Source organism: Paraburkholderia sp. (genome assembly GCF_049581445.1).
Taxonomy (GTDB): domain Bacteria; phylum Pseudomonadota; class Gammaproteobacteria; order Burkholderiales; family Burkholderiaceae; genus Paraburkholderia.
Genome location: NZ_JBAURZ010000174.1, coordinates 1 through 49,531, shown reverse-complemented (window position 1 = coordinate 49,531; position 49,531 = coordinate 1). Strand labels below are relative to the sequence as shown.

At 62.4% G+C, this 49,531-nt stretch carries 43 protein-coding genes; 25 read left to right on the top strand and 18 right to left on the bottom strand.

Going from position 1 to position 49,531, the window contains the following annotated elements:
• From WCA85_RS15995 to WCA85_RS15980, 4 genes are all read left to right on the top strand, one after another.
• Positions 1–679: MFS transporter (locus WCA85_RS15995; protein WP_424065465.1), on the top strand; the 679-nt coding region annotated here is incomplete at its 5' end.
• Positions 680–702: 23 nt separating this feature from the next.
• Entirely contained in the window at positions 703–2,463 is a 1,761-nt protein-coding gene (locus tag WCA85_RS15990; protein ID WP_424065463.1) for a GMC family oxidoreductase, read from the top strand.
• 96 nt (positions 2,464–2,559) lie between these two features.
• Entirely contained in the window at positions 2,560–3,474 is a 915-nt protein-coding gene (locus WCA85_RS15985; protein WP_424065461.1) for a TauD/TfdA dioxygenase family protein, read from the top strand.
• A gap of 36 nt (positions 3,475–3,510) precedes the next feature.
• Positions 3,511–4,932 carry an aldehyde dehydrogenase family protein gene (locus tag WCA85_RS15980; RefSeq protein ID WP_424065459.1) on the top strand — a complete coding sequence of 474 codons (1,422 nt, stop codon included), beginning with the start codon at positions 3,511–3,513 and terminating at the stop codon, positions 4,930–4,932.
• A gap of 79 nt (positions 4,933–5,011) precedes the next feature.
• On the opposite strand, the gene WCA85_RS15975 is transcribed toward WCA85_RS15980, so the two are convergent.
• The 3 genes from WCA85_RS15975 to WCA85_RS15965 are packed head-to-tail and all read right to left on the bottom strand — an operon-like array spanning position 5,012 to position 7,863.
• Positions 5,012–5,791 (bottom strand): GntR family transcriptional regulator, encoded by a 780-nt coding sequence (locus WCA85_RS15975; protein ID WP_424065457.1) that lies wholly within the window; start codon positions 5,789–5,791, stop codon positions 5,012–5,014.
• A gap of 9 nt (positions 5,792–5,800) precedes the next feature.
• Entirely contained in the window at positions 5,801–6,805 is a 1,005-nt protein-coding gene (locus WCA85_RS15970) for an HpcH/HpaI aldolase/citrate lyase family protein (RefSeq protein WP_424065455.1), read from the bottom strand.
• 20 nt (positions 6,806–6,825) lie between these two features.
• Positions 6,826–7,863, bottom strand: a complete 1,038-nt coding sequence (locus WCA85_RS15965; RefSeq protein WP_424065468.1) for a MaoC family dehydratase — start codon at positions 7,861–7,863, stop codon at positions 6,826–6,828.
• 279 nt (positions 7,864–8,142) lie between these two features.
• On the opposite strand from WCA85_RS15965, the gene WCA85_RS15960 reads away from it, so the two are divergent.
• The 7 genes from WCA85_RS15960 (at position 8,143) to WCA85_RS15930 (ending at position 16,841) form a co-directional block, all read left to right on the top strand.
• Positions 8,143–9,309 (top strand): acyl-CoA dehydrogenase family protein, encoded by a 1,167-nt coding sequence (locus WCA85_RS15960; RefSeq protein ID WP_424065453.1) that lies wholly within the window; start codon positions 8,143–8,145, stop codon positions 9,307–9,309.
• A gap of 16 nt (positions 9,310–9,325) precedes the next feature.
• Complete coding sequence (locus WCA85_RS15955; RefSeq protein ID WP_424065451.1) at positions 9,326–10,684, top strand: MmgE/PrpD family protein; 1,359 nt, start codon at positions 9,326–9,328, stop codon at positions 10,682–10,684.
• 61 nt (positions 10,685–10,745) lie between these two features.
• Entirely contained in the window at positions 10,746–11,993 is a 1,248-nt protein-coding gene (locus tag WCA85_RS15950) for a CaiB/BaiF CoA transferase family protein (RefSeq protein ID WP_424065449.1), read from the top strand.
• Positions 11,994–12,066: 73 nt separating this feature from the next.
• Positions 12,067–13,236, top strand: a complete 1,170-nt coding sequence (locus WCA85_RS15945; RefSeq protein ID WP_424065448.1) for a thiolase domain-containing protein — start codon at positions 12,067–12,069, stop codon at positions 13,234–13,236.
• A 1-nt stretch (position 13,237) separates the two neighbouring features.
• On the top strand, positions 13,238–13,636 hold the full coding sequence (locus WCA85_RS15940) for a Zn-ribbon domain-containing OB-fold protein (protein ID WP_424065447.1): 399 nt from the start codon (positions 13,238–13,240) through the stop codon (positions 13,634–13,636).
• Between the two features lie 124 nt (positions 13,637–13,760).
• Entirely contained in the window at positions 13,761–14,993 is a 1,233-nt protein-coding gene (locus tag WCA85_RS15935; protein WP_424065445.1) for an acyl-CoA dehydrogenase family protein, read from the top strand.
• Positions 14,994–15,104: 111 nt separating this feature from the next.
• Positions 15,105–16,841: a long-chain fatty acid--CoA ligase gene (locus WCA85_RS15930; RefSeq protein WP_424065443.1), complete on the top strand. Its 1,737-nt coding sequence runs from the start codon at positions 15,105–15,107 to the stop codon at positions 16,839–16,841.
• A gap of 222 nt (positions 16,842–17,063) precedes the next feature.
• Here the strand turns inward: WCA85_RS15930 and WCA85_RS15925 are convergent, their stop codons facing one another.
• Entirely contained in the window at positions 17,064–17,417 is a 354-nt protein-coding gene (locus WCA85_RS15925; RefSeq protein WP_424065442.1) for a BON domain-containing protein, read from the bottom strand.
• Between the two features lie 101 nt (positions 17,418–17,518).
• Positions 17,519–18,682, bottom strand: coding sequence for a porin (locus WCA85_RS15920; protein ID WP_424065440.1), 1,164 nt, complete (start codon positions 18,680–18,682; stop codon positions 17,519–17,521).
• A 411-nt stretch (positions 18,683–19,093) separates the two neighbouring features.
• On the opposite strand from WCA85_RS15920, the gene WCA85_RS15915 reads away from it, so the two are divergent.
• From WCA85_RS15915 to WCA85_RS15880, 8 genes are all read left to right on the top strand, one after another.
• The gene (locus WCA85_RS15915) at positions 19,094–19,741 is read left to right on the top strand and encodes a DUF2889 domain-containing protein (protein WP_424065438.1); all 648 of its coding nucleotides are present in this window, start codon (positions 19,094–19,096) and stop codon (positions 19,739–19,741) included.
• 212 nt (positions 19,742–19,953) lie between these two features.
• Positions 19,954–22,791, top strand: coding sequence for a LuxR C-terminal-related transcriptional regulator (locus WCA85_RS15910; RefSeq protein WP_424065437.1), 2,838 nt, complete (start codon positions 19,954–19,956; stop codon positions 22,789–22,791).
• Positions 22,792–23,068: 277 nt separating this feature from the next.
• A complete protein-coding gene (locus tag WCA85_RS15905; protein ID WP_424065435.1) occupies positions 23,069–24,949 on the top strand; it encodes a feruloyl-CoA synthase in 1,881 nt (626 codons plus the stop codon).
• Between the two features lie 46 nt (positions 24,950–24,995).
• A complete protein-coding gene (locus WCA85_RS15900; protein WP_424065433.1) occupies positions 24,996–26,135 on the top strand; it encodes an acyl-CoA dehydrogenase family protein in 1,140 nt (379 codons plus the stop codon).
• Positions 26,136–26,217: 82 nt separating this feature from the next.
• Positions 26,218–27,405 (top strand): lipid-transfer protein, encoded by a 1,188-nt coding sequence (locus WCA85_RS15895; RefSeq protein ID WP_424065431.1) that lies wholly within the window; start codon positions 26,218–26,220, stop codon positions 27,403–27,405.
• A gap of 28 nt (positions 27,406–27,433) precedes the next feature.
• A complete protein-coding gene (locus tag WCA85_RS15890; RefSeq protein ID WP_424065429.1) occupies positions 27,434–27,868 on the top strand; it encodes a MaoC family dehydratase N-terminal domain-containing protein in 435 nt (144 codons plus the stop codon).
• Between the two features lie 13 nt (positions 27,869–27,881).
• Complete coding sequence (locus tag WCA85_RS15885; protein ID WP_424065427.1) at positions 27,882–28,298, top strand: MaoC family dehydratase; 417 nt, start codon at positions 27,882–27,884, stop codon at positions 28,296–28,298.
• A 62-nt stretch (positions 28,299–28,360) separates the two neighbouring features.
• Positions 28,361–29,185 carry an SDR family NAD(P)-dependent oxidoreductase gene (locus WCA85_RS15880; protein ID WP_424065424.1) on the top strand — a complete coding sequence of 275 codons (825 nt, stop codon included), beginning with the start codon at positions 28,361–28,363 and terminating at the stop codon, positions 29,183–29,185.
• 301 nt (positions 29,186–29,486) lie between these two features.
• Here WCA85_RS15880 and WCA85_RS15875 read toward each other — a convergent pair whose 3' ends face one another.
• From WCA85_RS15875 to WCA85_RS15830, 10 genes are all read right to left on the bottom strand, one after another.
• Positions 29,487–30,446: an electron transfer flavoprotein subunit alpha/FixB family protein gene (locus WCA85_RS15875; protein ID WP_424065422.1), complete on the bottom strand. Its 960-nt coding sequence runs from the start codon at positions 30,444–30,446 to the stop codon at positions 29,487–29,489.
• 2 nt (positions 30,447–30,448) lie between these two features.
• On the bottom strand, positions 30,449–31,198 hold the full coding sequence (locus tag WCA85_RS15870) for an electron transfer flavoprotein subunit beta/FixA family protein (protein ID WP_424065420.1): 750 nt from the start codon (positions 31,196–31,198) through the stop codon (positions 30,449–30,451).
• 50 nt (positions 31,199–31,248) lie between these two features.
• A complete protein-coding gene (locus tag WCA85_RS15865) occupies positions 31,249–32,403 on the bottom strand; it encodes a CaiB/BaiF CoA transferase family protein (protein WP_424065419.1) in 1,155 nt (384 codons plus the stop codon).
• 159 nt (positions 32,404–32,562) lie between these two features.
• Complete coding sequence (locus tag WCA85_RS15860) at positions 32,563–33,390, bottom strand: GntR family transcriptional regulator (RefSeq protein WP_424065417.1); 828 nt, start codon at positions 33,388–33,390, stop codon at positions 32,563–32,565.
• A 207-nt stretch (positions 33,391–33,597) separates the two neighbouring features.
• Positions 33,598–34,635 carry an L-idonate 5-dehydrogenase gene (locus tag WCA85_RS15855; RefSeq protein WP_424065415.1) on the bottom strand — a complete coding sequence of 346 codons (1,038 nt, stop codon included), beginning with the start codon at positions 34,633–34,635 and terminating at the stop codon, positions 33,598–33,600.
• An 80-nt stretch (positions 34,636–34,715) separates the two neighbouring features.
• Positions 34,716–35,924, bottom strand: a complete 1,209-nt coding sequence (manD, locus tag WCA85_RS15850) for a D-mannonate dehydratase ManD (RefSeq protein ID WP_424065413.1) — start codon at positions 35,922–35,924, stop codon at positions 34,716–34,718.
• A gap of 76 nt (positions 35,925–36,000) precedes the next feature.
• Positions 36,001–36,951 carry an ABC transporter permease gene (locus tag WCA85_RS15845; protein ID WP_424065411.1) on the bottom strand — a complete coding sequence of 317 codons (951 nt, stop codon included), beginning with the start codon at positions 36,949–36,951 and terminating at the stop codon, positions 36,001–36,003.
• On the bottom strand, positions 36,948–37,898 hold the full coding sequence (locus tag WCA85_RS15840) for an ABC transporter permease (RefSeq protein ID WP_424065409.1): 951 nt from the start codon (positions 37,896–37,898) through the stop codon (positions 36,948–36,950). Before WCA85_RS15840 ends, WCA85_RS15845 begins: the two co-directional genes overlap by 4 nt.
• Positions 37,895–39,394 (bottom strand): ATP-binding cassette domain-containing protein, encoded by a 1,500-nt coding sequence (locus WCA85_RS15835; RefSeq protein WP_424065407.1) that lies wholly within the window; start codon positions 39,392–39,394, stop codon positions 37,895–37,897. The genes WCA85_RS15840 and WCA85_RS15835 overlap by 4 nt, the downstream gene beginning before the upstream one ends.
• An 81-nt stretch (positions 39,395–39,475) precedes the next feature.
• Positions 39,476–40,462, bottom strand: a complete 987-nt coding sequence (locus tag WCA85_RS15830; protein WP_424065467.1) for an ABC transporter substrate-binding protein — start codon at positions 40,460–40,462, stop codon at positions 39,476–39,478.
• A gap of 196 nt (positions 40,463–40,658) precedes the next feature.
• Between WCA85_RS15830 and WCA85_RS15825 the strand changes: the two genes are divergently transcribed.
• Positions 40,659–41,777, top strand: coding sequence for a lactonase family protein (locus WCA85_RS15825; protein WP_424065406.1), 1,119 nt, complete (start codon positions 40,659–40,661; stop codon positions 41,775–41,777).
• Between the two features lie 44 nt (positions 41,778–41,821).
• Here WCA85_RS15825 and WCA85_RS15820 read toward each other — a convergent pair whose 3' ends face one another.
• The 3 genes from WCA85_RS15820 to WCA85_RS15810 form a co-directional block, all read right to left on the bottom strand.
• The gene (locus WCA85_RS15820; RefSeq protein WP_424065404.1) at positions 41,822–42,922 is read right to left on the bottom strand and encodes an NAD(P)H-dependent flavin oxidoreductase; all 1,101 of its coding nucleotides are present in this window, start codon (positions 42,920–42,922) and stop codon (positions 41,822–41,824) included.
• Complete coding sequence (locus tag WCA85_RS15815; protein ID WP_424065402.1) at positions 42,919–43,875, bottom strand: LysR family transcriptional regulator; 957 nt, start codon at positions 43,873–43,875, stop codon at positions 42,919–42,921. Before WCA85_RS15815 ends, WCA85_RS15820 begins: the two co-directional genes overlap by 4 nt.
• A gap of 209 nt (positions 43,876–44,084) precedes the next feature.
• Positions 44,085–45,596 (bottom strand): CoA-acylating methylmalonate-semialdehyde dehydrogenase, encoded by a 1,512-nt coding sequence (locus WCA85_RS15810; protein WP_424065401.1) that lies wholly within the window; start codon positions 45,594–45,596, stop codon positions 44,085–44,087.
• Between the two features lie 108 nt (positions 45,597–45,704).
• On the opposite strand from WCA85_RS15810, the gene WCA85_RS15805 reads away from it, so the two are divergent.
• The 5 genes from WCA85_RS15805 to WCA85_RS15785 all read left to right on the top strand — a co-directional run.
• On the top strand, positions 45,705–46,646 hold the full coding sequence (locus tag WCA85_RS15805; RefSeq protein ID WP_424065400.1) for a LysR family transcriptional regulator: 942 nt from the start codon (positions 45,705–45,707) through the stop codon (positions 46,644–46,646).
• Between the two features lie 195 nt (positions 46,647–46,841).
• Positions 46,842–47,552 carry an SDR family NAD(P)-dependent oxidoreductase gene (locus tag WCA85_RS15800; RefSeq protein ID WP_424065398.1) on the top strand — a complete coding sequence of 237 codons (711 nt, stop codon included), beginning with the start codon at positions 46,842–46,844 and terminating at the stop codon, positions 47,550–47,552.
• Positions 47,553–47,646: 94 nt separating this feature from the next.
• Positions 47,647–47,877 (top strand): tautomerase family protein, encoded by a 231-nt coding sequence (locus WCA85_RS15795; RefSeq protein ID WP_424065396.1) that lies wholly within the window; start codon positions 47,647–47,649, stop codon positions 47,875–47,877.
• Between the two features lie 178 nt (positions 47,878–48,055).
• Positions 48,056–48,982, top strand: coding sequence for a LysR family transcriptional regulator (locus tag WCA85_RS15790; RefSeq protein ID WP_424065394.1), 927 nt, complete (start codon positions 48,056–48,058; stop codon positions 48,980–48,982).
• A 136-nt stretch (positions 48,983–49,118) separates the two neighbouring features.
• Positions 49,119–49,531, top strand: a 413-nt coding sequence (locus tag WCA85_RS15785; protein WP_424065392.1) for a YbfB/YjiJ family MFS transporter, incomplete at its 3' end; no start/stop codon positions are given.

Below are 49,531 nucleotides of genomic sequence, written 5' to 3'. Positions count from 1 at the left end.
GCCGGGCGCTGAGCGCCTGCCGTACCGGACGATCCTCACCGATCCGTCGGTGCTGTCCACCTTTTTCCTGGGCTTCGCCGTCTACTGGATGCTGGGCCAGAACCTGACCTGGCTGCCGACCTATCTCGAGAAGGGTCTGGGCTTCAGCAGTGTTGAAGCTGGACGCTGGTTCGCGGTGGTCACGGAAGTCGCGGCGCCCGTCAACATCGGCCTGAGCTGGTTGTCGCAACGCTTGCTGCAGCGCGGCGCATCGACACGGCAGGCGCGTGCGCAGTTCGTCTGCCTGATGATGCTCGTCGGCGCCGCACTGTTTCTCGTGCTGCCGATGCTGAATCTGCCGCCGGTTCAACGAGTGTTGCTGTTCACCCTCGCCGGTGCGCTGCCGACGCTGTGCTTCACCCTCGCCCCCGCACTGCTCGCTGAGGTCGTGCCGGCGAGCCAACGCGGCGCCATCGTCTCGATCCATACCGCAGTTGCCAGTTTCGGCGCCGCGATCGCACCGGTCGTAATGGGACGCATCGTGCAGACGCACGGCAGCGTCGGCTCGCAGGCTTATGAGATGGGCTTCGTCACGGGCGCGGTACTGTTGATCGTCGCAGCGCTCACCGGCCTGCGCTGGCTGCACCCCGAACGCTCAAACCGCGCGCTGAACGGCTCGCGCGCACCGGCCACCGCCTGATCCTCCTTACTCGACAAGATCGCATGAGCACAGCAGCCACGCCAGCATCAACCGCATCCACGAAAGGCCCGGATTCCGCGCTCGCAACGGCCTTTGACTACATCATCATCGGCGCGGGCTCGGCCGGTTGCGCCGTGGCATCGCGCCTCGCCGAAGATGCATCGGTCACCGTGGCGCTGCTGGAAGCAGGCCCCCACGATCACCACTTCAGCGTATGGACACCCATCGGACTCGCGGGCACCGTGCCCAAGGCCGGCCCGCGCAACTACGCGTACTACACGGAGCCGCAAGCCGGCTTCAACGGCCGCAGGTCGTATCAGCCGCGCGGCCGCGGACTTGGTGGAAGTTCCTCGATCAACGGCATGGTGTACATCCGCGGCCATCGCACCGACTACGACGAATGGGTGAGCCTCGGCTGCCCTGGCTGGAGTTTCGACGACGTACTGCCCTACTTCCGGCGCAGCGAACAGAACCAGCGCAACAGCGGCCGTGAGGACAACGTCTGGCACGGCGGCAGCGGCCCCTTGCATGTCAGTGATCTGCGCACGCCCAACCCGTTCTCGGAGCGCTTCGTGCAGGCTGCGATGCAAGCCGGTTTGCCGCTGAATCACGACTTCAACGGCGAGGAACAGGAAGGCGCCGGACTTTATCAGGTGACACAGCACAATGGCGAGCGCTGGAATGCCGCCCGTGCGTACCTGCATCGCGGCAATGCGAACGATCTCGCGCACAACGGCGGACGCAAGGGATTGACCGTGCTGACCGACACCCAGGCGTTACGTCTGACATTCGAGGGCAAGCGCGCGACTGGCGTCGACGTGATGCGCTCGGGTGTCGCGCAAACGTTGCGGGCGCGGCGCGAAGTCATCGTCAGCGGCGGCGCGTTCAATTCGCCGCAACTATTGATGGCCTCCGGCATCGGTCCCGCCGCGCACCTGCGCGAGCATGGCATCGCAGTGGTTCACGACCTTCCAGGCGTCGGCGAGAACCTCCAGGACCATCTCGACATCATCGTCAACAAGCAGGTTCCGTCGCTGGACCTGTATGGCTACTCGGCACGCGGTGCGCTGCGGCTCGTCGGCGAAATCTTGCGCTACCGGCGCGAGCGTACCGGCATGGTCGCCTCCAATTTCGCCGAAGCGGGTGCGTTTGTGAAGAGCCGTCCGAATCTGGCGACGCCCGACGTGCAACTCGCGTTCATCCTCGCGATGCTGGGCAATCGCAATATGGCGCAGCGCCGCAAGCTCGGTCACGGCTACTCGTGCCATGCGTACATCCTGCGGCCGCAAAGCCGGGGTCACGTGCGGCTGCGCTCGCCGGACATGCGCGACGCACCGTTGATCGATCCGCGTTTCCTCTCTGCTGAAGCCGACATGGACGCTCTGGTGGCCGGCGTGCGCATAGTGCGGCGGATCTTCGCCCAGCCCGCGCTCGCTGAAGCGGGCGGCAAGGAATTGCTGACCGACGAGTTTGGCCCGGATAGCTCGAACGAAGACGCGATTCGCGCGTACATCCGTGCGCATGCGGACAGCGTCTATCACCCCGTCGGCACCTGCAAGATGGGCACCGACGCGATGGCAGTCGTCGATCCCAATCTGCGCGTGCACGGCGTCGATGGCCTGCGCGTCGTCGATGCGTCGATCATGCCGACGCTCGTCGGCGGCAATACGAACGCGCCGGCCATCATGATCGGCGAGAAAGCCGCCGATCTGATTCGTGCGACGAGGTGCTCGCCGGGCGTCGCTGCATCAGAACCAAGATATACGGCATCAGCCGAGAACTGACTCGCTAGTTGCGCTTCGCCCCTCGGAAAGCGCACCGCCCTTACTCAATCACTCCGGCGTCGTAATGCAAATGGCGCCCCCATCTGGAGACACGAAATGCAAGCTACCGCAACCGCTCTGGCCCCTACCTACGCCACCGCTCATGACGTCGAAAGCTGGCCGTTCAGCGTTGAACGATCCACACCCACCATCGGCGCGCAGATCGGCGGCATTGACCTGCGCGAACCGCTCGACGACGACACCTATCTCGCGCTGCGTCGCGCGTTGCTCAAGTACAAGGTCCTGTTCTTCCGCGAACAGGACATCACACCGGCACAGCAAGTTGCGCTCGCGCGTCGCTTCGGTGAACTGGAAGTGCACCCAACCTTCCCTCATCATCCCGACCACGACGAACTCGTGATCATCGGCCGCAATGAAACGAAGCGCGGCCGCGAAAACCTGTATCACACGGACGTGTCGTGGCGCGAAATCCCATCAATGGGGTCCATGCTGCGTTGCGTGCAGTGCCCTGAAGTGGGTGGCGATACCATCTGGATCAACATGGTGGCCGCATACGAGAACCTGCCGGACGACGTGAAAGCGCGCATCGACGGGCTGACTGCTGTCCACGAATTCCTGCCGCTGTTCGGCATTGTCATACCCGAGGATCAGCACGCCGCAATGCGCCAGAAATATCCGCCCGCGGTTCATCCGGTCGTGCGCACGCACCCGGAAACAGGCGAAAAGATTCTCTACGTCAACGAGGCGTTCACGACGTATCTGGCGAACTACGGCCACAAGACCGCGCAGCAATACCGGATCGGCTTCGATTACAAGCTCGCTGAAATGGACTTGCTGCAGTACCTGTTTCGTCAGGCGCAGGCGCCCGAGTATCAGGTTCGCCTGCGCTGGCAGCCGAACACAATTGCGTTCTGGGACAACCGCGCGTGCCAGCACTATGCCGTGCAGGACTATTTTCCGGCACCCCGGCACATGATGCGCGCGACCATCATCGGCGACCGTCCGGTCTAACGCGGCAACTAAGGCGAACGTTTCGGGAACAACAAGATGAAGACACTCAACAGGTTTTATATCAACGGCGCGTGGGTCGAACCCGCCGCGGGCGGCACCTTCGCGGACATCGTCGATCCGGCCACCGAGGAACGGACCGGCAAACTGTCGATGGGCACCGCGGCGGATGTCGAGCGGGCCGTCGACGCCGCGCGAGCCGCCTTTCCGGCGTGGTCGCAATCGACGCGCGAAGAACGGATGGCGTTGCTCGAACGCATCATCGATCTGTACCGCTCGCGGCTTGGTGACATTGCCGAAGCGGTATGCGCGGAGATCGGTGCCCCGATCTCTTTGTGCAAAGGTCTGCAAGCGCCGATCGGTCTCGCACAGTTGCAAGCCGCGCTCGATACGCTGCGTGATTTCAGGTTCGAGACGCAACATGGCAAGAGCTATGTGCGGCGCGAAGCGGTCGGGGTCGCAGCGCTCATCACACCATGGAACTGGCCGTTGAACCAGATCACCGCGAAGGTCGCGCCAGCGCTGGCAGCCGGCTGCACTGTCGTGCTCAAACCATCCGAAATCGCCCCGCTCGACGCGGTGATCTTCGCTGAGATCATGCACGAAGCCGGCGTACCCGCCGGCGTGTTCAACATGATCTTCGGCGACGGAGCGGTCGTCGGCGCGGCGCTGTCGTCGCATCCGGGCGTGGACATGGTGTCGATCACCGGGTCGACCCGGGCCGGTGTCCAGGTCGCGATCAGCGCCGCACCCACGGTCAAGCGTGTCGCACAGGAGCTCGGCGGCAAGTCGCCGCTGCTGATCCTGGATGATGCCGATCTGCAGACGGCGGTCACGAGTGGCGTCGCCCAATGCATGGCCAACTCGGGCCAGACCTGTGTTGCGCCAACCCGCATGCTGGTGCCGCGCGAGCGTTATGAGGAAGCGGTGAAGATTGCCGCCGCTGTAGCCGATGCGGTGGCGGTAGGCGACCCCGCCAATCCAGCGACGAAGATGGGACCGATCTCCAACCGCGCGCAATACGACAAGGTGCAACGGATGATCGCCGTCGGCATCGCGGAAGGCGCGCGTGTTGCGGCCGGCGGCCTTGGCCGGCCGCCCGGTCTCGAACGCGGCTTCTATGCCCGTCCGACGATCTTCGCCGATGTGCGCAACGACATGAGCATTGCGCGTGAGGAGATTTTCGGGCCGGTGCTGACGATGATTCCCTACGACGGCGAAGAGGATGCCATCGCCATCGCCAACGACACCGAGTACGGACTCGCGGGATACATCGCGTCGAGCGATGCCGAGCGCGCTCGACGCGTCGCGGCGCGTCTGCGAGTCGGCTCGGTACGGATCAACGGCGCAATGCTGGATATCACCGTACCGTTCGGCGGCTATAAGACCTCGGGCAATGGCCGCGAATATGGCGCAGAGGGTCTTGCCGAGTTTCTGGAGTGCAAGTCGGTGACTGTGTAACCAGGCGTCACGCACACGCCATACGACATGGCGAAAACGGAAGCCGCATGCTGTCTTTGGACGGCATGCGGCACGGCGATCAGCCCGGCATCCTGCTGCGCCTCAATTGCGTTGCAACCGACACGCGATCCGCCGGATAAACCGTATCGCTGATCTCAAGTATCTTGCCCGCCGCGTCCTTGTAATGGCGCACGAGCCGCAAGCCAGCCGAGCCGGTGTCGACGTTCAAGCGGCGTGCGAGAGGCGCGTCGATCAAGGTCCCCGTCACGACCTGACGAATCTCCGAGATCACTTGCCCGCCTTCACGCTCGATCAGGAAGCTAACCAGCACTTCCGGATTCGCGCGCACCGTATCCGCAATCCGGGAGAGCGTCGCGTCGATGTAGATGTCCGCCCATGCAATTGGCGCGCCGCCTTTGCGGACATCGACACGCAAACCTGCGAACACGATCCATTCGCTGCCGACGGGCGCTTCGAGTCGGCGCGCCGTCGCACGGTCAAGCGTGACGTGATGCACGCTTTCGATCTCACGAATTTCGGTGGCCGCGACGCGCACCAGATCGTCGACCGTGCCGAACGACTGTGTGTACGTGGTATCCGGGTTCGCGCTCTGCACGACCGTGCCCACCGATTTCTTCCGCGAAATGTAGCCGAGATCCTGCAGCAGCTTTAGCGCAGCGCGCACCGTATGGCGGCTTACGCCGCGCTGTTCGGCGAGTTCATGCTCGGTAGGCAACAGGCTACCCACGACATGACGGCCCGCGACGATGTCCTTGATCAGCGCGCTCGCCAGCTCCCCGTAGCGGGTGGACGACGCAGATGATTCGAGCGTGCTTTGGTTCGACAAAGCGGTGTTCATGGGCGACTGTCAGGGTTGTGAGTCGGAAAAGAACCGCTGCGCGGCTGGCTGCGGCAACGTCATTCCCGTGACTCTAGCCTTTTCGAGCACCGTCCAGAAATAACGATAGGTCGCGCGGTCGTGCAATTCTCCCTGGTACTGGATCGGCCCCCAACCCGCGTCGTGTGCCGCGCATAGAATCGCGGCGGCGTCTGTCACTTCGGCAAAATCCGGGCGCATCGCCGCGACGATCGGTGCGATCTGCGCAGGGTGGATGCTCCACATGCGCAGGAAGCCGAATTCGTTGCGGGCTCGCGTCGCGTCGGCCGCGATCACGCCGGCATCCTTCAGGTTCAGGCAGACGTTATGCGCGGGCACGATGCCATTGGCGAGCGCAGCGGCAACCATATCCGCTTTGGCGCGCGCGAGCAGCGCGTGCTCGAACTGGCCGGGACTGCGCATCGCCGCTGCGGGAATGGCGCCGTGATGGCCGCTGACAAAATCCATCAGGCCAAAGTCCAGCACTTCGATATGCGGCAACGAGGCAATCGCAAAGACCTCGCGCAGCGCACCGTGCGTTTCGATCAGCACGTGCACCGGTATTGCCCGATGCACGCCGGCTCTGCCCGCTACTAAGCCGATATGGTCGATCACCTCGGCAATCTGCTCATGCCGGGTCGCCTTGGGAATCGTGATATACGCCACCCGCTCTGCCGCGTCGCCGACGATGATGTCGACCTCCTGCCGCCACGCGGCATGAGCCGGGTCATGGATGCGTACGCCCGCGCGGCCAAAACGGTTTGCGGCGGAGTTGAGCATGCGCGCCACCATCTGCGCATGCTCACGCTCCTCGCCGGCGGCGGCGCCGTCCTCACAATCGCAGGTAATGTCGAAGACGGGGCCGAGTTCTGCCTGCAGGTCGAACGCCTTGCCGATCAGTTTCTCGCTGCCAGCGAAATGCTCGCAAGCGGCCAACATGGGAAATGCTTTTTCGCCAGCAAACAGGGCGTCGCGCGGATGCGTAGTTGCAACCATAAAGTTCTCCGATATCCGGGTTAGGTAGTCGACTGTCTTTGAAGTCCGGGAAGTCTCGGAATGGCGACGGTGTAGTCCAGATCGAGCACGACATGCTCAGGATGCGTCGGCCGCTGGCCCGTTGCGTCAGCGAAGACGATCGACACTGGACTCGCGTTCTTTACACCGATCGTGCGCACGCGAAGTCCACCGACGGGGCTGCCATCGCCCAGATCGATCTTTTCGAGAACCTGGGTCGCGCAAGCAAGCGTGTCGCCAGCATGGGTCGGATTCACATGACTACCGCTGTTGATCGCAAGGAAGGACAGTGCGTTTTCCAGGCCATCGTAGGTCAGCGCCTTGCAGATCGACATGACGTGACCGCCATAGACCAGCCGCTGCTTGCCTTGAGCGGCCGCGGCATAGCCGTCGAAGTGCGCCTTCGCCGTGTTCTGGTACAGACGTGTCGCGATGCTGTGATCGCTGTCATTGACTGTCATTGCGCCAGGGTGATCGATGCGCTCGCCGACCTCGTAGTCATCCCAAAGCGCCTCAATACCAGTCATGGTCACGATGTCGCGCACCCCCGCCAAATAGTCGGCACGAGGCAGCCGCGCGCTTGCCACCACAGCTTCCAGCGACGGTACGACGGGCTCGCTGCAGCGCGCTTCGAAATTGCGCTTGTGCACCATCACCCAGCGAATCCACGTCAGCACTTCACGACCGTGTTGATTACTCGCGCTTGAACGCACGTAGACCACCCCGCTCTTACGGTTCGAGTTCTCCTTCGTCCCGATGATCGTCGTCTCTACGCTCAGCGTGTCGCCCGGGTACACATCGGCGACGAAACGCACGTCGGCGTAGCCGAGATTGGCCACGGCATTCAGCGAAATATCGGGCACGGTCTTACCGAACGCCGTGTTGAAAACCAGCAGGTCTTCAAGCGGACGCTGCTCAAAGCCGAGCGCATGCGCATTCGTCTGCGCCGTGCCAAGCGCCGCGCGGCTGCCAGTAAGACCGATATAAAGGCTCCTGTCGGCTTCCGTCAGGGTGCGCGGTGTGGCATGGCGAATCGTCATGCCCAGATGAAAATCCTCGAAGTAGTTGCCTGTCCTGTTCTTTGTCGTCGCCACCGCTCCTCCTGTCATTACACCCGTCTCTTTGTACGGACATAGTGTTGGTCAGACGGTGCACTGTCAACCGGGCCACACGTGCGTTGAGCGCTTTTATGTCAGACCCACCCGATTCGGGTAGGCAATCAGAAATCGCTTGTCAGGGGGTACTGCATGGCCGCTACTATGTCCGTACATACCCGCTGGCGGAAACGGCGAGATCGCAATACCCAAGGAGCAGACACCGTGCAAAAACTGTCCGAAGAACGACGTATGATTCAGGAGACGGCGCGCCAATTCACGATGGAACGCGTCCTGCCGCTCGCCAACAAACTCGATCCGGAGAAAGGCCGTATCCCGCGTGAGCTGATCGACGAAATGGGTGAACTCGGTTACTTCGGTATCCTGATTCCTGAGGAATACGGCGGGCTGGGTCTTGGTGCCTACGAGTACTGCCTCGTAGCTGAGCAACTCTCGCGCGGCTGGATGAGCGTGGGCAGCCTGATCGCGCGCGGCAATGGTCTGATCGGCGCATTGAAAGGCCTGCCTCCAGAGAAGAAGGCCGACTACCTTCCGCGCATGGCGCGTGGCGAATTCCTCGGTGCGTTCTCGCTATCGGAAGCGAACGCCGGCTCGGACGTGTCGAACATTTCGTGCCGCGCAGTGCGGGTCGGCGACGAATGGGAAATCACTGGCAGCAAATACTGGTGCACTTTCGCGGACGACGCTGATTTCATCCTCGTGATTGCGCGCACCGATCCCGTGATCGATCCCAAGGCGCGTCATCGCGGCCTGAGCGCCTTCATGGTCGAGAAGCCACGCGGCCAGTTGCCCGAAGGCGTCCAGGGCAGCGTCATCCCGAAGATCGGATATCACGGCTGGACTACCTGGGAGTTGGCCTTCGATCGCTGCCGGGTATCGGCCGCGAAGATGGTCGGGGAAGAAGGCAAGGCGTTTTATCTCGCCACCGCCGGTCTTGAAACGGCGCGCGCGCATACCGCGGCGCGTTCGATCGGACTTGCTCAGGGCAGTCTCGAAGACGCACTGCGCTATGCGAGCGAGCGCAACCAGTTCGGCTCGCCGATTGCGCATTTTCAGGCGATCCGTTTCAAGCTTGCCGACATGGCCACCCAGATCGAAGCGTCACGTGCGTTGCTCTATGCCGTCTGCGAGAAGATCGACGAAGGCGAGCGCTGCGATATCGAAGCGGCCATGGTGAAGCTGTTCGCGAGCGAGATGTCGGAGCGCGTCACCAGCGAAGGCTTGCAGATTCACGGCGGCGCGGGGTACACGACTCACTTTCCCGCCGAGCGTTACTGGCGCGACGCGCGACTCACCAAAATCTTCGAGGGCACGTCGGAAATCCAGATGCGGATCATCTCCGACGCCTTGCTCGGCAAGATAGCGGCCTGAAGGCGCGAGGCCATCCATGAACCCATCCCGTATGCAGGACGAAGCCGGCATCACGACACAAGCTGCGCGCTTTGCGACCGACAGGTCCGTTAGTTTTCCGAGCGCCGCACTCAACTTCGCACGCCTGTCCTTTTACGACATTTTCGCTGTTGCACTGGCCGGGCAGGACGAACCCGCTAGCCGCATCGTGCGTGAACTGGTGGTGCGCGAAGGCGGCACGCCGCAGGCCAGCGCATTTGGGATGGAGACACGCATTCCGCCACGGGCGGCGGCGTTGCTGAACGGCACGGTGGCGCATGCGCTCGACTACGACGACACGCACTTTGCGTTCGTTGGCCATCCGAGCGTTGCGGTGCTGCCCGCTGCGCTTGCGGTAGCCGAGCAGCAGCAGGCGGACGGCAACGCCGTCCTTGAAGCGTTTTTATGTGGTGTCGAAGCCACCTGTCGCATCGGCCAGTGGCTTGGGCGTGCTCACTACAATGCGGGCTTTCATCAGACAGCGACCTCCGGGGCTTTCGGCGCCACGGCCGCTTGCTCACGCCTGCTAGGCCTCGATGTCACGCAAGCCACCCACGCTTTCGGTCTCGCCGCCACGCGCGCGTCCGGGCTCAAATGCCAGTTCGGCTCGATGGGCAAACCCTTTCACGCGGGCATGGCCGCAGCCAACGGCGTAGAGGCGGCAACGCTCGCATCGCTCGGCTTTGAATCGCGGCGCGATGCGATCGAAGGTACGGGCGGGTTTGCATCCACACATGGCGCGCAGACGGCCCATGGCAGCGATCCGTTCGGCGGCCTGCCGCAGCACTTTCGTTTCGTCGACGTTCAGTACAAGTTTCATGCGTGCTGTCATGGCACGCACCCGGCCCTGGAGGCGCTGCTCGCGCTGCGCACCAAACACGGCCTTCTGACCGAGGATATAGACCGGGTCAGGCTGCACATCAATCCGCAGTGGCTGCCCGTCTGCTGCATTGCGCGACCGCAAACCGGACTCGAAGCCAAGTTCAGTCTGGCGTTCACTGCCGCGATGGTGCTCAACGGACTGGACACGGCAGCGCCAGGCGCGTTTTCGGTTTCGATGTGCGGCGACCCGGCGCTCGTCAGCCTCATGCAGCGCGTATCGATCCACGCTGATCCGGAGGTAACCGATACCGCCAGCCGAGCTGTCATTGAGACGCGCGATGGATCGTGCTTCGAACACACGGTCGAACTCGCGGATCCAATACCGTCCGCGGAGCAACTCAAGAAATTGCAAGGTAAAGCACGCGCGCTGATCGGCGCAGCCCTGAGCGAGGATCTGTGGTGCCTCGTTGAAGCGCTGCACACGTTGCCCGCTCGCGAAGTTTATCCACGCATTCACGCTTTGATGAACCCGTGAGCCGGGGCGCTATAAGCCGCCACTGCACATCGAGACCGCACGAAATCGAAGAAGGAACGGAATGAACCAGTCCACGCAGCCGCCCTCCCAAGCCACAGGCGCTCTCGCAGGCCTCCGCGTGATCGACCTGACGCAGATGCTGGCCGGTCCATTCTGCACGCAGATTCTTGCGGACCATGGGGCGGAAGTGATCAAGGTTGAGGCGATGAGCGGCGACGGCACCCGCAGCACAGGACCATTTCGCGACGACGACACGCTGCGCGATTTCGGTGGCTATTTCCAGAGCGTAAACCGCAACAAGCAGTCGATCGCAGTGGACCTGAAAAACCCGCAAGGCCGCGAAATCGTCCGCCGGCTGATCGATGGCGCCGATATCGTGGTGGAGAATTTCCGCGCCGGTGTGATGGAACGCCTCGGTCTCTCGTACGAACAGTTACGCGAAACCAACCCGCGTCTGGTCTATGGTGCGGTGCGAGGGTTCGGCGATCCGCGCAGCGGCGCCAGCCCTTATGCGGACTGGCCCGCCTACGACGTGGTATCGCAAGCAATGGGCGGCATGATGGGCATTACCGGCCCCGACCGCGAGACGCCCACCAAGATCGGCCCAGGAGTCGGCGACACCGTGCCCGCGTTGATGCTATGCCTGGGCATTCTTGCCGCCGTGTATCGCGCCCGCGAAACCGGTGAAGGCCAGTTCGTCGACGTCGCCATGACCGACTGTGTGCTGGCGATGTGTGAACGCATCGTCTATCAGCGTTCTTACACGGGCGTCGTATCGGCACCCGAAGGCAATCGCCATCCCCTGCTCTGCCCGTTCGGCCTGTTTCGCGCTCGCGATGGCTGGGTATCGATTGCCTGCGCGCACGACGGCTTCTGGGAAAAACTCGCCCATGCGATGGATCGCCCTGATCTCATCACCGACCCGGCATTCGCGACCAACGCGGCGCGCGTGACGAACGCGCAACGCGTGATCGATACGATCGAGGGTTTCACGTCCGTGCGCACGAAGGAAGAACTCGCGCAATGTCTGGGATCGCGGGTGCCGTTTGGGCCGGTTTATACGTCGGCGGAGATATTCGCGGACCCGCACTACCAGGTGCGTGAAATGTTGGTCGACGTTGAGCAACCCGGTTCAAGCGAGCCTGTCAAGATCGCCGGCGTGCCGATCAAGCTGAGCCGCACGCCAGGCGCGGTGCGTCACCGTGCGCCGCTGCTCGGCGAGCATACTGCAGACATCCTGCTGCGCGCGGGCTACGCGTTGGACGATATCCAGCAGATGCGTGATTCCGGCACGGTGCGTCAGGCATGAGCACGGCCGCCTCCTTTCGAACCGGACGGGTCGTTCGCCTTCGCACGTTGGCAACTCCCGCAGGAGAATTCTTATGAGCATCCATGGCAAAGCCTGGATCGTCGGAGCCTATGAACACCCGACCCGCAAGGCGCCCGACAAGACCGTCCCGCAGTTGCACGCGGAATGCGCGAAAGGCGCGCTTGACGACGCGGGGTTGACGCTGCGCGATATCGACGGCTATTTTTGCGCGGGCGACGCACCAGGCCTCGGCCCGCTCAACATGGTCGACTACCTCGGTCTGACCGTGCGCCATGTTGATTCCACCGACATGGGCGGCTGCGCGTATCTCGCGCACGTATCCCATGCCGCGCAGGCCATCGCGGCGGGCAAATGCAATGTCGCGCTGATCACACTGGCGGGACGCCCACGCTCCGAAGGTTCGAGCGGCACGCAGGCGCGCAACTGGGGCAAGGATCTGCCTGACCTCCCGTTCGAGGCGCCGTTCAGGCCGCTGACCGTAAATCTGTACGCGATGGTGGCGATGCGTCACATGTATGAATACGGTACCACCAGCGAGCAACTCGCCTGGATCAAGGTGGCCGCATCGCATCATGCACAGCACAACCCGAATGCGATGTTGCGCGATGTCGTCACCGTGGAAGATGTGCTCGCCTCGCAGATGATCTCCGATCCGCTGCACCGGCTGGACTGCTGTGTGGTTTCAGACGGCGGCGGCGCGTTGATCGTCGCCCGTCCGGAAATCGCGGCTACGCTCGGCGGCCGTGCAGTCAAGATCCGCGGCGCGGGCGAAGCGGTCAAGGGACAGCTTGGTGGCGCCGTCGATCTGAGCTGGTCGGCGGCCAGATTCTCCGGCGCCGCTGCATTCGCCGAAGCACGCGTCACACCCGCCGATATCCAGTACGCCTCGATCTACGACAGCTTTACGATCACCGTACTGATGCAGCTCGAAGACCTGGGGTTTTGCAAAAAGGGCGAAGGCGGCAAATTTGTCGCTGACGGCAACCTGATCTCCGGCGTTGGCAGACTGCCGTTCAATACAGACGGTGGCGGCCTGTGCAGCAGCCACCCGGCCAATCGCGGCGGCATCACAAAGGTGATCGAGGCGGTCCGGCAGTTACGTGGCGAGGCGCACCCAGCCGTGCAGGTGAAGAACTGCACGCTCGCGCTGGCACAGGGCACGGGTGGCTACCTCGGCTCACGTCACGGCAGCGCCACCTTGATCCTCGAACGGGAGCAATGACATGACATCCGCCACGACACCCGGTTCTTTTCCTGCCCCCGCTGAATGGCCGGACAACGCGGAATTCTGGCAAGCCGCACGCGAGCACCGCTTGCTACTGAAACATTGCGACGCATGCGGCAAGCCTCATTGGTACCCGCGCATGCTGTGCCCGTTCTGCATGGGCACGACGCACTGGAAAGCGTCTAGCGGGCACGGCACGGTCTATTCGTTCAGCGTCACGCGACGCGCCGGTCCCGAGCCGTTTTGCATCGCTTACGTCACGCTCGACGAAGGCGTGTCGATGATGACCCATATCGTCAACTGCGATCTCGACGCGGTGCATATCGGACAAAGAGTACGCGTGGTATTCGCACCGACGGAAAACGGCGCGCCGGTACCGACGTTTACTCCCGCATGACGCGCGTGCGAGGACGACGCCCGATCGCTTCAGGCCAGGTGCGCCGCCTGGACGTATGGCTGCACACCATCGACAGCGGCCAGACCACATATCAGCCGCTCAACAGAGACAAGGAGGCATTCCAATGAACTTCGACGTGCCCAGCGAATGGGTCGATTTCGGCGACGCGCTGATCCGGTTCATCGACCGTGAAGTGGTGGGACTCGAGCATGAGCATCGCACGCTGCTGGCGAGCGAACGGACCATCTACACAGAAAACGGCCGCTACGCGCCCGCCGTGCTGGCACTGCGCAGGCAGGTTCGGATGCGCTCGGCGGAACTGGGCTTCTATACCGCGCTTGCCGCCGAATCGCTCGGCGGCGGGGGGCTAGGCACCCAGGCCGCCGTGTACATTCAGGAGCGACTCAACGCGCATTGCGGACCGGAGCGGCATCTGGTGCAAACGGTTGTGTTGCCGTCGCCTTTTACGAATGGGTTGTCTCCCGTGCTGAAGCACATGGACCCCGCCATACTGGCGACCTGTCACGAAGCGCTGGCAAGCGGCGACAAGACCATGTGCTTCGGCCTGAGCGAGCCGGATGCCGGCTCCGACGTCTTCGGCATGCGCACGCGCGCCGTGCGCGACGGCGATCACTGGAAAATCAGCGGCACCAAGCAGTGGATCACTAATGCGCCCTACGCCGACTATGCGATGATCTTCGCTGTCACAGATGAGGACGAGGCGCGTGCGCGCCGCGGCGGCATCACCGGTTTCTTCCTGCCCACCGAGACTGCAGGATTCTCGGTGCCGAGTGTGATTCCGATCATGGGCCATCTTGGCGCGGACATCGGCATCATTACGCTCGATAGTGTACGGGTGCCGGACAGCCACCGCCTCGGACCCGTCAACCGAGGTTTGTCGGTTGCGCTGGATGGCGTCAATGCCGGGCGGCTGAGCATGGCGGCATCATGCGTCGGTCTCGCGCGCTGGGCGCTCGACCAGGCGCTAGCCTACGCCCAGGTGCGCAAGACGTTCGGGGAGGCGATTGCCGGGCATCAGGCCGTGCAGTTCATGTTGGCGGAATGCGCGATGGACATCTACGCCTGCAAGTCGATGGTCCGGCATTGCGCGTGGCTGGTCGACTCCGGTCAGCCTGCGACGAAAGAAGTGTCGATCGTCAAGGCATCGGCGACGGAGATGGTCGGTCGCGTGATGGATCGCGCGATCCAGATTCATGGCGGCATGGGTCTCACGAACGAACTGCGTCTCGAAGCGGGCTACCGCTGGGCGCGCACCATGCGCATTCCGGACGGCACGTCCGAGATCCAGCGCCGCACGATCGCACGCCGGTTGCTGGACGGCGACACGGCGTTCTGAGACCGGCAGACAGTAATCTGGCAAGTAACCTGCATGGGCCCTGAGCAAGCGCTCTGCATCGGACCGGAGTAAGCGCTAAAGCCCTAACTCCGGTCGACAGGAGACACAAATATGGCACAAATTTCCACCACTACGGATATCGTCGAACGTCCTGCGAGCCCGCTTTACGTCAGCGCGGACGCAGTCCTGCGCGGTGTACCGGATCACTTTCATGTGCCCGCAACCACGCTGTTTGAGAATCTCGAACTCTCGGCACGGCGTTTTCCCGACAAGGTGGCAATCCAGTTCTACGGCACGGCAATCACGTATGCCGCATTGTTTGCTGAAGTTGAGCGCATGGCTGGCTATCTGCAACACAAGTGCGGCGTGCAACGTGGCGACCGGGTTGCGTTGTTCAGCCAGAACAGCCCGCAATTCATCGTCGCCTACTTTGCGATTCTGCGCGCGGACGCCGTCGTGGTGCCCGTCAATGCGATGCTCGTCGAGAGCGAGTTGCACCACATCGTCGTGGATAGCGGCGCGATTGCCGCCTTTGCCGCGAGCGAATTGCTGGAGCGGCTGGCGCCTTTGGTGGGCGTCACGCCGCTGCGGCACATCGTCGTCCATCACTATGGCGATGCGCTGACAGGCGACGACACGGGTCTGTCCGTGCCCGACTGGGTGCGCTCGCGCTCATCTGGTGGGCCGTTGCCTGAGGGCGCCGTGCGCTGGCTCGACGCCCTGGCGCAAGCACAACCGCCCGCGCCGCACAGCAGCGGTCCCGACGACCTTTGCATGCTTCCGTACACGTCTGGCACCACTGGCGCGCCGAAGGCCTGCATGCATACGCATCGCACGGTGATGACGTCGGTAGCTGGCTCCCAGCTCTGGCGCCGCTCGCACGCCGAATCGGCCTACCTGGCCGTGGCGCCGCTGTTCCACCTGCTCGGCCTGCAGAACAGCGTCAACGGTCCCATCTACATGGGCGGCACCATCGTTTTGCTGCCACGCTGGGACGCCCGAACCGCTGCCCAATTGATCGCACGTCATCGCGTCACTTTCTGGGCCGCGCCGCCGCCGATGCTGGTGGAATTCTTCGCACAACCGGGGATCGACACTTTCGACGTGAGCAGCCTGAGCGTGGTCGTCGGCGGCGGCGCGGCGGTGCCGGAAGGGACGGCCCGGCTCATGAAGGAACGCTATGGATTGCAATTCGTCGAAGGTTACGGCCTGACGGAAACCGCTTCGTTTCTGATCGCCAATCCGATGCATGCGCCACGAGTCGGCCACCTGGGCATCGCCACGTATGGCGTGGACGCGCGTGTCATCGACCCGGTTACCTTCGAGATGTTGCCGCCGGGAGAAATCGGCGAAATCGCAGTGCATGGCGCGCAGGTCATGCTCGGCTACTGGAACAAACCGAGGGCCAACGAGGAGAGCTTCATCGCGATCGACGGCAAGCGTTTCTTTCGCACTGGAGATCTGGCAAGCGTCGATGCGGACGGCTACTTCACCATGCGTGACCGTCTGAAGCGGATGGTAAATGCGTCCGGTTACAAGGTTTGGCCGGCTGAGGTGGAAGCCGCGCTGCATACGCATCCGGCCATTCAGGAAGCGTGCGTGATTGCCGCGCGCGACGCGCACCGCGGTGAAACCGTGAAGGCGATCATTGTGCTGAAGGCCGACTGTCTCGACGTCACCCCGGACGCGCTGCTCGCGTGGTGTCGTGCGAACATGGCGACTTACAAGGCGCCACGGATCATTCAGATCGTCGAGCAGTTACCGCGTTCGGCCACCGGCAAGATTGCATGGCGCGAATTGCAGGAGCAGGAGATGCAAGGCAAGCCGCTGCCGAATCTCAAGGTTTGAAGGAAGGCAGCAGCGTGAAACCCCGATGCGTGACGCACAGCAGGTGTGTCACGCATCGGGCGCATCTGGCGTCGAGGTAGATGCGAAGTGTCGCAGCGCATTCCCTGAAACCGCGTATACCGGACTTGTCACGCCATCAATGCAACATGGCCGGCTCAGCAGATTCGCGAGCCGGCCATGTGAACGCTATACGTTGAACGCTAGGCGTGTCCTACCCACGGTTCAGAACGACGACAACGTCAACGCGTTTTTCACCGAAGTCACCCCGGCCACACCCTCGGCCGCGTGCGTCGCCATGTCCACCTGAGACTCCTCGGGAACCGTGCCTTCCAGCGTCACGGCTCCGTTGTTGGCGCGCACGGTGATCGTGCTATTGCGAAGTCCCTTAGTTTTGGTCAACGCGCGCAGCACGTCTTTTTGCAGCGCGCGATTGGCGGCCTTGATCGCTTTCGGATCAGTTGCCCCACTTGCAACGGGCGCCGAGGCCGCGTTGCTGCTTTGCGCGTGCACCTCGGCGTTACCCGTCAGGACGAGCGTGCCGACAGCCAGCACAATGGCCATAGTCGTTGTTTTCATGAATCGTTTCCTCTGGTCTCTTATCAAGGCTTTGCGGGCGGCCCGAGGCCACCTTCGCCTTCGACGACGCCACTTAGGGTCGCCGATCTTCGTGATTGCGGTTAGAAGCGGTGGGTCATGCCCAGCACGGCGAGAACCTGCTTCGAGCCGCTGGCCACACCCGTGGTGCCCGGCCAGCTCACGTTCGCGCTGCCATTGTTTTTCATGTAACCGGCGCGCATATAGAAGCTGGTGCGCTTTGAAATGTTGTGATCGACACCGACCTCGATGCCCGGCGTGTTGTCATGGACGCCACGCACATCGCGCTCAATACCAGCAATCTCGATGCTGTCTGCAGCGGTGGCCTGGATCGTGGCCCCCAGTTCGACAATACTGAACGCGTGCACAAACGTCGAAAGCGGCACCTTCAGCGCTGGCGTGATCGTTACGAGCGAACCCGCCGGCACGTCGTTCGGCTTGTTGTATGTATAGTTCAGCTGAAAGTTTACGATCCCCCAGCGATAAGCCAATGCACTGGTGAAGTGTTCCATGCCCACCAGGTTGAAGGTCGTCATGAGGCTCGGTGCGCTAGCCACGAGTGGTGCGCTCTCTTGCCCACCATGCTGGAATTGATATCCCAACCCTGCGTAAAAGCCGTAGCCTGAGTAGTTAGCCGCGAGGTCTAGCATATTGCCGCTGGTCGTCACCAGAGGCTGCGTCACCGTGGCAGGGAGCGCATACATGGCATAGAGGTGCACTCCGCGCATGTCCGGCGACGTATAGACAATCGAATTGCTGGTGCGCCCGGCAATGTACTGGGTCGCGAGCGTTGCCTTGTCGCTCGCCCCGGCGAGGTCGGCCGCCGAAAGTGGCGACAGGACTTCATTGCCACGGAACGGATCCGAAAAATAAATGGCCCAGAAACTCGGTTGATACTGACGCCCGAAAGTCAGCGCGCCATACGTGTCGTCTTTCAGGCCAACCCATGACTGGCGATAGAACAGCGTCGACGTGTTCGCAAAGAGCGATCCGTTGTTGAGATTAAATCCCGTCTCGACATCGAATATCGCCTTCAGTCCGTTACCCAGATCCTCGTTACCCTTGAGGCCGAACTGGGTACCGGTCGATCCACCGCTTCTTTCGGAATACGAATGGTTTCCGCCATTATCCTGGTACTGGACAAAGGTGTCCGCTACCCCGTAAAGCGTCACGCTCGACTGCGCGGCGGCACCGCCCGCGGCGAGCATCATCGTCGCGGTACAAATGCTCGTTCTGACAAAACGCATGCATGTCTCCCCTTTATGTTTGCCGCGTCCGGCGGACGCGGGTAAATCAAACTCAAGCAGGTGCCGGCCAGTCGCCAATGCGGCAGCACGCCCGGATCAAAGCGGGGCGGCAGGTCATGGCAAACCACCGCCCTCGATCAATCGGTGAGACCGCTGTATAGCCATGTATCCTGGGGCGAAGCATCGATATCTCACGTTGATTGCGTTGTGCGGCAATCTTGCAGTCATGCTCACGCGCTTGACCTACCCGAACGGAGGGGGGACGGGAATACCCCGACCTGCCCGGAACGAAGTTGAATACGCAGATCGGGCAGCCCCCCAATCGAGGGGGGTGCTAGCGTCCGCCGTTCATCTAGGCTGGGTGCGTACCGATCACTTCCGCACCGACATCGGGCGAGACCGAGAACTTCCATGGACCCGACTCCATCGCAATCCCCTTCGCGCCGGCCGTTGCATTGCCGCCAGATCGTCTGCACGGGCTATGTGCGCAGCGACGGTCTCTTCGACATCGAAGGACGCATGCAGGACATCAAGTCAGACGACAGCACACTTCTGTTCAAAGAGGTCCCAGCCGGCGAGCCAATCCACGCCATGCGCGTCGTTGTGACAGTCGACGCGGGCCTCGTGATCCACCATATAGAGGCGCGTACGGAGATCGGACCTTCGCCGTTTTGTGCCGACATCAACGAGGCGTATGCCGCATTAAAAGGCGTCACGCTGGCAGCGGGATTCATGAAGGAAGTGAAGCGCCGCGTCGGCGGCGCGAGAGGCTGCACGCATCTCACCGAGTTGCTCGGCCCAATTGCTACCACGGCGATCCAGACCATGATGGGCTTGCACAGTTCAACCGCACCAGAGCGCGCGAGGGTCGAAGAGGACAAGCACCGCGCCGGGCATCCCATGGTGGACACCTGCTATGCGTGGCGGCGAGACGGCGAAGTGGTCAACTTTGTCCGTTCGAGGGACCGAGCTTCGATACCCGTCAATGAGCATGCCGTCAATGAGCATGTCGTCAATGAGCATGTCGCCAATGAGCATGCCGCGAATGAACGCGTCTGACGGGCGCGAGGCGAGCGCATCGCCGCGATGCCCAGTCAAGTTCGGCGACGATGGGCTGGCGCATGATGCCCGTCGCTGCCCATCCTATTTTTGCGACAGATGTGAGGGCCAGAAAGCCCGCTTCGCTGCGCTACAATACAGCGATCACAACTTCGGCCTCTTTGGCCGCTGGCCACGAGGCGCAGCGCCATTGCCGCAAGGCGCAAGTCACCATGTCGCAGAATTCTCTTCCTCCGGACGAGCGCCGGGCCACCATCGCCACGAGCGAGATCAAGGCCGATCCCCGTTTGATTCCCCCACGTAGCGCCACGCGCATCGTCGCGCGCGAGCGACTGCTCACGCAGTTGCTCGATGCCCGGCGCAAACGTTGCATCGTGCTTCAGGGTCCTGCCGGATGTGGCAAGACCACTGCGCTGGTTGGCTGGCGTGAAGCATTGCTGCCGCTCGGCTACGATTTCGCGTGGCTCACGCTCGTACCCGACGACAACGACATTACGCACTGTCTGGACTACCTGGTCGCGAGCCTCGCGCAGGTCGATCCCGCGATGTGCCACGAGGCTGCCCTGCTGGGCGGCCGTGGTGTGGACGACGAAGCAGTCGAGCGCACCGTGATTGCTCTTGTGCGCGGCATCGCGAGCCACCCTGCTGAAGTCGTGCTAGTGCTCGACGACCTGCATCATCTGACCAACCCGCGCAGTCACGAAGCGTTGCAATGGCTGCTCGACTACGCACCGCCGAATCTGCATGTCGCGCTGGTATCGCGGGGCGTCGTGCCGCTTTCGCTGGGCCGCTTGCGCGACCAGGGGCTCGTGCTTGAACTCGACATGCGTGATTTACGCTTCACGGCAGCAGAATCGGAAGAATTCCTGAAGGCGCAACTGGGCGACATCCGCTCGCGCGACGCCAGGCAGATGCACGAAATGACCGATGGCTGGGTCGCCGGACTGCAACTGTTCGCCATGCGCCTGAAACGGAAAAAACCTGGCACTCCGGATAACGCGTCGTCCGATGCACTAACCAACGCGCAATTGCAGGACGCTCGTGGATTCGCGGACTATTTCGAACGCGAAGTCCTGTCGAGGCTATCGCCCCCCGAAGTGGAGTTGCTGATCCGCATGGCCACCTGCGTGCGCGTATGTGCGCCGTTGTGCGTCGCGCTAATCGGCGACGCCCAGCGGCCTGAAGAGGTGCTCTCGCTGCTGACGCGGCTGGAAAGCGAAAATCTGTTCATCGCCCCCGTCGAGCGTTCCGGCAGTGAAACCTGGTATCGCCTGAACCCCCTGTTTCGCGAAACGTTGCTCGAACGCTTTCGCGCGCGCAGCGAATTTCAACAGTGCGAAGTGCATCACGCAGCATGGATCTGGTTTCGCGATCATGACCAGCCGGACGAAGCGGTCCGCCACGCGTTGCTGGCCGGTGAAACGGCCGCGGCGGCGGATCTCGTGCAGCGGGTCGCCCGAACCATGCAGGTCAAGGGCGACCTGCGCAAGCTGGTTGGGCTCATTCGGCTACTCCCGCTGGCGGAGATCCAGTCGCGCATCTCGCTACGGCTGTGGATGCTCCATCTGCATCTTTACGCACGCGAATTCGAGGCGTGTGCGGCCGGCATCGCACGGTTAGATGCCGAAGTCGCCGGACTCGATGCCGACTCGCGCTACCGGCTCACGCTGCTGAAAGCCGTGTTCGCCGTGCAGCAGGACGACACCGAGAGCGCGATGGCCGTGCTGCCGCAACTGCTGCATGCGCCTGCGGGCTCGGACGCCTACGCCATCGGCAGCCGCAATAACCTGCTGTCGTGGCTGTACATGCGCAGGGGCGAGTACGAGCACGCTCGGCGGATCCAACTCGATGCGCCCCCGCTGCTGCTCGACGGCGTGCCGCTTGCCGGCACCGCGGGCGGCATGCTGAACGGGCGCTGCATCATGGGCTTCAGTTATGCGCTCGAGGGCAAGTTCGTGCAGGTGGAACGCATCTGCCGCGACGTCCTGTTCGACGCCGACCAGCGCGGCAGCGCGGCGGCTGAACCGGCATGCTTCGCAGCCGCGCTGCTCGGCGAGGTGCTATATGAATTCAACGACCTGGACGCCGCGCGCAAGCTCCTGGAAGACCGCATCGACGTGCTCGAACGCGTGTCGATACCCGACTCGGTGCTGCGCGTGCTCATCGTTCTGTCGTCGGTTCACTGGATCGCCGGACACCGGCTCGATGCATTCGCGTGTCTGGAGCGCCTCGAAGAATACGCGACGCAGCACGGTTTGCATCGCCTCGTTGCCCACAGTCTTGCCGAGCAGGTCCACCGGCATCTGCTGATCGGACAGTTTGACGCCGCCGAGACGCGGCTCGCGCAACTCGACGCACTGGCGGGTCGCATCCCGGCGGCTCGTTCGAGCACGCTGCGCGATGTGGAGGCGCTGGCTACGCGTGCGCACATCAACTGGTGCATCGCTCACGAGGATTTCGAGGGTGCCGCCACGCGTCTATATCCGCTGATCGCGTTGTGCGACGAACAAGGCTGGCAACGGCTTGTCGCGCATCTGCAGATGCAAGGCGCGGCAGTGGACTCCCGCCGCGGCCGGGTGGACGCGGCGCGCCAATCCGTGCTGGCCGCGTTGCGGCGCGGGCATCGGCTGGGACTGCTGCGCAGTATCCTCGACGCGCATCCCGACGCGCTTACGTTGATCGAGCAGGTCGTGCAAGGCGAAGCGCAGGATCCGGTGCTTTCGTTTTACGTCAGCCGCTTGCGGGCGGCGCATCAGCCTGCTGCCGTGCAAGCGGCCAGCCCGACGGACTCCGCTGGCCCGCGCGGGGCATCGATGGCCGGCGTGGAAAGCTTGAGTGAGCGTGAGACAAAAGTCCTGAGCCTGCTGGCCCAGGCATTGCCGAACAAGAAAATTGCACGCACGCTCGGCATTTCACCGGAAACGGTGAAATGGCATCTGAAGAATATCTACGGCAAGCTCGGGGTATCGAGTCGCGACGAGGCGGTGGCGCGAGTGCGCGATCTCGAACGCGGCGTTCCCTCCTGGTCAAGCGACGCTGAAGACGTCTGAAAGCGTTCGCTTCTGCTGCCTATGCCGCCTCTACCTATCCCAGCCTGACAGCCTGACCGACCCGCCACCCCGTTTCGCGCTTGGGTGGCGGCGCCCGCACGTCCCTGCTCTTCTCCCCTTGACCCGCGCCACCCACCTTGGGTGGTTTCGGTACGACCGCGAACCCCTATCCTAGAACGCAAGGGGGTCGGTTGTTGCTGATTCGCGCAAACCCTACCCTCACCGAAACCAGAAAAAGGGAACGCGCATGTCGCGTCTCCCTCAGGAGACAGGCGTAATGACTTCGTTCATGGTCAATGAACACTCGCTGGCGCCCTACCGGCCAGTACGCTTTCCCGAGCGGCGCACGCTCGTCGAACGCCGTGTCGACGGCACGCTGATTCTGCGCTCGGCCAATCCGCCGCCAGATATCGCGCAACGCAGCTTCGCCGATTTCATTCCTGTCTGGGCGCAATCCCGAGGCGATACGCCGGCCTTCAGTGAGCGGGCCGAACAGGGTGCATGGCGCAGCATCGGATGGCGCGAGCTGTGGCAACAGGTGCAAGCGGTCGCGGCAGGGCTGCTTGAGCTAGGCCTGAATCAAGAGCGTCCGTTGATGCTGCTGTCCGGCAATTCCATCGAGCAGGCAATCCTGTTGCTCGCAGCAGAATACGTCGGCATTCCCACCGCTCCGGTTTCGCCCGCCTATGCAACCCTTAGCAAGGACTTCGCGCGTCTTAAAGGCGTTCAGGCGCTCGTGCCTCCTGCAGCGGTTTTCGTGCAGACGCGCGACCCTTTCGAACGCGCGCTCGCGGCGCTGGAACTCGCTGCGACGCCGGTGATCGCAGTGCGCGGTGCCGTTGGCGCACAGCTTGCCTGGGCCGATCTCATCGCCACCGAACTCACGCCCGTTCGGCTCGCCGCGATCGCTGCGGCGCATTCGGCCATTGGCCCCGAAGATACGGTTCGCGTGCTTTTCACCTCCGGTTCGACCGGCGCACCCAAAGGCGTGAACCTGACCTATGGCAACTTCCGCGCCGTGATCGCCTACTACGCGGATAACCTCGGCTGGCTGGGCGCATCGCAACCGGTCTTTCTCGACTGGCTGCCCTGGCATCACGGTCTGGGCGGCGTACTGAACCTCGGGCGCTCCGTGCAGTTCGGCGCGACGCACTATATCGACGACGGCCGGCCGCTGCCGGGCATGATCGAGCGCACCGTGCGCAATCTGCGCGAGGTGGCGCCGACCATCTTCACCAGCGTTCCCTCGGCTTGGGCAGTGCTCGCAACCGAACTCGAACGCGACCCGGCACTCGCGCGCAATCTGCTATCGAACGTGCACTTTTTCGGCTACGGCGGCGCTAGCCTGCCGCGCGACGTGTGGCAGCGCATTCAGCGCGTCGCGGAAGATACGGTCGGCGAACGGATTGCGTTCTGTTCAGGTCTCGCCTCTACCGAGACCAGCGGCATGGGCACTTATTGCGGCTGGTCGGGCGATAACCTAGGCAACATCGGCACGCCCGTCCCGGGTGCCGAGGTCAAGCTGTTGCCGATCGAGGGCGACGATGCGCGCTATGAGATCCGCATGCGTGGCGCGCATGTTTTCGGCGGCTATATCGCGAATCCCGACCTCACGGCGGCTGCATTCGACGAAGAAGGCTTTTTCCGCCTTGGCGACGCCGTGCGTCTGGCCGACCCGGCCGATCCTTCGCGCGGCCTTTTGTTCGCCGGCCGAGTCGTCGAGGATTTCAAGCTCACCAATGGGACCTGGGTCCGCACTGGCGCGGTGAGGCTCGCACTTATCGATCAATGCGCGCCGCTTATCACCGACGCCGTGATCTGCGGCCACGATCACACCTTTCTTGCTGCGCTCGCATGGCCCAACGTCGCCGCGTGCCGGCGTCTCGCGCCGGAACTCGCCGAGTTGGATGCGGCGACGCTGATCCACCATCCGCTCGTCGTCGCCGCACTAGGCGCGCGTCTGGCCGAACAGAAAACCGGCGGCGCCAGTCTGCGGGTGGAGCGGCTGATGCTGATGGCCGAGCCCCCCTCGATCGATGCCAACGAAATCGCCGACAAAGGCTACGTGAACCAGGCGGTCACCCGCGCGCGCCGCGCGCATCTGATCGATCAGTTGTACCACGCCGAACCCGCAGCGCATATCGCCTGCACGCGATGAAACCCCGTCACGAACGACGTCAAAAATCACACTCAGGACAATAGCAATGCAGATCACCCGTAACGTTTTCCGTGACGATCACGAAATGCTGCGCACCACCGCGCGCCGCTTCCTCGAACGCGAATGCCTGCCGAAGCAGGCTGCATGGGACAAGGCCGGCTGCGTCGACCGCGAGACCTGGCTTAAGGCCGGCCGCGAAGGTCTGCTGTGCCTCACGCTGCCGACCGAGTACGGCGGTGGCGGCGGCGACTTCGGCCATGCCGCGGTGCTCAACGAAGAAGTGAATAGCTGCGGCATCAGTGGCCTCGGGTTCTCGGTTCACTCGGACATCATCGCCCCGTATCTCGCGCGGCTCGGTAACGAAGAACAGAAGCAGCGCTGGTTGCCGAAGGTCTGTTCCGGCGAGGCGATTCTGGCAATCGGCATGACCGAGCCGGGTACTGGCAGCGACCTGAAAGCAGTACGTACCACTGCCGTGCGAGACGGCGACGAATATGTGATCAACGGCAGCAAGACCTTCATTAGCAACGGGCTGACCGCCGATCTGATCATCATGGTCTGCAAGACCGATCCGAACGCCGGCTCGCGTGGTGTGAGCCTGATCGTCGTCGAAGCGACCCGCGAGGGTTTCCGGCGCGGCCGCAAGCTCGACAAGGTCGGCCAGCACGCGCAGGACACTGCAGAACTGTTCTTCGACAATGTGCGCGTGCCCGTCACCAATCGTCTCGGCGAAGAAGGCAAAGGTTTCGCGTATCTGATGGCGGAACTGCCGCAAGAGCGTCTGTCGATCGCGCTCGGCGCCGCCGCCAAGCTCGAAGCTTGCCTCGAGCACACGCTGAACTACGTGAAGGACCGCAAGGCGTTCAATCAGACCGTGTGGGACTTCCAGAACACCAAGTTCAAGCTCGCCGACATCAAGGCGCAAGCCATCGCCGTGCGTCTGATGGTCGATCACTATCTGTCGGAACACGTGCGCCGCCGTCTGACGCTCGAAGAAGCGGCCATCGCCAAACTGTTCGCCACTGAAACGCTCGGCAAGGCGCTCGACGAAATGGTGCAGTTGCATGGCGGCTACGGCTACATGCTCGAGTACCCGGTCGCTCGCGCGTTCGCCGATTCACGTGTGACGCGCATTTATGGCGGCACGAGCGAGGTCATGCGTGACCTGATCTCCCGCAAGCTGTAATTCGACCTGCCGCTTAAATCATTCGCAAGCCATTTGCAAGCAATTCGACCCGATCAAACTACAAGATACAAGGAGCTATCACATGACCCGTAATGTATTCGTCGCCGGCGTAGGCATGATTCCGTTCAAGAAACCCGGCACCAGCGAGCCGTACGACGTGATGGGCGCTGGCGCCGTGCGCGAGGCACTCGCCGATGCCGGCATTGACTACGCCGACGTGCAGCAGGCCTATGCCGGCTATGTGTATGGCGATTCCACCTGCGGACAGAAGGCGCTGTATCACGTCGGCATGACCGGCATTCCGGTTATCAACGTCAACAACAACTGCGCGACTGGTTCGTCGGCGTTATTCCTCGCACGCCAGGCCGTGCAAAGCGGCGCGGTCGACTGCGCGCTGGCGGTCGGCTTCGAGTTCATGAACCCAGGCGCGCTCAGGTCGGTGTGGACAGATCGCGCATCGGCGCTGGAACGTGCGAACGACGTAGTCAACGAACTGGTCGGCCAACCCGACGGCCTCAGCAATGCCATCCGTCAGTTCGCGGGCGCGGGCATGGCGCACATGAAGAAGTACGGCACCAAACTCGAAACGTTCGCGAAGATTCGCGCGAAGGCCAGCCAGCACGCGGCGCGCAATCCGCTCGCGGTATTCCGCAATGTCGTCTCGACCGAAGACGTGATGGCTGCGCCGATGCTGTGGGACGGCATCTTGACCCGCCTGATGGCCTGCCCGCCGACGTGCGGCGCCGCCGCCGCGATCGTGGTGTCCGAGGAGTTCGCCCGCAAGCGCGGTCTGCGCACCGATGTGCTGATCGCAGGCCAGGCATTGACCACCGATCTGCCGAGCACCTACGACGCCCGCGACATGATCCGCGTGGTCGGTTTCGACATGACGCGTTCTGCTGCGAAGATCGCGTATGAGCAGGCCGGCGTCGGCCCCGCTGATATCGACGTGATCGAGTTGCACGACTGTTTTGCACAAAACGAGTTGCTGACGTATGAAGGACTCGGTCTGTGCGCCGAGGGTGAAGGCGAAAAGCTCGTCAACGATAACGACAACACGTATGGCGGCAAATGGGTGGTCAATCCGTCTGGCGGCCTGCTCTCCAAGGGGCATCCGCTCGGCGCGACCGGCCTCGCGCAATGCTACGAAATGACCAACCAGTTGCGCGGTAGCGCCGGGCAGCGCCAGGTCGAAGGTGCGAAGGTCGCGCTCGCGCACAACGTGGGTCTCGGCGGCGCTTGCGTCGTGACCGTTTACAAGTCGGCGTAAAGCGCGCGCTGCTGACGGAGTCCTAAGGATGATCGACAAAAAACACATCGGCAGGAAACTGCCGGTCTTCAAGGCGAGCACCGACGCGTGGCGTTTGCGTTTCTTTGCGAAGGCAATCGGCGAAACCAACCCGATCTATTTCGACGAGTCGGCCGCGCGCGACGCCGGGCACCCGGCACTGCCGCTGCCGCCCACCTTTCTGTTCTCGCTGGAGTTTGAACAGCCCAATACGCAATGGCGCGACGAACTGGGTATTCAGGTCACGCGCATTCTGCACGGCGAACAGACCTTCACCTATCACCGGATGGCCTACGCGGGCGACACGCTCCAGTACGAAAGCCACATCAGTGAAATCTATGAGAAGAAAGGCGGCGCGCTCTGCTTCATCGTGAGGCAAACGCGGGTGACGAATCAGCATGGCGAGCACGTGGCGGATTTGCGCAGCGTGATTGTTCAGCGTTAAACGGAGCACGCGAATGAGCACCCTTTCTTTCGACTCACTCAACGTAGGCGACGTGCTGCCGCCGCTCGCGCTGGCCCCGATCAACCGCACGACCCTCGCGCTATTTGCAGGTGCGTCGGGCGACCACAATGTGGTGCATATCGATCTGGACGCCGTGCGCCGCGCCGGCATGCCCGACGTGTTCGCGCACGGCATGCTGTCGATGGCCTACCTCGGCCGGCTGCTCACGCAGTGGGTCGATCAACGGCAACTGCGCCAGTTCGGCGTGCGCTTTGTCGGCATCACGCAACTCGGCCATCAGATTACCTGCAGCGGTCGTGTGGTGGAGAAATTCGAAGCGGATGGCGAGCAGCGCGTCAAGCTGGAAATCTCGACTGCCAATCAATTCGGCGAGGCGCGCATCATGGGCGATGCGGTCGTCGCGCTTTAATACACGCTTTATTACGCGCTTTTAAAACTCGCGTTGATACATTCAGTCAAGGAGACACAAACATGGGCAAGCTTCAAGGCAAGGTAGCACTCGTGACGGGATCGGGTCGCGGCATTGGCCGTGCGATCGCGGAAAAACTGGCGAGCGAAGGCGCGCGTCTGGTGATCAACGATCTCGACGCCGATCCGGCGCATGAAACGGTCGAAGCGCTGAAAAAGATGGGCGCGGAAGCGGTGGCCTGCGTAGGTAACGTCAGCGCGCCGGATTTTGCCGACCGCTTCGTCAACACTGCGATGACCACTTACCAGGGCATCGATATCCTCGTCAACAACGCCGGTTATACGTGGGATGACGTGGTGCAGAAAATGACCGACGAGCAGTGGTACGCGATCATCGACTGCCATATGACCGCGCCGTTCCGCATTCTGCGCGCAGCCTATCCGCACGTTAAGGCGCTGCACGCCGCGGACAAGGAAGCCGGCCGTGACGTATATCGCAAGATCGTCAACATTTCGTCGACCTCGGCGCTCAACGGCAATGCCGGCCAGCTCAACTATTCGGGCGCCAAGGCTGGCGTGCTGGGTATGACACGCGCGCTCGCCCGCGAGTGGGGACGTTTTAATGTCAACGTCAATGCCGTGGCGTTTGGGTTGATCCATACGCGCATGACCTCGGCGGATGCCAACGCCGGTGCGACGGTGAAGATCGAGGGCCGCGATATTCGCGTTGGCCTGAATCCGGAGATGCTGAAGTCGCACGCGCAGCGCAATCCGCTCGGCCGTGGGGGCACGCCGGAAGAAGCTGCTGGTGGTGTGTACCTGTTCTGCTCACCTGAGTCGAATTACATCACGGGGCAGACTATTGCGGTGGCGGGGAATCTGCAGTAAGGGGTTTTTGGGGGCTTCGTTGTCGACCTTTGAATCGCCGCCCACGCGGCGATTTTTTTATACGCTTTATTGGTCCGCTCTTTGACCCGGCAATAACCCCGCTATCCGGGCTGACTCCCACGCAAGCGAAAATGCCGCTGTGACAACACAGCGGCTCTGCCCCCTACTTCAGCCTGATCGCTCGAAGCAATCCTTAAAAATAACCCCTGCTATCCGCGCTGGGTACAACGCAAACGAGAAAGCCGCTGCGACAACGCAGCGGCCTTAACTCCAACTGAAACCCAACCGCTCCAAGCAACCCTTAAATCGCGTTCACGAATTGCGGCACCGCATCGAACAGATCCGCTTCGAGTCCATAATCGGCGACGCTGAAGATCGGCGCCTCCGCGTCCTTATTGATCGCGACGATCACCTTCGAGTCCTTCATGCCGGCCAGATGCTGGATCGCGCCCGAGATCCCGCACGCTACATACAGTTGAGGCGCGACGATCTTACCGGTCTGTCCCACCTGCCAGTCGTTCGGCGCGAAACCCGCGTCGACTGCGGCCCGGCTCGCGCCGAGCGCAGCACCGAGCTTGTCGGCCAACGGGGTGAGGACCTCAGTGAACTTCTCGCTACTGCCGAGCGCCCGACCACCGCTGACGACGATCTGCGCGTCACCAAGTTCCGGCCGGTCGCTTTTTGCCACGGCGCGTCCGACGAACATGGAAAGCCCGCTGTCCGCAACGGCCGCGACGCTGTCGATCTGTGCCGCGCCGCCTTGCGCACACGCGGCATCGAAGCCGGTCACACGCACGGTCAACACCTTCACCGGATCGTGGCTTTGCACGGTCACGATTGCGTTGCCAGCATAGATTGGCCGCTCGAACGTGTCGGCGCCGATCACCCGCGTAACGTCCGAGATCTGCGCGACATCGAGCAATGCGGCAACGCGGGGCGCGACATTCTTGCCCGCGCTCGTCGATGCAAAAACGATGTGGCTGTATTCCGCTGCAAGTACCAGCACCTGCGCCGCGACGTTTTCAGCGAGCCCTTCGGCCAGTTGCGGCGCATCGGCATGCAGCACACGCGCTACGCCGGCCACAGTGGCAGCCGCTCGCGCCGCCTCGCCCGCTTGATGTCCGGCCACAAGCACATGCACCTCGCCCTGATCTGCGCACACTTCAAGCGCAGCACTCACCGCGTTAAGCGTAGCCGTTCTGATCGACGCGTGGTCATGCTCGGCCACGACTAGCACTTTCCTTTGCGAAATCGTATTCATTGTCAGATCACCTTTGCTTCGTTTTTCAGTTTCGCAACCAGTGCGGCGACGTCTGGCACCTTGACGCCTGCGCTACGACGCGGCGGTTCGGCAGTCTTCAATGTGGTCAGACGCGGCGTGACATCGACGCCCAACTGTTCCGGCGTCATTGTGTCGAGCTGCTTTTTCTTCGCTTTCATGATGTTGGGCAGCGTCACATACCGTGGCTCGTTCAGGCGTAGATCCGTGGTGACAACCGCAGGCGTGGCGAGCCGGACTGTTTCGAGTCCACCGTCGATTTCACGCGTCACCGTGACATTGGCATCCGTCAGTTCGACACGGCTCGCAAAGGTTGCCTGCGGGAAACCCGCGAGCGCGGCGAGCATCTGGCCGGTCTGGTTGCAATCGTTGTCGATTGCCTGTTTGCCAAGAATCACCAGTTGCGGGGCTTCACGCTCCACCAGAGCCTTGAGCAATTTGGCGACCGCGAGCGGCTGCAAGTCCGCGGCGGTTTCGACCAGAATCGCACGATCCGCGCCGATTGCCAGCGCAGTGCGCAGCGTCTCCTGACACGCGCTCACGCCACACGATACTGCGATCACTTCGCTCACGACGCCGCTTTCCTTTAGCCGCACCGCTTCTTCAACCGCAATCTCATCGAACGGATTCATGCTCATTTTCACGTTCGCGAGATCGACGCCTGTGCCGTCAGCCTTGACCCGCACTTTCACGTTGAAGTCCACCACGCGTTTTACCGCGACCATTACTTTCATCTGTTGTCTCCTGAGTCAATCTCTGTACTGTTTCGACGCTGCGGCACACGTCACGACTGGTAGCCCAGGCCGTTTTCGCGCAGACGGGCCACTGCGGTGTCGTCGAAGCCCCAGTCGCGCAATGCGTCCAGTCCACGTTCGCCGCGTCGCGGCGCCGGTCCGGTGATGTGCGAAGGGGTGGCGGAAAAACGCGGCGCGGGTGCAGGCTGAACCACCCCGGCCACTTCGACGAAGCTGCCGCGCGCACGATGCTGCGGATGAGCCGGCGCTTCCGAGAAGCCCAGCACCGGCGCAACACACGCATCGCTGCCTTCGAACACCTCGCACCATTCGTCGCGGGTCCGCGTCAGGAATACGGCTTCGAAACGCTCGCGCAAAACTGGCCATCCGGCGCGGTCGTGCTGCTTCGGCAGTCCCGCATCGGCCAGTCCCAGTTTGTGGAGCAATTCCGCGTAAAAGCGGCTTTCGACGGCGCCCACGGCCATGTAGTGACCGTCACGCGTCTTGTAGCTGTCGTACCAGGGCGTACCGCCGTCCAGCAGGTTGCTCTGCCGCTGCTCGCGCCAGTTGCCGGAGGCCAGCAAGCCCCAGACCACCGCGCCCAGTTGGGCCGCGCCTTCGATCATCGCCGCGTCCACCACCTGGCCCTTGCCGCCACGCTGAACGTTCAGCACAGCCGCGAGCACGCCCAGCGCGAGCAGCATGCCGCCCCCGCCATAATCACCGACGAGATTCAGCGGCACCACCGGCGCCTCATCCGCACGGCCGATGCCGGACAACACACCCGACAGCGCAATGTAGTTCAGATCGTGCCCGGCACGTGCGGCGAGCGGCCCCGTTTGTCCCCAGCCGGTCATACGGCCATAGACGAGCCCCGGATTACGCGCGAACGCGGCCTCTGGCCCGAGTCCCAGCCGCTCCATCGTGCCCGGCCGAAAGCCTTCGATCACGATGTCCGCACGTGACATCAGGTCGAGCGCTGCCTCGACGGCGTCTGGCTGCTTCAGATCGAGTGTCACTGAGCGCCGGCCACGACCTGTGACGTCAACGCGTTTGCCGTTGGTTTTTGGTCCCAGATCGTCCGGCGCCACCGGCCGGTCGATACGCAGGACATCTGCGCCCATATCGGCAAGCAGCATCGCGCCGAACGGTCCCGGTCCTATCGCTTCAAATTCCAGAACCCGAATGCCGCTTAGTACACCCATCGTTCGTCCCCTCTTTCAATGTCCGACCGCGCGTTTCACTTGCGGCTATGTGGCGGCGGCGTGCCTTACGGCAAATCGCGCCGTGGTAGCAGTAGGCCTGACATGAGAGGGAACGGCACCACCCGCAGCGGGGGGCGGGATGCGACTTGCCAGCGCCGCTCAGGTGGCGAGGGGCACCCGCTCGGGCTCGTCCGTTTCGAACCAGTTGGGGTTGCGCGCCGCAATCGGCCCGAGCGAAACGAGGATCTCACGCAAATGTGCACGCATCGCCTCTTCGGCCGCGCTGGAATCATGCGCTCGCAATGCAGCCAGGATCTTTGCGTGCTGTTTGATCAAGAGGTCGAGGGGCGACACATCAGGCAGACTCAGATAGCGAACCCGATCCATTTGCGCCTTGATGTCCTGAATCGTGTTCCAGGCGGCGATGCAGTCGATAGACTGCGCGATCGAGTAGTGAAAAGCTTCATCCAGGGCCAGAAACGCTGCAGTGTCGTTCGACTTCGCTGCACGTTTCTGATCCCGCACGTTCTCCGTGAGCTGTTGCAACTGGGCGTCGGTGATGGATTCCGCTGCCTTGCGGGCGACGGCCGTTTCTATCGCCTCACGGATAAACCGCCCTTCCCTGACCATACGCGGAGAGATCCGCTTCACCAGGGTCCCGCGTTGCGGCAGCACCTGAAGCACACCGGCTTCCACCAGTTTGATAAACGCCTCGCGCACCGGTTGCCGTGACACGTGAAACATGTCCGAGACTTCCTTCTCCGAAAGCGGCGTGCCCGGGACCATCTGACCGACGAAAATCGCCTGACGCAATGCGCGAAAGATCTGCTTGCTGATCGGCTCGTGAGAGTCGATCGACACTTGGGCTGTCAAATCAGGCAACGCAGCACGCGGCATGGTCGCTCGCCCCATCCGTCGTCTTGCTGCTGGCGCGACGATGGAAGATTCATCGGGGTCTTCGAATTCTGTGGCGAGAGAGGTTGTCATCGGAATGCGGCTCGTCGGGTTCAGGCGCTGCGAATTGACTCAACGGAATAAGCCATCGCTTTGAGCCTGCGTGTGAGTGGCTCAAACCATACTACCATGCACGTTTTTTGAACGCGCAATGGGTTGGCGAGAGTGCTGCCGTGGTCGTTCGAGCGTGTATCAACCGCGCGCACCGCAGCAGCTGCCATCGCCATCCACTCAATTGGGTCAATCGAAATTCAGGTGTACTTTCATTGATTGCGCGCGGTCGTGTGCGACTTCGAACGCCTGGTTGGCATCCGCCATCGCAAAGGCATGCGTCATGATGGGACGCAGATCGACCTTGCCTGAAGCAATCTCCTCGGCGGCCACCGCGTATTCGTCGGTGAAGCGGAATGAGCCCTGGTAGCGGATTTCCTTGGCCATCACGAGATTGGCCGCTACCGGCGATTGCCCCGCCGGCAGATTGCCCACCTGGATCACTGCGCCGCCCGCGCGCACCGAACGCAACGCCGCATCGAGACCCGTCGGACTTCCGGATGCCTCGATCACCACGTCGAAGGTGCCGCGCTGTTCGGCCCACCGTGCGATGGTCTCGCTATCCGCGGCATTGACTGTTTCGTCGGCACCTAGCGAAGCGGCGATCTGCAGCGCCTTGTCAGAGAGATCCATCGCCACCACACGATGCGCGCCAGCGCGACGCGCAACCGTCAGCAGAATGCAGCCAATCGGCCCGCAACCGATCAGCAGCACGCGTGCGCCGACCAGCGATCCGGCCTGTCGCACCGCATGCAATGCGACCGCGAGCGGCTCAGCCATCGAGGCCTGCGCGAAATCGACGCCTTCGGGCACCGGCACGCACTGGCGCGCCGACACCACGATGTACTGGCGAAACATGCCCTGCGTATGCGGGAACGTCGACGCGCTGCCCATGAAGCGCATGTTCAGGCAGTGATTCGGCATGCCGCTCACGCAATACCGGCAGGTACCGCACGTGAGCCCCGGATTGACCGCCACGCGTTGGCCAGCGGCCAACGCCGTCACGTCGGCACCGAAAGAGTCCACTTCACCGGCCACCTCGTGACCGAGCACAAACGGCTCGCGCACCGCGAAATCGCCGCTCTTGCCCTTGAAGTAGTACGACAGATCCGAGCCGCAGATGCCGCCTGCGCGCACGCGCACGCGTACCTGTCCCGGGCCGGGTTCGGGTGGCTCGACCTCGTCAATGCGGATCAATCTGGGTTCGTGGAGAACAGCTGCCAGCATGGGGAAACTCCGATCAGTAAGCGTCGCGCGCTCGGTGCAGCGCGACGGGAACAAGCTTCAAAAAGTGGGTTAAAAGCCAATCACCAGTTCCACAGCGTTCCGTCTTCAAGACGCGCAACCGGTAAATAGGCAGGGTCATACGGGTAGCGGGCAGCAAGCGTCTCGTCGATATCGACACCGTGCCCCGGCGCCTCGCCCGGATGCATCATGCCGTTCTCGAAGCGCCACGCGTGCGGGAACACCTCAAGCGCCGCGTCAGGAAATCCCATGTACTCCTGCACGCCGAAATTCGGCACCCACAGGTCGAAGTGCAGGGCCGCGCCCATGCAGACCGGCGACAGATCCGATGGACCATGACAGCCGGTACGTACCTGGTACAGCGCAGCGAAATCCGCAATACGCCGCAGATGCGTGATACCCCCTGCGTGTGTGAGCGTGGCGCGGATATAGTCGATCAGCTGCTCCTCGATCAACTGCTTGCAGTCCCAGATGCTGTTGAACACTTCGCCCACCGCGATCGGCGTGACGGTATGTTCGCGAATCAGCCGGAAACCCGCCTGATTCTCCGCAGGCGTCGGGTCTTCCATCCAGAAGAGCCGGTACGGTTCGACCGATTTACCCAGACGGGCCGCTTCGATGGGCGTGAGGCGGTGGTGCACGTCGTGCAGCAGATGCGTATCGAAGCCGAACTTCTCGCGCACCGCTTCAAAGAGCTTCGGCACGAAGTCCAGATACTTCTCCGACGACCAGCTCTGCTCCTCGACAGCGCCCTTGGTAGCCGGCTCATACATGCCGTTGCCCTTCGAGACACCATACACCGAGCGCATGTTCGGCACACCGCACTGGATGCGGATCGCCTTGTAGCCCGCTTCGATATGTTCCGCGTAACGGTCGAGCGCTTCGGGTATGTCGCGGCCCGTGGCGTGTCCGTAGACCATCACGCCGTCGCGCGAGGCGCCACCCAGCAGACGGTACAGCGGCATGCCCGTCACCTTGCCGAGGATGTCCCACAACGCCATATCTACCGCTGCGATGGCCGTCATCGTTACCGGCCCACGGCGCCAGTACGCGCCCTTGTAGAGGTACTGCCAGATATCCTCGATACGCCCAGGATCGCGGCCAATCAGCGTCGGGCAGACGTGCTCCTTCAGATAGGCCGCCACCGCCAGTTCGCGACCGTTCAGCGTGGCGTCGCCAATGCCGTGCACGCCCTCGTCCGTGACGATCTTCAGGGTGACGAAATTACGCCCCGGACAGGTGACGATGACGTCGGCGCGAACGATCTTCATAAAATTATCCTTGCTGCACAGATTGACTGACCACGGTCCGAACCTTCACGTTCGTCCCCAGTGAGATAACGCAACATCACCGCCGAGCCGCTGGCGAACCACCCGCAATCGTCGTCACGCCAATGATTAGTGCGCCGTAGACGATGGCGCGTAAGCCTGCGCCGGTACCGCTCGCATTGAGCAGCGCATTGATGAGAAACAGGAAACAGGCCGCCCCCCACACTCCCGTCGGACTCGCTCGGCCACCCGATACCTGGGTGCCGCCAATCACGACTACCGCCACCGAGAGCAGCATATAGTCGGCGCCCATATCGAGCGTCGCGCCACCGGAAAACGCCGAGAGCAGCAATGCACACAACGCGACCAGCACTGCGCAGGCCACATAAGTCGCACAACGGACCCACTCCACGCGCACGCCAGCGAGATTTGCCGCCCGCGCGTTCTGGCCGACGGCAGAGAGGCTGCGCCCTTGCACCAGTCTGAACAGCACGACACCGGTCAATAACGTGACGACCAGCGCCACAAAGGCAAGACTCGACACGCCACCCACGCGGCTCAACGCAAAGTTTTCCAAACCGGGCGGCGGCGCAGCGCTGCCCCGGCCGAGGCTGATCGCGACGGACTGCAACACGAAACTGGAAGAAAGGGTCGCGATAATCGGAGGGATGCGCAGCAAGCGAATCAACAGATAGTTGAACAGGCCGATCCCAACACCGATCCCAATCACGGTAGCGATGCCCAGCACAATCGCGCTATCTTGTCCGGCCATCACGCGCATGGCGACAACGCCGGACAGCGCGATGGTCGCGGGGATCGACAGATCAATGTTGCCAGGCCCGCTCGTGACCACAAGCATTTGCCCGAGTCCGACCAGCACGCTGAACACCACGAATGCGGACGCAGCCGACAGCATGTTCCCCGCAATGCCAACGCCCAGCGCGAGGCTCGTGGCCACGCCCACCAGCAATGCCCCCGCGACTGACCACAGCCACGGTGTATCGCGAACCGTCAATGCGGCTGTTTTCATCGCCGTGCTCCCTTGCCACGAAATACCAGACGCAGTGACAACACCGCGATCAGAATCATGCCCTGCAAGCCGATCTGCCATTCAGGTGCAATCTGCAGGAACGACAGGAAGGACGAGGCGAGCGTGAGCGTAATGGCGCCGAGAACGGCCCCGATTGCCGAAACGCGTCCACCGACGAACTCACCGCCGCCCAGAATCACACCCGCCACCGATAACAGCGTGTAGCGCAACGCGATATTGGCGTCGGCCGAAGTGGCGAGGCCCAGCAGCGTCAATCCTGAGCACACGCCGAACACACCCGCACAGGCAAACAGAATGGCCTTGGCGCGAATCACCGACCAGCCGAATCGACGCATTGCACCCGGGTTGCCGCCCACCCCGCGCAGCCCCACGCCAATCGGCGAGCGCATCAGCAGAAAATGACTGCCAATGCCGATCACGGCGGTCCAGATCAAGGGCGCGGGAATCACGGGAGACTGAAAACCCATCAACGTCGAGAGCCAATTGGGGCTCGTGCCGCCGGGAGACGGCAACAGCAGCACCGCGAGTCCGTTCCAGACAAACGAGAGGCCAAGCGTGACCACGACAGAAGAAATCCGCCGGTATTCGATCAGCGCTCCGATCAGCGCGTAGAGCGCGACGCATCCCGCGAGCGCGGCCCAGCCCAGCAACGGCGAGCGGACCAGCAGCGTTGCCCCAATGCATGAGACGAGACTCACGAAAGAACCGATCGAGAGATCGAGTTCGTTTGCGGTAATCACCGCGAGTTGCGACAGTGTGGCGAAAACGATCGGTACGCCGAGGTTCAGCAACATCACGCCGCCAAAGTAACTGAACGTATTCGGCTGCACGATCACCATGGGAATCAGCACCGCGAACAGCGATGCCACCGGCAAAACCGAGCGCAGATCGAGGCGGCGCGCCTGTATCTTGACTGCCTGAATCATGACGTTACCTCGTCGAAACTTGCTGCAAGTAGCGCTTCTTCCGTGCATTCGCTGCGATCCAGCACGCGGGTGACGCGGCCCGAGCGAAACACGTAAATCTTGTCGCAGTAGGCGAACTCGTCGTTCTCCGTGGTGTACCAGATGAACGTCCGGCCCTTTGCCGCTTCGGCCTGCAGCAGCGCGTAGATTTCGAGCTTGGTGCCGATGTCGACGCCGCGCATCGGGTCGTCCATCAGCACAAGATCGGCATCGGAAGCGAGCGCACGAGCAAACAGCACTTTCTGCTGATTGCCACCGCTAAGCGACAGGATATTTTCAGTAGGGGCCGCGCCGCGAATGTTGATCTTCCTGGCCCACGTATCGAACAGCTCGCGCAGTGCGTCGCCGTTGATCCACGTTGAACTGTCGCGGTTATAGAGCCGCCGGATATCGAAGTTCTGGGCGATCGTCCAGTCTATAAACACACCATCCGCGCGGCGATCTCCCGCGACAAACGCCACCGTCTGATGCGAACTACGCTTGCGTGCCTGCGCGTAGATATCAAGCAGCAGCGCGGTCTGTCCTTGGCCCGCCAGTCCGGCGAAGCCGACAATCGTGCCGCGTGCCGCTTCGATGCTCGTGCGTTTGCCCGGCCCCACCTTCCATTGCAGCGCCGCGACACTGCCGCTTGTCGTCGCCGCCGCGCGCTGCGCAGGCGTCGCAGCGCCTTCGACAAACTGCCCCATCGCCCGGATGATCTGCTCCTTGTCGAGGTTCGCTACGTCCAGCGTCGCTACCACTTTGCCGTCGCGCATCACCATGACCCGGTCAGCACTGCGTAGCATTTCTTCCAGCATGTGCGTGATCAGGATGCAGGTCACGCCGGAGGCCGCGCTTTGCCGGATATACGCCAGCAATTGCTCCGCGGTGTATTTGTCGAGACTCGAGGTGGGTTCATCCAGAATCACAAGACGCACCGGTGTGTCGATACACGCAAAGCCCCGCGCAATCTCCACCATCTGCTGCTGGGTCAGCGAGAGATCGCCGACCAGATCGGTGCCGCGCAGTCCATGGCCTGGAAAGATCGCATCAAGTTGTGCCTCGATCGTGGCGCGAGCGCGCTTGCGCCATCCAAAGTGCTTCAACTGTGGATGCACCGCCCGCATGTTTTCTTCGATCGTGAGATTCGGACACAGCGACAGTTCCTGAAACACGCAGCGAATCCCGAGCATGCGTGCCTCGTCAGCCTCGAACCCACGTTCGTGGGTAGCGCCGTCAATCTGTACCGAGCCTTTGGTCGCATGACGGGCGCCGGCCAGGACGGACATCAGTGTCGACTTCCCTGCACCGTTGTGCCCGGCAATTGCCACGCACTCGCCTTTAAGGAAGTCGAAATCGACGCCCTGCAGCGCGCGGACGGCGCCGAAATTCACGTCGACGCCGCGAGTCGAAAGCAGTCGTTCCGGACACGCTTCCACGCGCGGCACAGCGAGCACCGTGCTTTCAGAATGATTCATGGGACCAGCCGTACGAGGATGAAGATGAGGATCTGACCAGCGATCCACCGGCGCACTCAACTGCGCCGGCGGCATGCCGCGTTACTTCTTCGGCGATTCGACCATGTCCACGACCTGTTCACGCGTGAACACGTTGCTTGCCACCGTGCCCGGCGCGGTGGTCGACAAGACGTTGGGGAGCGAAGCCGGTGTGACGGTCAAGGTCGGCAGCGACATGTCGTGCGGCAGTTTGTTGCCCGCGAGAATCTGCTGCGCCGCCCAGAACGCAAACGTCGACGAACCCGGGTCCGCAGCAATCGACATGGTCTGATACGAATCAACCCCTTGCGACTTCCACCAGGCGAGTTCTTCCTGACGATTGCCGAGGATGATGGTCGGAATGCTGCGACCCGCTGCGCGGAAAGCCTGCGCCACGCCGTAGCCATCGCCACCCTGGGTCACGACAGCATCGACCTGCGGCAAGGAAGGCAGAATGCCCGCGACTTCCTTCTGCGCCACCGTCTGCGTCCAGGCGCCGTACACGGAACCGACAATCTTCATACCTGGATACTTCTTCACCTCGTCCACGATGCCTTGGTGAATCTCGTCATCAACCGACACCCCGGCGAGGCCGCGCACTTCTAGGATATTGCCCTTGCCGCCGAGCTTCTTCGCGAGGAAATCGACCTGGACCGCGCCCATCTTGTGGAAGTCCGCGGCAATCCTGTAAGCACAGGGTTCCGTGACGATGCCGTCGAACGAGACCACCACCACGCCCGCAGCGCAGGCCTGTTTGATGGCGCCGTTCAGCGCGGTTGGCGAAGCGGCGTTGATGACAATGGCCTTATAGCCTTGCAACACCAGATTCTGGATCTGCTGTGCCTGCTCGGTCGCCTGGTTTTCGGCCGTGGTAAAGGCCGGCGCGTCTGCAATGATGCCCGCCTTCTTCGCGTCGGCGGCGACCTGCGCCCAGCTCTTGAGCTGCTGCTGACGGAATGTATTACCCGCATAGCTGTTCGAGAGCGCAATCTTGTCCTTCGACGTGTCGCCCGTCGCCACGGCGGCCGTTGCGGCGCCGCTTACCGCCATCAGCACCACGCTGGCGATTCCCGATACAAATGTCCTGTTGAGTTGCACAATCGTCTCCTGAGCTTTGAGGTTAAACGGGCGCGCAGCGCACCGTGCGGCATGACCGGAACCGGCTACCGGTTTCTTCTTGGTATGGGCGAATGTTAGAATACGCCCTACTACCATACAAGTAGGTGTTTTCCATATGGAGAGCAAGATGACAGCTTCTACCCTGGTTTTCGTAGGCGGCCTCAACCAGGCCGTACCGCACTTCGCGGCGGCGAACGGCAAAGGCATTTCAGTGTTTGAGTTCGACGAAACGACAGGCAAGCTGAACTGGCGGTCTGATGCGACGGACGTGCCGAACCCGACTTATCTTGCGGTGGTGCCGCAGCGCGGCATGCTCTATGCCACTAGCGAAATGTTCATCCGCCCAGAGGGTTGGATCAGCGCCTTTCGCGTCGACCCAGCTAGCGGTTCTCTGGTCGCGGTCGGCAGCAGGCAGAGCACGCGCGGCAGTTTGAGCGCGCACTGCAATACCGATCGGCAAGGAAAATGTGTGCTGGTTGCCAATTATTCACACGAAACGCCGGGCGAAATGCCGGGCCGGCATGTTGTGAGTTTTTCGGTGACGCCTGAAGGTGGTTTGACGCGAGCGGTAAGCGAGTGTGTGCATACCGAAACAGGCCGGCGCGCTGATCGTCAGGGTGTGCCTCACCCGCATTGCGTCATGCCCAGCCCGGATGACCGGTTCGTGATCGTCCCTGATCTGGGCGGCGATCAACTGGTCACCTATCGGCTCGATGCAGCAAGCGGGCGTATCGAGCGAACGGAAGGAGAAGCGCTGAAGCTGTCGCCGGGTTCGGGGCCACGGCATATTGCGTTTCATCCGGATGGCACGAAGGCCTATGTCATCAACGAACTCAGCAACACAGTGTGCAGGCTAAGCTATGACGCCGATACGGGCACGCTGCAATTGCTGCAGACATTTGAAGGACTGCTTCCTGACGCGGCCCCCAGTTACGGCGCGGGTGTGCTGGTGTCGCATGACGGGAGGTTTCTTTACGCCACATACCGGGGCGACGATAGCGTGATCACCTACGCGCTTGATGAACGCGATGGCACCATCCTCAGAGCCACGAGGCGCGACAGCGGCGGAAAGACGCCGCGCAGTTTCGCTCTCGCGCCGTCGGGGAAATTCATGCTGGTGGCCAATCAGGACAGCGACCGGGTCGTGGTGTTGCGCCTCGATCCGGAAAGCGGCGAGCCCACCGAGCAGGTTGATGCGGTCGCAGTCGGCACGCCCATGTGTGTCCAGGCGGTGAGATTCGGCTGAACCTCACGCCGGGTAGCTCAATCAGTCAATGCAGGTTTGCTGCGTCATTCGGCCCATTGGCTCAACTGACGCACGCTCTCCTGCAACTCGCGCTCCAGTTGCGCGAACAGTTCAGCGGCAGGCATCGACCGCGCCAGCGCGGCGGCCTGCCCTGCCCACTGCGCGCCGTAGCCAAATTCCCCCTTGGCTTTGGCGGCAGCGTGCAGCGCCTTGCCGGCATCGTAGGCATTCGGATACGCCGGTGTGCGGGGCGCGTCAGCTCCGTCCCCGAGTTCCGTGAAGCGATTCACCATGCTTCGTGCGAGGCGCCCGGAAATGGCCGACGTAAAGGTGGTGTGGCGAGCCGCGTCCCCCAGAATGGCGCGACGATAGCCTTCGTCGATCGACGTCTCCGGGCACGCAACAAAAGCGGTGCCGAGTTGCGCGGCCTGCGCGCCGAGCGCGAGCACCGCCGCGATTCCTGCGCCATCCATGATGCCGCCCGAGGCGATCACCGGCAGATCGAACTCTTTGACCAGCAGGCGCGTCAGTGCAAACGTGCCAAGCCGCGGGTCCGGACCAGCGGGATCGAAGACGCCACGATGGCCACCCGCTTCGATACCTTGCGCCACAATGGCATCCACGCCGGCCTTGGCAACCTGTTCGGCTTCCTGAACATTCGTTGCTGCGCCGAACAGCTTGATCCCGGCGTTCTTAAGCGCGGCGATCACCTCGGCTGACGGCAGGCCAAAGTGGAAACTGACGACAGCCGGCTTCTCTTCGAGGAACACTTGGAGCATGGCGGCATCCGCGACGAAGCTGGTGTAGATCTCCGAGAGCGCTGTTGGTGGCGTCGCACCATAAAGTTCGAACTGCGGCGTGAGCCAGCTCAACCATTGCTGCTCCACCGCCACATCCTGCGTGACGGGTTGATGGCAAAACACGTTGATATTGAACGGCTTCGCGGTGAGTTCACGTGTCTCGCGGATCACCTTGCGCGCGCCTTCCGGTTTCATCGCGCCGACGCCCAACGATCCCAGTCCGCCCGCATTCGACACGGCGGCCGCCAGCGCGGGCGTGGTCACACCGGCCATCGGCGCCTGAATGATGGGCTTGTCGATGCCAAGCACGCGCAGCAGCGCGCGACTGTCTGTCTGATGAGTCATGTCGCATCCTTTTCAAGTACGTGTTTTGCGGGCCGGGCACTCTGTGTGGCCAGCTTTTCCAGCAGAAAATCGACGAAACTGCGCACCCGCGACGACACATGCCGCCCGTGCGGATACAGCAGAATGAATGGCCGCGAAGCGCCGCCATAGGGTTTGAGCATTTCCTTGAGCGTGCCGTCAGCGAGGTCTTTCTCGACGATGAACCGGTAGGTCTGGAATACCCCCGCGCCATGACGCGCCATCGTCACGCCTGCCAGCACATCGCCCGAGGCGCTATACCCTCCGTGCGTCAGGGTCTCCATCTGCTCGCCGTCCTTCATGAACAGCCAGGGGATATGGCGGCCGCTGCTGGGCAACTCGAACTGGACGCAATCGTGACTGAGCAGATCATCCGGCGTTTCCATCTTGCCGGCGTCGCGCAGATAGGCGGGCGATGCCACGACGACCAGTTCGGCATCTTCCAGCTTGCGCGCAATCAGGCCCGAATCCTGTGGCGCACGACCCCGGATCGCAAGGTCATAACCTTCGTCCGCGAAATCGATGTTGCGGTTGCTCAGATGGGTTTCGACCGTGACCTGCGGATAACGCGAACGAAATTCCGCCAGCAGAGGCAGGACGCGGTAATGACCGTAAGGCGTCGGCATGCTGATTCGCAGCACACCGGCCGGTGTAGCCTGCTGCCCTGTCGCTTCGCGCTCCGCGTCCGAGAGTTGGCGCAAGGCCGTCTGACACTGCTCAAAGTAGCGTCTGCCGGGGTCTGTCAGGCGGATTTGCCGCGTGGTTCGAACGAACAGCCTGACACCGAGGCGTTTTTCGAGGCGCGCCACCGCACGACTGACCGCCGCGGGTGTGACGCTCGCCGCCGTTGCCGCCATGGTGAAACTGCCGAGTTCAGCAGCAAGACAGAACAGTTCGATACTGCCGAGAAGAAGGTCGTCAAATTGACGCTGCATGGTCGCCCGATGGCTTAAAGATCGCCGGCGTTATCTGCACGCATCCGTAGGGTCCCCGGAGTCCATGCACTTGCCGCACCGCGAAGTGGAGCGCCCGCATCGTGGCGGGCGCTGTTCCTCGTCGATCTTCACGGGGGGCGACCAGGCTGTCAAGGTGCCGGCAGGCAAAACATTCTTGACGTTTTGGAACAACCCACCCGTCGTGCCACTTACTTCGCCGTCGGCATCGCGAATTCCGCGCCCTTTTCGGTGCTTTCGGGCCAACGCTGCATGATCGACTTCTGCTTCGTATAGAAACGCACACCCTCTTCGCCATACGCATGCGTGTCACCGAACAGGCTGCGCTTCCAGCCGCCGAAACCGTGCCATGCCATCGGCACCGGAATCGGCACATTGATGCCGACCATGCCTACCTCGATGCGGCGGCCGAACTCGCGGGCCACGTGACCATCACGTGTATAGCAGGCCACGCCGTTGCCGAACTCATGCGCGTTGACCAGTTCCACGGCTTCAGTGAAATCCTTCGCACGGACGCAGGCAAGCACCGGCCCGAAGATCTCTTCCTTATAGATGCGCATTTCCGGTGTGACGTTGTCGAACAGCGTGCCGCCGGTAAAGAAGCCGTCTTCGTGACCAGGCACCTTCAGACCGCGACCGTCGACCACCAGCGTCGCACCCTCTGTTACGCCTTGCGCGATATAGCCTTCAATCCGCTCCAGCGCCTGACGCGTGACGATCGGACCCATTTCAGCATCCGCTTCCATGCCGTTCTTGATGACCAGGTTGCGGGCCCGTTCGGCCAGACGCGGCATGATCTTGTCAGCCACGTCGCCCACCAGCACGGCCACTGAAATCGCCATGCAACGCTCGCCGGCCGAGCCGTACCCGGCACCGATCAGCGCGTCGATGGCCTGATCGAGATCCGCATCCGGCATCACCACCATATGGTTTTTCGCGCCGCCGAGTGCTTGCACACGCTTGCCATTTTTCGCGCCGGTCTCGTAGATGTAGTTGGCAATCGGCGTCGAGCCGACGAAGCTCACAGCCTTCACGTCCGGGTGAGCGAGCAATGCATCCACGACAACCTTGTCGCCCTGCACCACGTTGAATACGCCATCGGGCAACCCGGCTTTCTTCAGCAAGTCGGCCATGAAGAGCGAAGCGGAGGGATCACGCTCGCTCGGCTTGAGAATGAAAGAGTTGCCGGCGGCAATGGCCACCGGGAACATCCAGCACGGCACCATGCAAGGGAAGTTGAACGGCGTGATACCCGCGACCACACCCAGCGCCTGGCGCGTGGTCCAGTTATCGATGCCGGTAGAGACCTGCTCGGTGTAATCGCCCTTGAGCAGTTGGGGGATACCGCAGGCAAATTCGATCACGTCGATGCCGCGCGAGACTTCGCCCTGCGCATCCGAGAACACCTTGCCATGCTCGGCCGTGATGATGGCGGCGAGCTCGTCACGATGTTTGTTCATCAATTCGAGGAAACGCAGCATGACGCGCGCACGGCGGATCGGCGGCGTATCGCTCCAGGCGCGAAACGCGGACTTGGCGCTGGCTACTGCTGCATCGACATCTGCCGCTTCACCCAGCAGCAGCTTGCGAGGCCGTGCGCCAGTAGCAGGATTGAAGACCGGTTGATTCCGGGCGCCCGTTCCGCTCACACGCTGGCCATGGATAAAGTGGCCTACGTCCGCGCTGTCGTTAAAGGCTTGCATGTCGTCTCCTGGGGGTGAATGGGTGATGAACAGAGTCTAAGAGCCCGCGACCGGTCTGCAAAGGCGCTATCATTGAACTCATTGTTTTCTATCGTGAACAATGAATGTATGGAAACCGAGAAAATTGCTGGTCTGTGGACCCATCTGCACTGGCTCACCGTGCTCGCTGAACAGGGTAGCTACACGGCAGCGGCCACGCGCCTTGGCGTCAGCAAGGCGGCAATGAGCCAGCGTATCTCCGAACTGGAGCGTGCAGCGGGCATTTCGTTGGTGCAGCGCACCACGCGCAGCGTGCGCCTGACCGAAGCCGGGCAGCGTCTGGTCGAGAATACACGAAGCCACTATGAGGAGATCGCCACCAGCTTTGCCAGCGTCAGCGAACTGGCGGGCGTGGCGCGTGGGCTGATCAGGGTCACAGCACCGGTGGCGTTTGGCCGTCAGCAGTTGCTGCCGAAACTGCCCGCGTTCCTGCGCGAGAATCCCGAAGTGCGGATTCAGCTGGAGGTATCCGACCGGCTCAGCTCGCTCGCCACGGAGGGTTACGATCTGGCCATTCGTCACAGTGCGGAGGCGCCGGACACCCACGTCGCGTGGCGGCTCTGTGAGACGCAGTCTGTGCTGGTGGCGAGCCGCGCCTATCTGCGCAAGCGCGGCACGCCGCTCGCGCCGGAAGAAGTCGTGAGCCACGACTGCCTGTTCTATCCGCGCACTTCGGGTGCGGCAACCTGGTCATTTGAACGCAGGAGCCCGCGCAAGACGGGGGCGGCGCCCGTCACGCTACCCGTCAATGGGCAGTTTTCCGCCAACAACAGCGAAGCGCTGCGCGACGCGGCGCTGGATGACATGGGTATCGCGCTGTTGCCGGATTTCACGGCGCAGGCAGCGGTGCAGGCCGGCAAGCTCGTCGTGGTGTTGCCGCAATGGCGTGTGACAGGGCCGTTCGCAGACCGGCTTTATGTGCTGCGGCCGTACGCGTCGCACGTGCCGCGCGCGGTCAGCCTCTTTGTCAGCTATCTGCGTGAGAGCTACGCAGACGGCTTTCCTTTGTAGCGGCGCCCTTTTTCGACCCTGCTGTTCCCCCTCATCCCCTCCGAATCGCCCTTTCTGGCTGATTTATTCCTCCAGGTAAAAAGTGTTTGGCCGCGCCGGGTATTCGAACTCTCGGCCAATGGGCCTAGATTACACACCTATCGGAGCCGCTGGCCCGACCGGCAAGCAGCCGGATCAACCATTCGGAGGTTTTTCATGAGCACAGCAACAAAGGTCGCAGTCGTCACCGGCGCATCGCAAGGCATTGGTCTGGAAATCGTCAAGGCGTACCGTGAACGTGGCTACAACGTGGTCGCTACCGCACGCAGCGTCAAGCCGTCGGAAGATCCCGGCATTCTGTCAATCGCAGGCGATATCGCTGATCCGGCAACCGCTCGTCGCGTGATTTCGGAAGGCGTGGCGCGTTTTGGCCGTATCGACTCGCTCGTCAACAACGCCGGCGTCTTCATCGCCAAGCCTTTCACCGCCTATACGGCAGAAGACTACGCTAAAGCGCTTGGCGTGAACGTGGCCGGCTTCTTCTACATCACGCAGCTTGCCATCGCTGAAATGGAAAAGAACGGCAGCGGCCATGTGGTCAGCATCACGACGACCCTCACTGACCACGCAATCGACGGCGTGCCTTCCGTGCTCGCGTCGCTCACCAAGGGCGGCCTGAACGCAGCCACGAAGTCGCTCGCCATCGAATACGCAAAACGCGGCATTCGTGCTAACGCCGTCTCCCCGGGCATCATCAAGTCGCCGTTGCACGCGGTTGAAACCCACGCAGCACTCGGCGGCCTGCATCCGGTTGGCCGTATGGGCGAAATGAGCGATATCGCTCAGGCTGTCATGTTCCTGGAATCGGCGCCGTTCGTGACGGGCGAAATCCTCCACGTGGACGGCGGTCAGAGCGCAGGCCACTAAGCCTCGCCACTCGCTACGTCAACCACGCATTGCGGGGATGACCGGGCGCCGACAGTCGGCGCCCGGTTCGCCAACCATCATCAAGGAGAGCAGCATGCCAATCGTCACGATTCAGGTCACCCGCGAGGGCACTCAGCCGGGCAATGATTCAGTCACGGCGGAAGAGAAAGCCAAACTGATCGCAGGTGTCAGCAATTTGTTGCTCGATGTGCTGAAAAAGCCGCTCGCAGCGACCTTCGTGGTCATTGAAGAAGTGGAAAAAGAGAACTGGGGATGGGGCGGTCTGCCGGTTGACGAGTATCGCAAGCAGCTTAGCCAGAAGTAAGCAAGAAGCAGGTAGTAGGCACAGAGGCAGACGATGCGGATTCTGCCTCGTGCGCAACACCCGAATCCGCATCGTCCACGGCCGCTACGCCGTGGACGTATTTCATGGACGCGCCGGGTAGACGCAGCCACGCGGTAGACTCCGGGTGGCAATCACGCGAGCCACCCTCTGACGCGACATGGACCGAATTGATGCGATGAAAGTATTCGTCGCCACGCTCGACGAAGGCAGTCTGGCGGGCGCGGCGCGCCGCCTTGGCCGTTCGCCAGCGGCCGTGAGCCGGGCTATCGCCTTTCTCGAAGATCACACCGGCACCGCGCTGCTGCATCGGACGACCCGAACCATCAAGCTGAGCGAAGCAGGCGAACGCTATGCCACCGCTTGCCGGCGCGTGCTCACTGAACTCGAGGAAGCCGATCTGCTGGTGGCCGATGAAAAGTCGGCGCCGCGCGGCCTTTTGACCATGACCGCGCCGGTGGCTGCGGGCGAGGACGTGCTGCGGCCGATCCTCGACGATTTCATCGAACGCTATCCCGACGTCTCAGTGCGCCTGCAACTGCTCGACCGTCCCGTGAGCCTGATCGACGAAGGCATCGACATTGCGCTGCGCATTGCGCATCTGCCGGACTCGTCGCTGATCGCCGTGCCCGTGGGCGAAGTGCGACGCGTGGTTGCCGCTTCACCGCGCTATCTGAACCGGCATCCACGCATCAAGGAGCCCGCTGATCTGGCGAAACATCGCATCATCTCCATGACGCATTTTGGCCTTGATTCGTGGAGCTTTCCGCCATCCGGCCGCTCGACGTTGCCACTCGTCGTGCAATTCACACCGCGCTTTATCGTCAATACGATTCGCGGCGCGGTGGCCTCGGCCGTTGCTGGCCATGGTGTCACGCGGATGTTTTCCTATCATGTCGCCCAGGAGGTCAAGGCCGGCACGCTCAAGATCCTCCTGAGCGATAGCGAGCATGCGCCCCTTCCCGTTCATCTGCTCACGCCACAAGGGCGTCTGTCCGTCCCCAAAGTGCGCGCTTTTATCGACTTCGCGACACCTCGTCTGCGCAAGCATTTCAAGCAGTTCGAGACCATGACCAGCGACGATTGAACCGCGCGGCGGAAGAATGTCTTCCGGTCTGAGACGATTCTCTCCGGGAGCGGTTCAATCTATTATGCATCCACTGAACACAGGGCCTGACAGATAGTCTGCCGGCCTTCGAGGACGTGGAGGCAGCAGACGCATCATGGCGTACGTAGCACCAGGCAACGCAGAAAAGCCCGCTTTCAATGTGTGGCGCGGTACGGTGGCGGGCGCCAGCGCGAGTCTCGTGGGTATCGGGCTCGCGCGTTTTGCGTATACGCCGCTGCTCCCCGCGATTATCGGTGCACACTGGTTCGAGGCGTCTACTGCGGCCTACCTCGGCGCGGCGAATCTGGGCGGCTATCTGGCCGGCGCGCTCGCCGCGCGGCTGTTCGTCAAATGGTTCTCGTCCGCTACTGTATTGCGGACCATGATGCTGCTCGCGACGATCGCATTCGTCGCCTGCGCGTTCCCCGTTTCGTTTCTCTGGTTCTTCCTGTGGCGCTTCGCGTCCGGCGTGTCGGGCGGCGCATTGATGGTGCTCGCCGCGCCGACGATCCTCGCGCACGTCGCGCC

Bases quoted from the DNA above. Each gene is read 5' to 3' on its own strand.
- WCA85_RS15965 (WP_424065468.1), bottom strand. From the start codon at position 7,863: ATGACGATTCGCCATGCCACACCGCGCACCCTGACGGAAGCCGACAGG.
- WCA85_RS15945 (WP_424065448.1), top strand. From the start codon at position 12,067: ATGAGCATCCATGGCAAAGCCTGGATCGTCGGAGCCTATGAACACCCG.
- manD (WP_424065413.1), bottom strand. From the start codon at position 35,924: ATGAAGATCGTTCGCGCCGACGTCATCGTCACCTGTCCGGGGCGTAAT.
- WCA85_RS15885 (WP_424065427.1), top strand. From the start codon at position 27,882: ATGAGCACCCTTTCTTTCGACTCACTCAACGTAGGCGACGTGCTGCCG.
- WCA85_RS15830 (WP_424065467.1), bottom strand. From the start codon at position 40,462: ATGGCGGTAAGCGGCGCCGCAACGGCCGCCGTGGCGACGGGCGACACG.
- WCA85_RS15975 (WP_424065457.1), bottom strand. From the start codon at position 5,791: ATGAACACCGCTTTGTCGAACCAAAGCACGCTCGAATCATCTGCGTCG.
- WCA85_RS15910 (WP_424065437.1), top strand. From the start codon at position 19,954: ATGTCGCAGAATTCTCTTCCTCCGGACGAGCGCCGGGCCACCATCGCC.
- WCA85_RS15990 (WP_424065463.1), top strand. From the start codon at position 703: ATGAGCACAGCAGCCACGCCAGCATCAACCGCATCCACGAAAGGCCCG.
- WCA85_RS15930 (WP_424065443.1), top strand. From the start codon at position 15,105: ATGGCACAAATTTCCACCACTACGGATATCGTCGAACGTCCTGCGAGC.
- WCA85_RS15895 (WP_424065431.1), top strand. From the start codon at position 26,218: ATGACCCGTAATGTATTCGTCGCCGGCGTAGGCATGATTCCGTTCAAG.
- WCA85_RS15870 (WP_424065420.1), bottom strand. From the start codon at position 31,198: ATGAAAGTAATGGTCGCGGTAAAACGCGTGGTGGACTTCAACGTGAAA.
- WCA85_RS15840 (WP_424065409.1), bottom strand. From the start codon at position 37,898: ATGATTCAGGCAGTCAAGATACAGGCGCGCCGCCTCGATCTGCGCTCG.
- WCA85_RS15795 (WP_424065396.1), top strand. From the start codon at position 47,647: ATGCCAATCGTCACGATTCAGGTCACCCGCGAGGGCACTCAGCCGGGC.
- WCA85_RS15905 (WP_424065435.1), top strand. From the start codon at position 23,069: ATGACTTCGTTCATGGTCAATGAACACTCGCTGGCGCCCTACCGGCCA.
- WCA85_RS15900 (WP_424065433.1), top strand. From the start codon at position 24,996: ATGCAGATCACCCGTAACGTTTTCCGTGACGATCACGAAATGCTGCGC.
- WCA85_RS15835 (WP_424065407.1), bottom strand. From the start codon at position 39,394: ATGAATCATTCTGAAAGCACGGTGCTCGCTGTGCCGCGCGTGGAAGCG.
- WCA85_RS15800 (WP_424065398.1), top strand. From the start codon at position 46,842: ATGAGCACAGCAACAAAGGTCGCAGTCGTCACCGGCGCATCGCAAGGC.
- WCA85_RS15845 (WP_424065411.1), bottom strand. From the start codon at position 36,951: ATGAAAACAGCCGCATTGACGGTTCGCGATACACCGTGGCTGTGGTCA.
- WCA85_RS15920 (WP_424065440.1), bottom strand. From the start codon at position 18,682: ATGCGTTTTGTCAGAACGAGCATTTGTACCGCGACGATGATGCTCGCC.
- WCA85_RS15890 (WP_424065429.1), top strand. From the start codon at position 27,434: ATGATCGACAAAAAACACATCGGCAGGAAACTGCCGGTCTTCAAGGCG.
- WCA85_RS15865 (WP_424065419.1), bottom strand. From the start codon at position 32,403: ATGGGTGTACTAAGCGGCATTCGGGTTCTGGAATTTGAAGCGATAGGA.
- WCA85_RS15805 (WP_424065400.1), top strand. From the start codon at position 45,705: ATGGAAACCGAGAAAATTGCTGGTCTGTGGACCCATCTGCACTGGCTC.
- WCA85_RS15985 (WP_424065461.1), top strand. From the start codon at position 2,560: ATGCAAGCTACCGCAACCGCTCTGGCCCCTACCTACGCCACCGCTCAT.
- WCA85_RS15855 (WP_424065415.1), bottom strand. From the start codon at position 34,635: ATGCTGGCAGCTGTTCTCCACGAACCCAGATTGATCCGCATTGACGAG.
- WCA85_RS15810 (WP_424065401.1), bottom strand. From the start codon at position 45,596: ATGCAAGCCTTTAACGACAGCGCGGACGTAGGCCACTTTATCCATGGC.
- WCA85_RS15950 (WP_424065449.1), top strand. From the start codon at position 10,746: ATGAACCAGTCCACGCAGCCGCCCTCCCAAGCCACAGGCGCTCTCGCA.
- WCA85_RS15875 (WP_424065422.1), bottom strand. From the start codon at position 30,446: ATGAATACGATTTCGCAAAGGAAAGTGCTAGTCGTGGCCGAGCATGAC.
- WCA85_RS15915 (WP_424065438.1), top strand. From the start codon at position 19,094: ATGGACCCGACTCCATCGCAATCCCCTTCGCGCCGGCCGTTGCATTGC.
- WCA85_RS15980 (WP_424065459.1), top strand. From the start codon at position 3,511: ATGAAGACACTCAACAGGTTTTATATCAACGGCGCGTGGGTCGAACCC.
- WCA85_RS15825 (WP_424065406.1), top strand. From the start codon at position 40,659: ATGACAGCTTCTACCCTGGTTTTCGTAGGCGGCCTCAACCAGGCCGTA.
- WCA85_RS15790 (WP_424065394.1), top strand. From the start codon at position 48,056: ATGGACCGAATTGATGCGATGAAAGTATTCGTCGCCACGCTCGACGAA.
- WCA85_RS15970 (WP_424065455.1), bottom strand. From the start codon at position 6,805: ATGGTTGCAACTACGCATCCGCGCGACGCCCTGTTTGCTGGCGAAAAA.
- WCA85_RS15940 (WP_424065447.1), top strand. From the start codon at position 13,238: ATGACATCCGCCACGACACCCGGTTCTTTTCCTGCCCCCGCTGAATGG.
- WCA85_RS15955 (WP_424065451.1), top strand. From the start codon at position 9,326: ATGAACCCATCCCGTATGCAGGACGAAGCCGGCATCACGACACAAGCT.
- WCA85_RS15815 (WP_424065402.1), bottom strand. From the start codon at position 43,875: ATGCAGCGTCAATTTGACGACCTTCTTCTCGGCAGTATCGAACTGTTC.
- WCA85_RS15820 (WP_424065404.1), bottom strand. From the start codon at position 42,922: ATGACTCATCAGACAGACAGTCGCGCGCTGCTGCGCGTGCTTGGCATC.
- WCA85_RS15860 (WP_424065417.1), bottom strand. From the start codon at position 33,390: ATGACAACCTCTCTCGCCACAGAATTCGAAGACCCCGATGAATCTTCC.
- WCA85_RS15925 (WP_424065442.1), bottom strand. From the start codon at position 17,417: ATGAAAACAACGACTATGGCCATTGTGCTGGCTGTCGGCACGCTCGTC.
- WCA85_RS15935 (WP_424065445.1), top strand. From the start codon at position 13,761: ATGAACTTCGACGTGCCCAGCGAATGGGTCGATTTCGGCGACGCGCTG.
- WCA85_RS15880 (WP_424065424.1), top strand. From the start codon at position 28,361: ATGGGCAAGCTTCAAGGCAAGGTAGCACTCGTGACGGGATCGGGTCGC.